The sequence below is a fragment of the Actinomycetospora lutea genome, from assembly GCF_028737205.1.
Lineage (GTDB): Bacteria > Actinomycetota > Actinomycetes > Mycobacteriales > Pseudonocardiaceae > Actinomycetospora > Actinomycetospora lutea.
Genome location: NZ_JAQZAL010000041.1, coordinates 1 through 43,788, shown reverse-complemented (window position 1 = coordinate 43,788; position 43,788 = coordinate 1). Strand labels below are relative to the sequence as shown.

36 protein-coding genes and 1 pseudogene are annotated in these 43,788 nt (G+C 75.2%); 22 read left to right on the top strand and 15 right to left on the bottom strand.

The annotated features are described in order from the left end of the window. Window positions 1-102 precede the first annotated feature (102 nt). From PHK61_RS29100 to PHK61_RS29065, 8 genes are all read left to right on the top strand, one after another. Entirely contained in the window at window positions 103-1,731 is a 1,629-nt protein-coding gene (locus tag PHK61_RS29100; protein WP_274284528.1) for an anthranilate synthase component I, read from the top strand. Continuing rightward, window positions 1,728-2,501 (top strand): Trp biosynthesis-associated membrane protein, encoded by a 774-nt coding sequence (locus PHK61_RS29095; protein WP_274284527.1) that lies wholly within the window; start codon window positions 1,728-1,730, stop codon window positions 2,499-2,501. The genes PHK61_RS29100 and PHK61_RS29095 overlap by 4 nt, the downstream gene beginning before the upstream one ends. 40 nt (window positions 2,502-2,541) lie before the next feature. Next, window positions 2,542-3,351 carry an indole-3-glycerol phosphate synthase TrpC gene (gene trpC / locus PHK61_RS29090; protein WP_274284526.1) on the top strand — a complete coding sequence of 270 codons (810 nt, stop codon included), beginning with the start codon at window positions 2,542-2,544 and terminating at the stop codon, window positions 3,349-3,351. 86 nt (window positions 3,352-3,437) lie between these two features. Next, on the top strand, window positions 3,438-4,727 hold the full coding sequence (gene trpB / locus PHK61_RS29085) for a tryptophan synthase subunit beta (RefSeq protein WP_274284525.1): 1,290 nt from the start codon (window positions 3,438-3,440) through the stop codon (window positions 4,725-4,727). After that, a complete protein-coding gene (gene trpA / locus PHK61_RS29080; RefSeq protein WP_274284524.1) occupies window positions 4,724-5,536 on the top strand; it encodes a tryptophan synthase subunit alpha in 813 nt (270 codons plus the stop codon). Before trpB ends, trpA begins: the two co-directional genes overlap by 4 nt. Window positions 5,537-5,560: 24 nt before the next feature. Further along, window positions 5,561-6,685: a prolipoprotein diacylglyceryl transferase gene (gene lgt / locus PHK61_RS29075; RefSeq protein WP_274284523.1), complete on the top strand. Its 1,125-nt coding sequence runs from the start codon at window positions 5,561-5,563 to the stop codon at window positions 6,683-6,685. Window positions 6,686-6,947: 262 nt separating this feature from the next. Further along, window positions 6,948-11,534, top strand: a complete 4,587-nt coding sequence (gene gltB, locus PHK61_RS29070) for a glutamate synthase large subunit (RefSeq protein ID WP_274284522.1) — start codon at window positions 6,948-6,950, stop codon at window positions 11,532-11,534. Next, on the top strand, window positions 11,527-13,038 hold the full coding sequence (locus tag PHK61_RS29065) for a glutamate synthase subunit beta (RefSeq protein WP_274284521.1): 1,512 nt from the start codon (window positions 11,527-11,529) through the stop codon (window positions 13,036-13,038). Before gltB ends, PHK61_RS29065 begins: the two co-directional genes overlap by 8 nt. Here PHK61_RS29065 and PHK61_RS29060 read toward each other — a convergent pair. The 3 genes from PHK61_RS29060 to PHK61_RS29050 form a co-directional block, all read right to left on the bottom strand. Further along, window positions 13,035-13,448, bottom strand: coding sequence for a nuclear transport factor 2 family protein (locus PHK61_RS29060; protein WP_274284520.1), 414 nt, complete (start codon window positions 13,446-13,448; stop codon window positions 13,035-13,037). The genes PHK61_RS29065 and PHK61_RS29060 overlap by 4 nt on opposite strands. A gap of 9 nt (window positions 13,449-13,457) precedes the next feature. Continuing rightward, window positions 13,458-14,294: an alpha/beta fold hydrolase gene (locus tag PHK61_RS29055; protein WP_274284519.1), complete on the bottom strand. Its 837-nt coding sequence runs from the start codon at window positions 14,292-14,294 to the stop codon at window positions 13,458-13,460. A gap of 85 nt (window positions 14,295-14,379) precedes the next feature. Continuing rightward, window positions 14,380-15,195 carry a peptidylprolyl isomerase gene (locus tag PHK61_RS29050; RefSeq protein WP_274284518.1) on the bottom strand — a complete coding sequence of 272 codons (816 nt, stop codon included), beginning with the start codon at window positions 15,193-15,195 and terminating at the stop codon, window positions 14,380-14,382. A gap of 91 nt (window positions 15,196-15,286) precedes the next feature. On the opposite strand from PHK61_RS29050, the gene PHK61_RS29045 reads away from it, so the two are divergent. Continuing rightward, complete coding sequence (locus PHK61_RS29045; RefSeq protein WP_274284517.1) at window positions 15,287-15,979, top strand: MBL fold metallo-hydrolase; 693 nt, start codon at window positions 15,287-15,289, stop codon at window positions 15,977-15,979. Continuing rightward, window positions 15,976-17,250 carry a histidine--tRNA ligase gene (hisS, locus tag PHK61_RS29040; RefSeq protein WP_274284516.1) on the top strand — a complete coding sequence of 425 codons (1,275 nt, stop codon included), beginning with the start codon at window positions 15,976-15,978 and terminating at the stop codon, window positions 17,248-17,250. The genes PHK61_RS29045 and hisS overlap by 4 nt, the downstream gene beginning before the upstream one ends. Here the strand turns inward: hisS and PHK61_RS29035 are convergent, their stop codons facing one another. The 6 genes from PHK61_RS29035 to PHK61_RS29010 form a co-directional block, all read right to left on the bottom strand. After that, on the bottom strand, window positions 17,251-17,658 hold the full coding sequence (locus tag PHK61_RS29035) for a DoxX family protein (protein WP_274284515.1): 408 nt from the start codon (window positions 17,656-17,658) through the stop codon (window positions 17,251-17,253). Between the two features lie 72 nt (window positions 17,659-17,730). Further along, on the bottom strand, window positions 17,731-18,459 hold the full coding sequence (locus PHK61_RS29030; RefSeq protein WP_274284514.1) for an oxygen-binding di-iron domain-containing protein: 729 nt from the start codon (window positions 18,457-18,459) through the stop codon (window positions 17,731-17,733). 61 nt (window positions 18,460-18,520) lie between these two features. Next, window positions 18,521-19,384: a 4-hydroxyphenyl-beta-ketoacyl-CoA hydrolase gene (gene couO / locus PHK61_RS29025; RefSeq protein WP_274284513.1), complete on the bottom strand. Its 864-nt coding sequence runs from the start codon at window positions 19,382-19,384 to the stop codon at window positions 18,521-18,523. Continuing rightward, complete coding sequence (locus PHK61_RS29020; RefSeq protein ID WP_274284512.1) at window positions 19,384-20,247, bottom strand: 3-hydroxyacyl-CoA dehydrogenase NAD-binding domain-containing protein; 864 nt, start codon at window positions 20,245-20,247, stop codon at window positions 19,384-19,386. The genes couO and PHK61_RS29020 overlap by 1 nt, the downstream gene beginning before the upstream one ends. Then, window positions 20,244-22,166, bottom strand: coding sequence for an acetoacetate--CoA ligase (locus tag PHK61_RS29015; RefSeq protein WP_274284511.1), 1,923 nt, complete (start codon window positions 22,164-22,166; stop codon window positions 20,244-20,246). Before PHK61_RS29015 ends, PHK61_RS29020 begins: the two co-directional genes overlap by 4 nt. Next, window positions 22,166-22,978 carry a crotonase/enoyl-CoA hydratase family protein gene (locus PHK61_RS29010; RefSeq protein ID WP_274284510.1) on the bottom strand — a complete coding sequence of 271 codons (813 nt, stop codon included), beginning with the start codon at window positions 22,976-22,978 and terminating at the stop codon, window positions 22,166-22,168. Before PHK61_RS29010 ends, PHK61_RS29015 begins: the two co-directional genes overlap by 1 nt. 190 nt (window positions 22,979-23,168) lie before the next feature. Here PHK61_RS29010 and PHK61_RS29005 point away from each other — a divergent pair, with 190 nt between their 5' ends. Next, complete coding sequence (locus tag PHK61_RS29005; RefSeq protein WP_274284509.1) at window positions 23,169-23,612, top strand: MarR family winged helix-turn-helix transcriptional regulator; 444 nt, start codon at window positions 23,169-23,171, stop codon at window positions 23,610-23,612. A gap of 41 nt (window positions 23,613-23,653) precedes the next feature. Here PHK61_RS29005 and PHK61_RS29000 read toward each other — a convergent pair whose 3' ends face one another. Next, window positions 23,654-24,505: a PaaX family transcriptional regulator gene (locus PHK61_RS29000; RefSeq protein WP_274284508.1), complete on the bottom strand. Its 852-nt coding sequence runs from the start codon at window positions 24,503-24,505 to the stop codon at window positions 23,654-23,656. A 120-nt stretch (window positions 24,506-24,625) separates the two neighbouring features. Here PHK61_RS29000 and PHK61_RS28995 point away from each other — a divergent pair, with 120 nt between their 5' ends. The 5 genes from PHK61_RS28995 (at window position 24,626) to PHK61_RS28975 (ending at window position 30,751) form a co-directional block, all read left to right on the top strand. Beyond that, window positions 24,626-25,942 carry an MFS transporter gene (locus tag PHK61_RS28995; RefSeq protein WP_274284507.1) on the top strand — a complete coding sequence of 439 codons (1,317 nt, stop codon included), beginning with the start codon at window positions 24,626-24,628 and terminating at the stop codon, window positions 25,940-25,942. A 92-nt stretch (window positions 25,943-26,034) separates the two neighbouring features. Further along, entirely contained in the window at window positions 26,035-27,465 is a 1,431-nt protein-coding gene (gene eat, locus PHK61_RS28990) for an ethanolamine permease (RefSeq protein WP_274284506.1), read from the top strand. After that, window positions 27,462-28,835 (top strand): ethanolamine ammonia-lyase subunit EutB, encoded by a 1,374-nt coding sequence (locus tag PHK61_RS28985; protein WP_274284505.1) that lies wholly within the window; start codon window positions 27,462-27,464, stop codon window positions 28,833-28,835. The genes eat and PHK61_RS28985 overlap by 4 nt, the downstream gene beginning before the upstream one ends. Beyond that, window positions 28,832-29,560, top strand: coding sequence for an ethanolamine ammonia-lyase subunit EutC (gene eutC, locus PHK61_RS28980; RefSeq protein WP_274284504.1), 729 nt, complete (start codon window positions 28,832-28,834; stop codon window positions 29,558-29,560). Before PHK61_RS28985 ends, eutC begins: the two co-directional genes overlap by 4 nt. Before the next feature lie 210 nt (window positions 29,561-29,770). Further along, window positions 29,771-30,751: a hypothetical protein gene (locus tag PHK61_RS28975; protein WP_274284503.1), complete on the top strand. Its 981-nt coding sequence runs from the start codon at window positions 29,771-29,773 to the stop codon at window positions 30,749-30,751. 272 nt (window positions 30,752-31,023) lie between these two features. On the opposite strand, the gene PHK61_RS28970 is transcribed toward PHK61_RS28975, so the two are convergent. Further along, window positions 31,024-32,535: a hypothetical protein gene (locus PHK61_RS28970; protein ID WP_274284502.1), complete on the bottom strand. Its 1,512-nt coding sequence runs from the start codon at window positions 32,533-32,535 to the stop codon at window positions 31,024-31,026. After that, a complete protein-coding gene (locus tag PHK61_RS28965) occupies window positions 32,532-33,866 on the bottom strand; it encodes a YibE/F family protein (protein ID WP_274284529.1) in 1,335 nt (444 codons plus the stop codon). Before PHK61_RS28965 ends, PHK61_RS28970 begins: the two co-directional genes overlap by 4 nt. A 243-nt stretch (window positions 33,867-34,109) precedes the next feature. Here PHK61_RS28965 and PHK61_RS28960 point away from each other — a divergent pair, with 243 nt between their 5' ends. Next, a complete protein-coding gene (locus PHK61_RS28960) occupies window positions 34,110-35,141 on the top strand; it encodes an alcohol dehydrogenase catalytic domain-containing protein (RefSeq protein ID WP_274284501.1) in 1,032 nt (343 codons plus the stop codon). A gap of 37 nt (window positions 35,142-35,178) precedes the next feature. Here the strand turns inward: PHK61_RS28960 and PHK61_RS28955 are convergent, their stop codons facing one another. The 3 genes and pseudogenes from PHK61_RS28955 to PHK61_RS28945 form a co-directional block, all read right to left on the bottom strand. After that, complete coding sequence (locus PHK61_RS28955; RefSeq protein ID WP_274284500.1) at window positions 35,179-35,991, bottom strand: acyl-CoA dehydrogenase family protein; 813 nt, start codon at window positions 35,989-35,991, stop codon at window positions 35,179-35,181. Window positions 35,992-36,083: 92 nt separating this feature from the next. After that, window positions 36,084-36,548: pseudogene (locus PHK61_RS28950) on the bottom strand (acyl-CoA dehydrogenase family protein); the annotation flags it as partial. Window positions 36,549-36,621: 73 nt separating this feature from the next. Then, complete coding sequence (locus PHK61_RS28945; protein WP_274284499.1) at window positions 36,622-37,470, bottom strand: SCO6745 family protein; 849 nt, start codon at window positions 37,468-37,470, stop codon at window positions 36,622-36,624. A gap of 61 nt (window positions 37,471-37,531) precedes the next feature. Here PHK61_RS28945 and PHK61_RS28940 point away from each other — a divergent pair, with 61 nt between their 5' ends. The 5 genes from PHK61_RS28940 (at window position 37,532) to PHK61_RS28920 (ending at window position 43,719) form a co-directional block, all read left to right on the top strand. After that, complete coding sequence (locus PHK61_RS28940; protein WP_274284498.1) at window positions 37,532-39,124, top strand: Rv2578c family radical SAM protein; 1,593 nt, start codon at window positions 37,532-37,534, stop codon at window positions 39,122-39,124. A gap of 37 nt (window positions 39,125-39,161) precedes the next feature. Next, window positions 39,162-39,572, top strand: coding sequence for a TIGR03618 family F420-dependent PPOX class oxidoreductase (locus PHK61_RS28935; RefSeq protein WP_274284497.1), 411 nt, complete (start codon window positions 39,162-39,164; stop codon window positions 39,570-39,572). 128 nt (window positions 39,573-39,700) lie between these two features. Then, on the top strand, window positions 39,701-41,512 hold the full coding sequence (gene aspS, locus PHK61_RS28930) for an aspartate--tRNA ligase (RefSeq protein ID WP_274284496.1): 1,812 nt from the start codon (window positions 39,701-39,703) through the stop codon (window positions 41,510-41,512). Window position 41,513: 1 nt separating this feature from the next. Next, complete coding sequence (locus PHK61_RS28925) at window positions 41,514-42,479, top strand: DUF389 domain-containing protein (protein WP_274284495.1); 966 nt, start codon at window positions 41,514-41,516, stop codon at window positions 42,477-42,479. 13 nt (window positions 42,480-42,492) lie between these two features. Then, window positions 42,493-43,719 carry a hypothetical protein gene (locus tag PHK61_RS28920; RefSeq protein WP_274284494.1) on the top strand — a complete coding sequence of 409 codons (1,227 nt, stop codon included), beginning with the start codon at window positions 42,493-42,495 and terminating at the stop codon, window positions 43,717-43,719. Window positions 43,720-43,788 lie beyond the last annotated feature (69 nt).

Here is a 43,788-nt window from a genome sequence, read left to right as displayed (position 1 = left end):
CGGCCCAGCCCCGCCCGGCCCGGCCCCGCCCGCCCCCTCCCGCCCCTCCGGGCCCCGACCCGGTTGCCCCACCCTGTCGGGGGAGGGGGCCACAATGAGCCCGTGCCCCCGTCCGACGCCTCCAGCGCCCCGCTCGGCGCGGTCGTGCCCGATCGCGCGGGCTTCCACGCCCTCGCCGCGCACCACCGCGTCATCCCGGTGACGCGGCGGCTGCTGGCCGACGGCGAGACACCGGTGGGGCTCTACCGCAAGCTCGCGGGGCAGCGCCCGGGCACGTTCCTGCTCGAGTCGGCGGCGCACGGCGAGTCGTGGTCGCGCTGGAGCTTCGTGGGGGCGCGCAGCGCCGCGACGCTCACCGAGGCCGACGGCCGCCCGGTGTGGACCGGCCAGGTGCCCGTGCACCTGCCCGGCGGCCCGGACGACGAGCAGACGTGGGACGACCCGCTGGCCGTGCTGCGCGAGACGCTGCAGCGCCTGCGCACCGACCCGCTGCCCGGCCTGCCCCCGCTCACCGGCGGGCTGGTCGGCTACGTCGGCTACGACGCGGTGCGCCGGCTCGAGCGGGTGGGCGAGCACGCGGTCGACGACCTGCAGATCCCCGAGATGGTCATGCTGCTCGCCACCGACGTGGCCGCGCTCGACCACCACGAGGGCACCGTCACGCTCATCGCCAACGCGGTGAACTGGGACGACAGCCCCGAGCGCGCCGACGCCGCCTACGACGACGCGCTCGCGCGGCTCGACCGCATGGCCGCCGAGCTCGCGGCGCCCGCCCCGAGCACGGTGGCGACGGCCGTGCGCCCCGCGGGGGCCGGCACGGTGCGGCGGCGGCGCTCGCCGGAGGAGCACCACGCGGCCATCGAGGTCGCCAAGGAGCGGATCCGCGCGGGCGACGCGTTCCAGGTGGTGGTCTCCCAGCGCTTCGAGGCCGACACGACGGCCGACGCGCTGGAGATCTACCGGGTGCTGCGGATGACCAACCCCAGCCCGTACATGTACCTGCTGCGGCTCGCCGACGCCGACGGGCGGCCCTTCGAGATCGTCGGCTCGAGCCCCGAGGCCCTGGTCACGGTGCGGGACGGGGTGGCCACGACCCACCCGATCGCCGGCACGCGCTGGCGCGGGGCCGACGCGGAGGAGGACACGCTCCTCGCCAAGGACCTGCTCGCCGACGAGAAGGAGCGCGCCGAGCACCTCATGCTCGTCGACCTCGGGCGCAACGACCTCGGGCGCGTCTGCGTGCCGGGCACGGTCACCGTGCGCCGGTTCTTCGAGATCGAGCGCTACAGCCACGTGATGCACCTGGTCAGCACGGTCAGCGGCCGCCTGGCGCCCGAGCGGACGGCGTTCGACGCGGTGGCCGCGTGCTTCCCGGCCGGCACGCTCTCGGGCGCCCCCAAGCCGATGGCGCTGCGGATCATCGAGGAGCTCGAGCCCACCCGGCGCGGGCTCTACGGCGGCATCGTGGGCTACCTCGACTTCGCCGGCGACGCCGACACCGCCATCGCGATCCGCACCGGGCTGCTGCGCGACGGCGTCGCCTACGTGCAGTCCGGCGGCGGCATCGTCGCCGACTCCGATCCCGAGGCCGAGGACACCGAGTGCGTCAACAAGGCGCGCGCCGTGCTCGCGGCCGTCGCCGCCGCCGACACGCTCGCCGCGCCGGCCACCGTGTCCGGCGCCCGCGCCGGCGACAACGGGTCCGCCGCGCCCGTCCCGGTCGTGTCGTGACCCCCGTCCCGCGTCGTCCCTCCGCACCGCCCGGGCGCCTGCTCGGGATCGTCGCCGTGCTGCTCGCGCTGGCGGCGGTGGTGCTGTGGGGGGCGTCGCGGCTCACCTGGGTCAGCCAGGTGGTCGAGGGCATTCCGGGGCCGCGCACCAGCACGGCCGACGGCGCCACCGCCGAGCCCATCCTCGTGCCGTGGGCGCTGCTGTGCCTCGCCGCGATCGGTGGCCTGGTCGCCACGGCCGGCTGGGGGCGCCGGGTGGTCGGCACGCTCGTGGCCGTCGCCGGGCTCTGGGCGCTGCTGCGGGCGGCCAGCGGGCTGCTCGCGCCGGCGTCGGAGGCACTGCCGATCGGCGTGCGCCCCGGCGACCGCCCGCTGCCGGCCGAGGCCGTGGTCGGCGGCCCGCTGCTGGGGCTGGTCGGCGCGCTGGTGATGGTCGGCGCGGGGCTGCTGACGGTCCGGTGGGCGGCGGTGCTGCCGCGGATGGGGGCGCAGTACGACGCGCCCGTCGCCCGGGGTGCCACGGCCACGGCCACGGCCCGCCCGCGGCCGGCCGACCCGGACACGGCGTTGTGGGAGGCCCTCGACGAGGGGCGCGACCCCACGGGAGAACCTGCCGGAGATCCGCCCGGAGGTCCCGCACGGGATCTCCCGGGGGAGCGGGCGGCGGACGTCATCGGCGGTCCCACCCGGGAGCCGGAGGCGGATCCTCCCGACGGACCGCGCACCGGACCCTCCGACGGGGTGGGTAGGACCGGAGGAGGGGCGGGTTAACATGGAGCGAACTCGGACGGGGGAAAGGGGCAGACCCGGCGTGAGCGTCCTGGAGGAGATCCTCGAAGGGGTCCGGGCCGACCTCGCCGCCCGGGAAGCCGCCGTCCCCTTCGACGTCATCAAGGACAAGGCGGCCTCGGCGCCGCCGGCGCGGGACGCGCTCGCGGCTCTCCAGGGCCCCGGCATCGGGGTCATCGCGGAGGTCAAGCGGGCGAGCCCGTCGAAGGGCCACATGGTCGACATCCCGGACCCGGCGTGGCTCGCCGGCCGCTACGTCGACGGCGGGGCGCGCGTCATCAGCGTGCTCACCGAGCAGCGCTTCTTCGGCGGCTCGCTCGACGACCTGGACGCCGTGCGTGCGGCGGTCGAGATCCCGGTGCTGCGCAAGGACTTCGTGGTCGGCACCTACCAGGTGCACGAGGCGCGGGCCCACGGCGCCGACCTGGTGCTGCTCATGTGCTCGGTGCTCGAGCAGAACGCCCTCGACGCGCTGGTCGACCGGGTCGGGTCCCTCGGGATGACCGCCCTGGTCGAGGTGCACAACGAGGAGGAGGCCGACATGGCGCTGCGGGCCGGCGCCAAGCTCGTCGGCATCAACGCGCGCGACCTCCACACCCTCGAGGTCGACCGCTCGGTGTTCAGCCGGATCGCCCCGGGCCTGCCCGGCGAGGTGCTGCGCGTGGCCGAGTCGGGTGTGCGCGGCCCCGGCGACCTCATGACCTACGCGGGACACGGCGCCGACGCCGTGCTCGTCGGCGAGTCGATGGCCACGGCCGAGGACCCGCGGGCCGCGGTGCGCCAGCTCGTCACCGCCGGGTCGCACCCGGCGTGCCCGAAGCCGTCTCGCTGAGGACAGCGCTGACCCGGACGACCCTCGCCCGGCCTCGTACGATCGCCGACGACCGGATCCACTCCGCGCAGGAAGAAGTACGTGAGATGACGTCGGCCAGCCAGGGTCTCGCCGGGACCGCCCACGAACCCGACGACCGGGGCCACTTCGGGCCCTACGGCGGGCGCTTCATGCCCGAGGCGCTCATCGCCGCGGTCGACGAGGTCGCCGCCGAGTACGAGAAGGCCCGCCACGACCCGGAGTTCCTCGCCGAGCTCGACCGCCTGCAGCGCGACTACGCCGGCCGGCCCTCCCCGGTCACCGACGCGCGGCGGCTGGCGGAGCACGCGGGCGGCGCGCGCATCCTGCTCAAGCGCGAGGATCTCAACCACACCGGTTCACACAAGATCAACAATGTGCTGGGCCAGGCGCTGCTGACCAAGCGGATGGGCAAGCGGCGGGTCATCGCCGAGACGGGCGCCGGGCAGCACGGCGTGGCCACCGCGACGGCGGCGGCGCTCATGGGCCTCGAGTGCCAGGTCTACATGGGCGAGGTCGACACCGAGCGCCAGGCGCTCAACGTCGCCCGCATGCGCCTGCTGGGCGCCGAGGTCGTGCCGGTCACCACCGGGTCGCGCACCCTCAAGGACGCCCTCAACGAGGCCTACCGCGACTGGGTGTCCAGCGTCGGCCACACCCACTACATCCTCGGCACCGCCGCCGGCCCCCACCCGTTCCCGCGCATGGTGCGCGACTTCCACCGGGTGATCGGCCTCGAGGCCCGCGAGCAGGTCCTCGCCGCGTACGACCGGCTGCCCGACGCCGTCGTGGCCTGCGTGGGCGGCGGGTCGAACGCCATCGGGATCTTCCACCCGTTCCTCGACGACGCCGGGGTCCGGCTCGTCGGCTACGAGGCGGCGGGCGACGGCGTCGAGACCGGGCGGCACGCCGCGTCGATCACCGGCGGCTCGCCCGGCGCGCTGCACGGCGCGATGTCCTACCTGCTGCAGGACGCCGACGGGCAGACCCTCGAGACGCACTCGATCTCGGCGGGCCTCGACTACCCCGGCGTCGGCCCCGAGCACGCCTTCCTCGCCGACGCGGGCCGGGCGACCTACGAGCCGGTCACCGACGCGGAGGCGATGGACGCGTTCCGCCTGCTCTGCCGCACCGAGGGGATCATCCCGGCCATCGAGTCGGCCCACGCGATCGCGGGCGCGCTGCGGCTGGGGCGCGAGCTCGGGCCGGACGCGACGATCCTGGTGAACCTCTCGGGCCGCGGCGACAAGGACGTCGACACCGCCGCCCGGTGGTTCGGGGTGGTCGACCCGGAGTCGCTGCCGACGGAGGAGCCGCCGCCCGGGACCGACGCGCAGACGGGGGAGCGGGAGCTGTGACCAGATCCGTCACGGGCGTCGACCGCCTCGGCGAGGTCTTCACCACCGCGAAGGCCGAGGACCGCGCCGCGCTCATCGCCTACCTGCCCGCGGGCTACCCGACGGTGAAGGGCTCGCTGGGCCTGCTGACCCAGGCGCTCGAGGCGGGCGCGGACCTCGTCGAGGTCGGCCTGCCCTACTCCGACCCGGTGCTCGACGGCCCGGTCATCCAGCACGCCGTCGACGCGGCGCTCAAGGCCGGCGTCCGCGTGCGCGACACCCTCGAGGTCGTCGAGCAGCTCGCCGCCCGCGGCGGGCGCGCGGTCGTCATGACCTACTGGAACCCGGTGCTGCGCTACGGCGTCGACGCCTTCGCCCGCGACCTCGCGTCGGCCGGCGGGCTCGGCGTGATCACCCCGGACCTGGTGCCGGACGAGGGCGCGGGGTGGCTCGACGCCGCGGGGCGCGAGGGCCTCGCGCCGATCTTCCTGGTCGCGCCGTCGTCGACCGACGAGCGGATCGCGGCCACCACGGCGGCCACCCGCGGCTTCCTCTACGCGGCCTCCACCATGGGCGTCACGGGCGCCCGCGACGCGGTCTCGGACACCGCCACCACGCTGGTCGAGCGCGCGCGGACCCACACCGACCTGCCGATCGGCGTCGGCCTCGGGGTCCGCAACGGCGCCCAGGCGGGCGAGGTCGCGCGCTTCGCCGACGGCGTGATCGTCGGCTCGGCGCTGGTGAGCGCCGCGGAGCACGGCCGGGCCGCCGTCGCGCGGCTCACCACCGAGCTCGCCGCCGGAGTGCGGGGCCAGCACACGGGGCGCTGACCGGCGGCAGATAGCGTGGCGGCCGTGCTCGCCGCGGTGTCCGCCCTCCCGACCTACCTCCCCAGCCCGCCCCGGGGCGTCTGGGAGCTCGGGCCGGTCCCGCTGCGGGCGTACGCGCTGTGCATCATCGCCGGGATCGTCGTCGCGATCCTCTGGACCGAGCGGCGCTTCGTCGCCCGCGGTGGCGAGCCCGGCACCGTCACCGACATCGCCGTGTTCGCGGTGCCGTTCGGGCTGATCGGCGGGCGGCTCTACCACGTGGCCACCGACTGGCCGACCTACTTCGGCCCGGGCGGGAACCCCGTCGCCGCGCTCTACATCTGGCAGGGCGGGCTCGGCATCTGGGGCGCGATCGCGCTCGGCGGGGTCGGCGCCTGGATCGGCTGCCGGCGCCGCGGCATTCCGCTGACGGCGTTCGCCGACGCGGCCGCGCCCGGCATCGTCACCGCACAGGCGATCGGTCGGCTCGGCAACTGGTTCAACCAGGAGCTCTACGGCGGCCCCACCACGCTGCCGTGGGGCCTGGAGATCTACCGCCGGGTGGACCCGTCGACCGGTGTGCCCGACAACCTCACCGGCGTGGTCGTCGACCCCACGCCGGTCGCGATCGTCCACCCCACCTTCCTCTACGAGCTGCTCTGGAACCTCGCGGTGGCCGCGCTCGTGGTGTGGGCCGACCGGCGCTTCCGGCTCTCGCACGGGCGGGCGTTCGCGCTCTACGTCGCGGGCTACACCGCGGGGCGCTTCGCCATCGAGCTCATGCGCACCGACCCCGCCACCCGGGTGTTCGGCGACGTGCGCATCAACGTGGTCGTGTCGGCCGTGGTGTTCCTCGGGGCCGTGGTCTACATGATCGTCTTCCGCGGCCGTCCGCGTGAGGTGTTCGGTCGCGCCGCCGAGGCGGGTTCGGGCGACGAGGCCCCGGGTACGCCCGGCTCCGTGGCCGAGGAGAGCACCGGGGAGAGCAACGAGGACCAGCGGGCCCACAACGAGGTCGAGGCGCGCAAGGACGAGAAGTCGCCGGCGGCCGAGGCCGGCGGCGGCGGGGGAGCGGCGAGCCCGAGCAGCGTCGACGCGGCGCCCGCCGACCCCGCGCAGGAGCGCGAGGAGGACGCGCCGGCGGAGCCCCCGTCGGCCGCGAAGAGCTGACCGCCCGGGAGCCGGCGGCTCCGTGCGTCACGGGCCTGCCGACGGCCGCGTGACCGACTAGCATCGCGGGGGCAGCGCGCTGGACGTCGGGGTCCCGCGCGGCCGCTTCCGGGGTGCACCCCCTTCCTTCCTGCGGGTCCGACCCACGCCCGCCGCGCACCGACGCGCGGCCGCGGGGTCGCCCGTCGCACCCCACCAGGGCCACCGTCGTCCCCGGGTCCTCACACCACACCGCCCGCGCGACGACGAGGAGGCGCCGGACATGTCCGCTGCTGCGCCGGGGCCCCAGGGGCTCTACGACCCCGCCCACGAGCACGACGCCTGTGGCGTCGGCGCGGTCGCCCACGCCCGCGGCGAGGCGAGCCACGGCATCGTGCGCGACGCCCTCACCGTGCTCCACCGGCTCGACCACCGCGGCGCCGCCGGCAGCGAGCCCACCAGCGGTGACGGCGCCGGGATCCTCGTCCAGGTCCCGGACGCGCTGCTGCGCGCGAGCGTCGACTTCGCGCTCCCCGGGCCCCAGCCCTCGCCCGACGGCGGCGCGCCGGTGCTCGCCTACGCCACCGGGCTGGCCTTCCTGCCCGCCGACCCCGGCCTGCGGGCGGCCGCGACCTCGCTGCTCGAGCGCCTCGCCGCCGAGGAGGGGCTCGACGTCCTCGGGTGGCGCGAGGTCCCCGTCGACCCCGACGGCGCCGAGGTCGGCTCGGTGGCCCGGGGGGCGATGCCGCACTTCGCGCAGCTGGTCGTGGCGACCCCCGACCGCGCGGTGGCCGGCATCGCGCTGGACCGTCTCGCGTGGGTCCTGCGCAAGCGGGTGGAGCGGGCGTCGCGGGACGAGGGCTGCGGGGTCTACCTCGCCTCGCTCTCGAGCCGGACGATGACCTACAAGGGCATGCTGACCCCCGACCAGCTGCCCGTGTTCTTCCCCGACCTGCGCGACGACCGGCTGGTCAGCGCCGTCGCGATCGTGCACAGCCGGTTCTCCACCAACACCTTCCCGAGCTGGCCGCTGGCCCACCCGTACCGGTGCATGGCGCACAACGGCGAGATCAACACGATCCGCGGCAACCGCAACCGGATGCGCGCCCGCGAGGCCCTGCTCGGCACCGACCTGTTCCCCGGCGACCTGCAGCGCGCGATGCCGGTGTGCCCCGAGGGCGTGTCCGACTCGGCCAGCTTCGACGAGGTGCTCGAGCTGCTCGAGCTCGGCGGTCGCCCGCTGCCGCACGCGGTCATGATGATGATGCCGGAGGCGTGGGAGAACCACGCCGAGATGCCGGCCGACCAGCGCGACTTCTACCGCTTCCACGCCACCCTGATGGAGCCGTGGGACGGCCCGGCCGCCGTGGTGTTCACCGACGGCACCCTGCTCGGCGCCACCCTCGACCGCAACGGCCTGCGCCCGGCCCGCTGGTGGCAGCTCGCCGACGACCGGGTGGTGCTGGCCAGCGAGTCGGGCGTCCTCGACATCCCGCCCGACCAGGTGCTGGCCAAGGGCCGGCTGCGCCCGGGGCGCATGTTCCTGGTGGACACGCGCGCCGGAGAGGTCGTCGACGACGACGCCTACAAGAGCGAGCTCGCCGCCGCCGAGCCCTACGGCGAGTGGCTGCACGCCGGGCTGATCCGCCTCGACGAGCTGCCCGCGCGCGAGCACGTCGTGCACACCCACGAGTCGGTGATGCGCCGCCAGCAGACCTTCGGCTACACCGAGGAGGAGCAGCGCGTCCTGCTCGCGCCGATGGCGACCACGGGCGCCGAGCCGCTGGGCTCGATGGGGACCGACACCCCCACCGCGGCGCTCTCACGGCGCGCCCGCCTGCTCTACGACTACTTCGTCCAGCTGTTCGCCCAGGTCACCAACCCGCCGCTGGACGCCATCCGCGAGGAGCTCGTCACCTCGATGGCCCGCGCGATCGGGCCCGAGCAGAACCTGTTCCACCCCGGGCCCGCCTCGTGCCGCCAGGTCGTCCTGCCCGACCCGGTGATCGACAACGTCGAGCTCGCGAAGCTCATCCACATCAACGACGACGGCGACATGCCCGGCTTCGCCGCGACGGTGATCTCCGGGCTGTACGAGGTCGACGGCGGCGAGGCGGCCCTGCGCGAGGCCCTCGACCGGGTCCGCCGCGAGGCGTCGGCGGCGATCGCCGGGGGCAAGCGGATCCTCGTGCTCTCCGACCGCGACTCCGACGAGACGCGGGCGCCGATCCCCGCGCTGCTGCTGGTCTCGGCGGTGCACCACCACCTCGTCGCGACCCGGGAGCGCACGCAGGTCGCGCTGGTCGCCGAGACCGGCGACGCGCGCGAGGTCCACCACGTCGCGCTGCTGCTGGGCTACGGCGCCGCCGCGGTCAACCCGTACCTGGCCTTCGAGTCGATCGAGGACATGATCGACAACGGCTGGCTGCAGGGTGTCGAGTGCCCCGACGCGATCCGGCGCTACGTCGGCGCCCTGGTCAAGGGCGTCCGCAAGGTCATGTCGAAGATGGGCATCTCGACGGTCTCCGGCTACACCGCGGCGCAGGCCTTCGAGGCGCTCGGGCTCTCGCAGGAGTTCGTCGACGAGTTCTTCACCGGCACGTCGTCGAAGCTCGGCGGCGGCGGGCTCGACCTGGTCGCCCGCGAGACCGCCGAGCGGCACCGCCGCGCGTACCCGGACAACCCGGGGGAGCGCAAGCACCGCAAGCTCGAGGTCGGCGGCGAGTACGCCTACCGGCGCGAGGGCGAGCTGCACCTGTTCAGCCCGGAGACCGTGTTCCTGCTGCAGCACTCGACGCGCACCAAGCAGTGGGACGTGTTCAAGCAGTACACCGCGGAGGCCGACCGGCTCATCGCGTCGGGCGGCGCGCTGCGCGGCATGTTCCGGCTGCGCACCGATGACCGCACGCCCGTACCGCTCGAGGAGGTCGAGCCGGCGACCGAGATCGTCAAGCGCTTCGCCACCGGCGCGATGTCCTACGGCTCGATCTCGGCCGAGGCCCACACCGACCTCGCGATCGCGATGAACAACATCGGCGGGAAGTCGAACACCGGCGAGGGCGGCGAGGACCCGGTCCGCCTGTACGACCCGACGAAGCGCTCGTCGATCAAGCAGGTCGCGTCCGGGCGCTTCGGCGTGACCAGCGAGTACCTCGTGAACGCCACCGACATCCAGATCAAGATGGCCCAGGGCGCCAAGCCCGGCGAGGGCGGCCAGCTGGCGGGCCAGAAGGTCTACCCGTGGATCGCCGAGGTCCGGCACTCGACCCCGGGCGTCGGGCTGATCTCACCGCCGCCGCACCACGACATCTACTCCATCGAGGACCTCAAACAGCTCATCCACGACCTCAAGAACGCCAACGAGCACGCGCGCATCCACGTCAAGCTCGTGTCGTCGGTGGGTGTGGGCACCGTGGCCGCCGGGGTCGCCAAGGCGCACAGCGACGTCGTGCTCATCTCGGGCTACGAGGGCGGCACCGGGGCGGCGCCGCTGACCTCGCTGAAGCACGCCGGCAGCCCGTGGGAGATCGGGCTGGCCGACACCCAGCAGACGCTCATGCTCAACGGCCTGCGCGACCGCATCACCGTGCAGGTCGATGGCCAGATGAAGACGGGCCGCGACGTCATCGTCGGCGCCCTGCTCGGCGCGGAGGAGTACGGGTTCTCCACGGCGCCGCTGGTGGTCAACGGCTGCATCATGATGCGGGTCTGCCACCTCGACACCTGTCCGGTCGGCGTGGCCACCCAGAACCCGGAGCTGCGCAGGCGCTACACGGGGCGGCCGGAGTTCGTCGAGAACTTCTTCTGGTTCGTCGCCGAGGAGGTCCGCGAGCACCTCGCCGAGCTGGGGTTCCGCTCGCTCGACGAGGCGATCGGGCACGCCGAGCTGATCGACGGCCGCGAGGCGGTGGAGAACTGGAAGGCCCGCGGCATCGACCTGACGCCGCTGTTCGCTGTGCCCGACGTCCCGGAGGGCGCGCCGACGGCCCTTATCCGCACCCGCCCCCAGGACCACGGGCTCGACAAGGCCCTCGACCGCACGCTGCTCCAGCTCGCCGAGGGCGCGGTCGCGGGCGGCGACCCGGTGCGCCTCGAGATGCCGGTGCGCAACGTCAACCGCACGGTCGGCACGCTCACCGGCGCCGAGATCACCCGCCGGCACGGCGCCGCCGGGCTGCCCGACGACTCCCTGCACGTGGAGCTCCACGGGTCGGCGGGCCAGTCGTTCGGCGCCTTCCTGCCCCCGGGCATGACGCTGGACCTGGTCGGCGACGCCAACGACTACCTGGCCAAGGGTCTCTCGGGCGGGCGGGTGATCGCCCGCCCGGACCCCGCCGCGCCGTTCGCCGGTGGCCCCGACGAGCAGCACGTCATCGCCGGCAACGTCATCGCCTACGGCGCCACCGGCGGCGAGGTGTTCCTGCGGGGCCAGGCCGGCGAGCGCTTCTGCGTGCGCAACTCCGGAGCGCTGGCCGTCGTCGAGGGCACCGGCGACCACGCTTGCGAGTACATGACCGGCGGGCGGGTCGTCGTGCTCGGCGCCACCGGGCGCAACCTGGGCGCCGGGATGTCCGGGGGCATCGCGTTCGTGCTCGACCTGCCCGAGATCCGGGTGAACCCGGAGATGGTGTCGCTGCGCGGGGTCGGCCCGGAGGACGCCGACTGGCTGCACGGCGTCGTCGAGCGCCACCGCGAGCTGACCGGCTCGCCGCGGGCGGCCGCGCTGCTCGCCGACTGGGACAGCGCCGTCGCGCGGTTCACCACGGTCGTGCCCGACGACTACCAGCGCGTGCTCGACGCGACCCAGCGCGCCCAGGCCGAGGGGCGCGACCCCAACGAGGTGATCATGGAGGTGGCGGCCGGTGGCTGACCCGCGCGGGTTCCTGAAGTACGAGCGGCAGGACAACCCCAAGCGGCCGGTCGAGGAGCGCCGCACCGACTGGCACGAGCTCTACGCCCCGCCGACCGACCCCGCGGTGCGCGAGGGCACCCGGATCCAGGCCGCCCGGTGCATGGACTGCGGCATCCCGTTCTGCCACTCCGGCGGGGCGGGCTGCCCGCTGGGCAACCTCATCCCGGAGTGGAACGACCACGTCCGGCGCGGCGAGTGGGCCCGGGCCACCGAGCGGCTGCACGCCACCAACAACTTCCCGGAATTCACCGGCGCGCTGTGCCCGGCGCCGTGCGAGGCGGCGTGCGTCCTGTCGATCACCAGCCAACCGGGGGCCGTCGCGATCAAGCGGGTCGAGTGGTCGATCGCCGAGAACGGGTGGGCCGACGGGCTGGTCGAGCCCCAGCCGCCGTCGAACCGCACCGGGCGCCGCGTCGCGGTCGTCGGCTCCGGGCCGGCCGGGCTCGCGGCGGCCCAGCAGCTCACGCGCGCCGGGCACGACGTCACCGTCTTCGAGCGCGACGACCGGCTCGGTGGGCTGATGCGCTACGGCATCCCCGAGTTCAAGTTCGAGAAGTGGGAGGTCGACCGGCGCCTGGAGCAGATGCGCGCCGAGGGCACCCGGTTCGTCGTGGACTGCGAGGTCGGGGGACCGGCGATGCCCGTCGAGCGGCTGCGCGCCGACCACGACGCCGTGGTGCTCGCCGTCGGCGCGCTCGCCGGGCGGGACGACCGCACCATCCCCGGGCGGGACCTCGACGGCGTGCACCTCGCGATGGACTACCTGGTGCCGGCCAACCGCGAGTGCGAGGGCGACGGGCCGTCGCCGATCAACGCCCGCGGCAGGAGTGTCGTGGTGATCGGCGGCGGGGACACCGGCGCGGACTGCTACGGCACGGCGACGCGCCAGGGCGCGATCGGCGTGCACCAGCTCGACCAGTATCCGCCGCCGCCGCGCACCCGGCAGGAGTCGACCTCGCCCTGGCCGACCTGGCCCTACGTCTTCCGCACCCCGCCCGCGCTCGAGGAGGGCGGCGAGCGCCTGTTCGCCACCGCGGTGCGCCGCTTCGTCGGCGACGACCGGGGCCATGTGCGGTCGGTCGAGCTCTCGTCGGTCGAGGTCCGCCGCGACGCCGACGGGCGCCGCGAGGTCGTGCCGACCAGCGAGGAGGTCCACGAGATGCCCGCCGACCTCGTGCTGTTCTCGATCGGCTTCACCGGCCCCGACGACATGGCGCTGCTGCCCGCGCTGGGGCTCGAGCGCACCCCGTCGGGCTCGATCGGCTGCGGCTCGGACTGGCAGACCGACGCGCCGGGCGTGTTCGTGTGCGGCGACGCCCACCGCGGCGCGTCGCTCATCGTCTGGGCGATCGCCGAGGGCCGCTCGGCCGCCGCCGCGGTCGACCGCTACCTCGACCCCGACGGCGCCACCGACCTCCCCGCGCCCCTGCACCCCGGCGCGCTGCCCCTGAGCACGGCCTAGTCCCCCTGGTCCACCTGGTCCACCTGGTCGCCCACCGGCGTGATGTGGGTCAGCGTGCAGCGCCAGCGCCCGTCGACGGGCGAGCGGACGAAGATGTCGGTGGTCCACTCGTCGGCGGGGATGTCGGCGCCGCCGTACTGCGCGGTGCTCAGGACCCGCACGCTGAGGTAGGCGACGTCGCCGTGCACCCGCACCCGGCGCTCGCCGACCGCCTCCATCCGCGTGTGCCCGAGCGCGCCGGAGCGGACGACGGCGAGGAAGTCGTCCCGGGACGTGATCCCCGTCCACGAGACGATGGCCCAGTCGTCGTCCATGAACGCGGCCATGCGGTCGGCGTCGTCGGAGACGATGGCCGCGCCCCAGTCGTCCAGCAGGGCGACGAGCTCCCGTTCGATGGTGTCGGTCGTCATGGCCCGACGCTAGGCGACGGGCGTGCCCGGTGACTTGGACGAATCGGAAGCCGGCCGCACCGCCCCGACGAACGCGGCGACGACCTCGTGCACGGCCTCGCGGTCGTGTTCGTTGAGGACGTCGTGCAGGTCGCCGGGGAACACCACGACCCGGGCGTCGGCGAGCTCGCCCGCGGTCAGGTGGGCGTGCTCGACCGGCACGAGCGGGTCCGCCTCGCCGTGCACCAGCAGGACCGGGACGGTGAGGCGCCCGTCGGCGAGGCCGGCGGCGACCTCGGGCCACGTGTCCGCGACCGCCTGCAGCGTCTCGCTCCGGAAGCCGCCGTGGTGGGTCAGCGGGTCGTGGAGCAGGGCGTCGACGTACTCCGGGTGCGTGCTCAGCAGCTCGCGGGGGTCCTCGACCGGGAGCTCCGGCTCGCCCAGCGCGAGCCACTCGTGGATCCAGTCCTGCGACCGCAGCGGCCCCCCGGAGAGCACCAGGGCGTCGGCGAGCCCGGGCGAGCGCAGCGCGAGCAGGGTGGCTGCGAGCGCCCCTCCCGAGTGCCCGACCAGGGTCAGCGGCACCTGCGGGTGGGCGTCGCGGGCGATCCCCGCGAGCGTCCGGGCGTCGTCGACGAGCAGGTCCCACGACGCGATGAGCGCCCGCTCGCCGGCGCTGCGCCCGTGGCCGACGGCGTCGAGGGCGTACACGGCCTGCCCCTGCGCCGCGAGCCGCCGTGCGAGGGCGTCGTAGAGACCGAGGTGCTCGCCGTGGCCGTGCAGGAGGACGACGACGCCGCGGACCGGGGTCTGCGGCAGCCAGCGGTCGTGGAAGACGGTGCCGGCGGTACCGGGGAAGGTGGGCATGGGGGCTCCTCTCGTCGGGTGCCTCCCGACGATGGCGCCGCCCGCTGTCAGGGCGCTGCCGCTGCGCTGCCGACCGCGGTGTCGGTCAGGGAGCGGGCGGCGCGGCGACGACCGCGCGCTGGATCTGCACCGGGGTCCGCGGGGCCCCGCCGCCGGCCTGGTTCGAGCCGTCGTCCCCGGCCGCCGCGATCCGGTCGAGCACCCCGAGCCCGCCGCCGCCGATCCGGCCGATCACCGAGTACTCGGGCGGGAGCCCCGAGTCGCCGTAGACCAGGAAGAACTGGCTGCCGGTGGAGCCGGGCTGGGAGCTCTTGGCCATCGCGATCAGGCCGCGCGCGTAGGTCGACGCCTGGCCCTCGGCGCCGGGGAAGGGCGGCAGGCCCTGCGGCGGCTCCTCGGCGTACTGGTAGCCCGGGCCGCCGGAGCCGGAGCCGGTCGGGTCGCCGCACTGGAGCACCTGCAGGCTGCCGGCGCTGGTGACGAGGCGCGGGCACGGGGTGTCGTCGTAGAAGCCCTGCGACGCGAGGCTGACGACGGCGTTGACCGCGCAGGGGGCGGACGCGCGGTCGAGCGTCATCGGGATCGCGCCCTGGGTGGTCTCCAGGGTGACGTCGACGGTGCCCGTCGTCGGGGGGTTCCCGTCGGGCGGGGTGTTCGGCTTGGCGGCCGGCTCGGACGGGTTGTACGTGCACGTCGAGGGCGCCGCGGCCTGCGGGGCGGGCTCGTCGGACCCGGTCACGACGAAGTAGATCCCCGCGGCCACGGCGAGGACGGCGACGACCGCCACCACCGAGATCACGGCCAACCGCTGTCGCCGGCGCCGGGAGCGCTCGGCCCGCCGCTCGATCTGGCGTTCCAGCTTGCGCTTGGCGGCCTTCCGGCGCTGCTCGTTCGTCGGCACGGCGGACATCGTAGGAACCGCGCCGACCGGTCCTCGTGAGGGTCTCGACTAGGCTGGTCGGGTCGCCGATCCGCTCAGGGAGGACGAGGACGTGCTGGTCGAGGCCTTCGCGGCCGGGGTGTTCCAGACCAACTGCTACGTGGTCGCTCCGGGCCCCGGGGAGTCCGCCGTGGTGGTCGATCCCGGCCAGGACGCCGAGGAGGGGCTGCGCGAGGTCCTCGCGCGCCACCGGCTGACCCCGGTCGCGGTGCTGCTGACCCACGGGCACCTCGACCACATGTGGTCGGTGACGCCGGTGTGCGACGGCGACGACATCCCCGCCTGGATCCACCCCGAGGACCGGGGGATGCTCGCCGACCCGCTCGGCTCGGTCGGGCCGATGGGCCGGCAGATCGCCGCGATGTACCCGGGCCTGGAGTTCCGCGAGCCCCGCACGGTCGAGGTGCTCGCCGACGGCGCCGAGCTCGAGCTGGCCGGGCTGCGGCTCACCGTCGACCACACGCCGGGCCACACCCGCGGTTCGGTCGTGTTCCGCTCGGCGACGGAGGAGGGCCAGCCGTTCCTGCTGGCCGGCGACACGCTCTTCCAGGGCGGCATCGGGCGCACCGACCTGCCCGGCGGCTCCACCGAGGAGATGATGGCGTCGCTCCGCGACAAGATCCTGTCCCTGTCCGACGACACCGCCGTCCTGCCCGGCCACGGGCCGATGACGACCGTCGGCCAGGAGCGCGCGTCCAACCCGTTCGTGCAGGGTCTGACGAGCGCGCCCGGGCGTCACCTGTGAGCGCGTCGGTCCCGCCCGGCGGGTTCGCCGCGCCCAAGGGCATCCCCGAGTACGTCGGGCCGGAGTTCACGACGGTCCGCGACACCCTGATCCGTGAGGCCGACCGCGCCGGCTACGCGCACATCGAGCTGCCGGTCTTCGAGGACACCGCGCTCTACGCCCGCGGCGTGGGCGAGTCGACCGACGTCGTCTCCAAGGAGATGTACTCGTTCGACGACCGCGGCGGCCGCTCGGTGACCCTGCGCCCCGAGGGCACCGCCGGCGTCGTCCGCTCGGTCATCGAGCACGGCCTGGACAAGGGCGGGCTGCCGGTCAAGCTGCGCTACGACGGGCCGTTCTTCCGCTACGAGCGCCCCCAGGCCGGCCGCTTCCGGCAGCTGCAGCAGGTCGGGGTCGAGGCCATCGGCGTCGACGACCCGGCCCTCGACGCCGAGGTCCTCGCCGTCGCCGATGCGGGCTTCCGCGCGCTCGGCCTGCGCGGCTACCGCCTGGAGATCACCAGCCTGGGCGACGCGACGACCCGCCCGCAGTACCGCACCGAGCTGACCCGCTTCCTCGAGAAGCTCGACCTCGACGAGGCCACCCGCGAACGCGCCCGCATCAACCCGCTGCGCGTGCTCGACGACAAGCGCCCCGAGGTCCGCGCCCAGCTCGACGGCGCGCCGCTCATGGTCGACCACCTCTCCGACGAGGCGGCCGCGCACCACGCCGCGGTGAAGCGCCACCTCGACGACCTCGGCGTCGCCTACGTCGAGAACCCGTGGATGGTGCGCGGGCTCGACTACTACACGAAGACGACCTTCGAGTTCGTGCACGACGGGCTGGGCTCGCAGTCGGGCATCGGCGGCGGCGGGCGCTACGACGGGCTGATGGCCGAGCTCGGCGGGCAGGCGCTGTCCGGGGTCGGCTTCGGCCTGGGCGTCGACCGCACCCTGCTCGCGTGCCGCGTCGAGGAGGCCGGGCACGACGCCGCCGGCCGGGTCGAGGTCTTCGGCGTGCCCCTGGGCGACGCCGCCAAGGACCGGCTGGTCGGGATCGTCGGGGCCCTGCGCCGGGCGGGGATCCGCGCGGACCTGGCCTACGGCAACCGCGGGCTCAAGGGCGCCATGAAGGCCGCCGACCGTTCGGGGGCGCGCTTCGCGCTCGTGCTCGGCGACCGCGACCTCGAGGCCGGGGAGATCCAGCTCAAGGATCTCGCCGACGGCAGCCAGGCCGCGATCGCCCTGGACGGCGCGGCCGCCGCCGTCGACCGGGCGCTCCAGGACGGCTGATCAGGACGCCGGCACGGCGACGCGCTCCTCGGTGGGCAGGTCGGCGAGTCGCCGCGAGACCGGCCGGGTGGCCCAGGAGACGCCGGCGATCACGAGCAGCGTCGTCGTGACGATCGGGTGGAACAGCGGGCTCCCGGACGCCAGGTGGGAGACCGCGGCGCCGCTGAGGTCGAACACGATCCCGGCGTAGGCCCACTCCTTGAGCCGCGGGAACCGGGGGACCGTGATCGCCACGGTGCCGAGGAGCTTCCACACCCCGAGGATCGTGGCCAGGTAGGCGGGATAGCCGAGGGCCGTGATCCCGGCGACGGCCCACTCGGCGCCGAGCAGGTCGGCGAGCCCGCCGGAGAGCAGGACGACCGCGGTGACGGCGGTGGAGGTGCGGTAGGTCAGGGTCCGTGCGTCCATCGTCGGCTCCTTCGTCGCGTGGGGACGTCGACGTGGAGACCCGCGGGAGCCCGGGGTTGTGACGAGCCGGTCTCAGGCCAGGGCCCGGTCGAGACGCGCGGCGTACGCGTCGGCGAGGGCGTCCAGGGCCGCGCCGCCGTCGCCGGCGCGGGCGGGTCCGTGCATGAGGGCGAGGGTGCGCGGCGTGAGGGCGGCCAGACCGCGGATCGCCGGAGCGGTGCCGACGGTGAGCGCGGTGGCCCCGAACAGGTCGTCGGCCGCGAGCGCGGGCCCGACGAGGTCGGTGTCGTGCACGAGCGCCGGCCCGTCGCCGAGCTGGGCGAACAGGTCCCCGCAGAGCAGCGTGCCGGTGGTCTCGTCGTGCAGGACCTGCGCCTCCCAGCCGTGCGGCACGTGGGGCGTGGTGATCGTGCGGACGACGTGCCCGCCGAGGTCGCGGCGGTCGCCGTCGTCGACGGGCACGGGCGGCCGGTCGGCGAGGTCGTCGACCGAGACCATGCAGCCGAGCCGGTTGAACGTCACCCGGGCGTCGGGGGCCGCGGTCAGCCACTCGTTCATCGCGCCGCACTCGTCGGCCTCGACGTGGCCGAAGCTGATCCAGCGCAGCCGGGCCACGTCGAGGACCCGGCCGACGGCGTCGGCGACGAGCGGGAACATCCGGCGCGGACCGGTGTGGAAGAGCAGCGGCTCGTCGGCGTCGATCAGGTACTGGTTGAAGGTGAAGCCGCCGGGGCCGATGTCGGGCACGCAGGTCGAGAGGCGGTAGATGCCGTCGGCGATCTCGTGCACGGAGGTTTCCATCCCCGCAGCGTGCGGCCGGTCGCGGCACGCGACATCGGGGTGGCACCCCGGCGATTGGCGCTCAGACCAGGCCGAGCACCTGCGCCGCGTTTCCCTTGAGGATCCCCGGCCGCACGTCGTCGGGGATGTCCAGGTCGGCGAAGTCGCGCAGCCAGCGGTCCGGCGTGATCACCGGGAAGTCCGAGCCGAACAGGACCTTGTCGCGCAGCTGGCGCGCCGCGGCCCGGACCAGCTGGGGCGGGAAGTACTTCGGCGCCCAGCCCGAGAGGTCGATGAACACGTTGGCCTTGTGGCCGGCGATCGAGATGGCCGCGTCCTGCCACGGCACCGAGGGGTGCGCGAAGATCATCGTGAGCTCGGGGAAGTCGGCGGCGACGTCGTCGAGCAGCATCGGGTCGGAGTAGCGCAGCTTCAGGCCCGCGCCGCCGGGCAGCCCCGCGCCGATGCCGGTCTGGCCGGTGTGGAACAGGGCGGGGACGCCGGCCTCGGCGATCGCCTCGTACAACGGGTACCAGGTCCGGTCGTTCGGCTCGAAGCCCTGCAGCGTGGGGTGGAACTTGAAGCCCCGGGCCCCGCGCTCGACGAGCCGGCGGGCGCGCTGCACCGACGCCCGGCCGCCGTGCGGATCGACCGAGCCGAACGGGATGAGCACGTCGGGGAACGCCGCGGCCCGCTCGACGATCTCCTCGCTGGACAGCGGCGGGTGCCCGGTCGCGGCCGGGGCGTCGACGGTGAACACCACCGCCGCCATGGCGCGCTCGCGGTAGTGCGCGGCGATCGCCTCGACGGTGGGCGTGCGGTCCTGGTCGCTGCGGAAGTACTGCGCCGACGCGTCGAGCAGCTCGCCGGTCAGCGCGAAGCACCCGTGGGCGTCCTGCTCGACGTGGGTGTGGACGTCGATGGCGGTGAGGGTGTCGAGGTCCATCAGCGGTCCTCCGTCGATCGGGCGGTCAGTGCGGCGCGGATCACCGCGTCGCGGCGGGCGAGCAGGGCGTCCGGGCCGGCGTCGCCCACGGCCTCGGTGACCTGGGTGACAAGACGCTGCGCGAGCTCGGGGGTCATCGTCGGCGCTCCGAGGTCGGCCCACAGCGCCTCGGTGCCGGGGTGCAGGTGCTCGAGGACGTGGGCGAGCCCGCCGGCGCCGCCGGAGAGGTGCTGGCCGGTGATCGGCCCGACGCCTGCCCAGCGCAGGCCGGGGCCGTCGGTGATCGCCGTGTCGATGTCGGCGACGGTGGCGACCCCGCGCTCGACCAGCGAGTACGCCTCGCGCCACAGGGCGGCCTGCAGGCGGTTGGCGAGGTGGCCGGGGAGCTCGGCGCGCAGCCGCAGGGGCGTGCGGCCGACCCCGGCGTAGAAGGCCATCGCCGCCCCGACCGCGGCCTCCGAGGTCGCCTCGCCGGGCACGACCTCGACGAGCGGGACCAGGTGCGGCGGGTTGAACGGGTGCCCGACGAGCACGCGCTCGGGGTGCTCGGGGGCGCCGCGGGCGAGGTCGGTGGGGCGCAGCGCCGACGAGCTGCTGGCGATGACGACGTCGGGGCGGGCGGCGGCGTCGAGCACGGCGAGCAGCGCGTGCTTGACCTCGAGGCGCTCGGGGCCGTTCTCCTGCACGAAGTCGGCGTCGGCCGCGGCCTGCGCCGGATCCTCGACGAAGGTGACCGCGTCCGGGAGCCGCTCCGCCGCGCCCGGCGCCGGGTCGGTGGCGACGACGTCGTGCCCGTGCGCGAGGAACAGCCGGGCCCAGCTCTCGCCGATCACCCCGGTGCCGACCACGGCGACCCGCGTCACCGCGCGACGTCCGCGATCGCGTCGAGGGCGCTCGGGTCGACCAGCGAGTCGCGCGAGGCGACCGCGTCCGGGTCGGCGCCGAGCAGGATCCGCTTGGCCGGGACCTCGAGCTTCTTGCCGGTGCGGGTGCGCGGCACGGCCGGCAGCGCGTGGATGCGGTCGGGGAGGTGGCGGGGCGAGAGCGCGGAGCGCAGCTCGGCGCGGATGCGCCCGACGAGCGCCTCGTCGACCTCCTGGCCCGCCGCGGGGACCACGAACAGCAGCAGCTCGCCCGGTCCGCCGGCGGCGTCCTCGAGGTGCACGACGAGGCTGTCGACGATCTCGGGCATCTCCTCGACCACGGAGTAGAACTCGGCGGTCCCGAGCCGGACGCCGCCCCGGTTGAGGGTGGCGTCCGAGCGCCCGGTGACGACGACCGAGCCCGACGGGGAGAACCGGACCCAGTCGCCGTGGCGCCAGACGCCGGGATAGTGGTCGAAGTAGGCGGCGCGCAGCCGCGAGCCGTCCTCGTCGCCCCAGAAGAACAGGGGCATCGAGGGCATCGGCGCGCGGATGACCAGCTCGCCGAGCTCGCCGACGACCTCGTTGCCGGCCTCGTCGAACGCGGCGGTGTCCACCCCGAGCTCGCGACCGGAGATCTCGCCCTCGACGACCTCCTGCCACGGCCCGCCCTGCACGATGCCCGTGCACACGTCGGTGCCGCCGCTGCCGACGAGCAGCAGGACCTCGGGGCCGAACTCCGCGGCCACCCAGCGGTACCCCTCGGGGGGCAGCGGGCTGCCGGCCACGCAGATCTGGCGCAGGGCCGTGAGGTCCTGCTCCGCCGCCGGGTGCAGGCCCTCGGCCCGGCAGGCCATGAGGAAGCCGGGCGAGGAGCCGAAGTGGGTGGCGCGGGCCCCCGCCGCGAGCCGCCACTGCCAGCCGAGGTCGGGGTGCAGCGGGTTGCCGTCGACGAGGATCAGCGCCGCGCCGTGCAGCAGCCCGGAGACCAGCGCGTTCCACATCATCCAGGCGGTCGTCGAGAACCAGAGCATCCGGTCGCCGGGGCGGACGTCCCAGGCCAGGCCGTGGTTCTTGAGGTGCTCGACGGTCAGCCCGCCGTGGCCGTGCACGATCGCCTTCGGCCTGCCGGTGGTGCCCGAGGAGAACAGGACCACGAGCGGGTGGTCGAAGGGCACCGGGTCGTAGGCGGGCGCGGCGGGCGTGCCGACCAGCTCGGACCAGGGCAGCGCGTCGGGCACCTCGCCCGGGCCGTACGGGATCCCGACGACGTGGCGCAGCGACGGGAGCGCGGCGCGCAGCGCGGCCACCTCGGCGGTGCGGTCGATGGGCTTGTCGCCGTAGACGTAGCCGCCGACCGCGAGCAGCACCGTCGGCTCGATCTGGGCGAAGCGGTCGATGACGCTGCGCGCGCCGAACTCCGGCGCGCACGAGGCCCAGACCGCGCCGAGGCTCGCGACGGCGAGGTGCGCGATCACGGTCTCGGGGATGTTCGGCGCGTAGGCCACGACCCGGTCGCCGCGCCCCACGCCGAGCCGCTGCAGGCCCGCCCGGGCGCGGGCCACGGCGTCGCGGAGCTCGCCGCGGCTCCAGTGCTGCTCGTCGCGGGTCTGCGAGTAGGCCAGCAGCGCCGGCGCGTCGTCGCTCGTCCCCGGCGGTCCCTCGACCGCCCGCTCCGCGTAGTTCAGCGTCGCGCCCGGGAACCAGACGGTCCCGGGCATCCCGCGGGCCTCCAGCACCGCGCGGGGCGCGTCGTGGAACGGCACGGCGAAGAACGCGGCGATCGCCGACCAGAAGCCGTCGAGGTCGGTGACCGACCAGCGCTGCAGGGCGTCGTAGTCGTCGAACCGCAGGCCGCGCTCGGCGGCGAGCCAGTCGACGAAGGCGGCCGTGACGGTGCCGGCGGGGGGCGCGCCCATCAGCGGACCTTGCCCGCGCGGCCGGCGAGGAACGCGGACATGCGCTCCTGGGCCTCGGCGCTGCTGGAGGAGATCGCGGCCATGAGGGCCTCCATGAAGAACCCGTCCTCGTCCCGCGCGGCGGCGATGCGCGGCAGCGCCTGGAGGACGGCGTACGTGCTGACCGGTGGGTTGTCGGCCATGCGGTGGGCGAGCTCGAGGGCCTGGGCGAAGCCGCCGCCGGGCTCGGTGAGGTAGGTCGTGATGCCCAGCTGCTGGCCCTCCTGCGCGTCGAGGACCCGGCCGGTGAGCATCATGTCGGTCATCCGGGGCACGCCGATCAGCCGCGGGATCCGGACCGAGCCGCCGCCGCCGACGAACAGCCCGCGGGAGGGCTCGGGCAGGGCGTAGAAGGCGCTGGGCTCGGCGACGCGGACGTGCGTGGCGGCGGCCAGCTCCAGGCCGCCGCCGACCACCGCGCCCTTGAGCACGCTGACGACGGGCAGCCGGCCCTGCTCCATGCGGGCGAAGACCCGGTGCCAGAACCGGGAGTGCTCGACGCCGGCGACGGCGTCGGTCGCGCCCAGCTCGGAGAGGTCGAGGCCGGCGCTGAAGTGGTCGCCCTCGGCGTCGAGGACGACGGCGCGCACGTCGGGCGGCGGTGCGGAGAAGAAGGCCTCGAGGCCGAGCACCGTGGCGTCGTCGAGGGCGTTGCGCTTGGCCGGGCGCGCGAGCCGCAGCACCGCGACCGGACCGTCGCGGTGGAGGGTCAGTGACGGGGGCAGCAGGGGGGACACGGTGTCCTCGGCGCTGCGCGCGGCCTGGTCGCTCAACGGACTCCCTCCATGGCGGGAACTGCGTACCCCCGGTGGGCGGCGACCCGCGGACGCCGTTCCGGGCGGGTCGCCCGACCCGGGACGATGACGGCACGGCGTGACGTCGCGCTCAGGGGTCTCCTTCATTGTCAGGAACCTTGATACTAGGGGCAGGTCCGCGGCGGCGGAAGTGGACGAGGGGGCGACGGTGGTGGCACAGGGGCCGGAGCGGGCCGGCGAGGGTCCGTCGCTGCTCTACGCGGTCAAGCAGGTCGAGTTGGCGGTCCGCGCCCGCCTCGACGACCTCCTGCGCAGCACCGGCATCACGGTGCCGCAGTGGACCGCGTTGACCGTCCTCGCGCGCCGCGAGGGGCAGACGGGCGCGGACCTGGCGCGCAACGCGTTCGTCAGCCCGCAGGCGATGGGCGACCTGCTCGCGGCGCTCGAGCGCGGCCACTGGATCACGCGCACCCCGGACCCGGCCCACGGGCGCCGTGTCCTCATCGGGCTCTCCGACCGGGGGCGCGCGCTGCTGGCCGAGGTGGCCCCCGGCGCGGCGGAGGTCGAGGAGCGCATGGTCACCGGTCTCGACCCCGACGAGCGCGCCGCCCTGCGTGCCCTGCTCAACCACTGCCGGACGAACCTGGTCTGACCGATGTGGGCGGACTCCGGGCCGATGGCCCCGAAGTCCGCTCACGGACGCCGGTCGGCCGCGTCCTCGTCGGGGATGACGTCGAGGGCCGCGGCGCCGGCGCGGGCACCGCGCTCGTAGGTCGTGTAGAGCTCGCGGAACAGGGCGTGGGCGGGCTCGGCCGGCCAGTCCGGGGGCAGGTGGCGCCGCGGCAGGCGCGGGTCGCGACGGATCGCCTGGAGCCAGTCGGTCTGGAGCACGAGCTGCGCCGCGAGCGGGTCGGGCAGCGGGGGCCGCGTCGCGGGCTCGCTCCAGCGCGCCCGGAACGCCGTGTACCGGGCGGCGACGGCCGGGAGGTCCCAGGCGTCGCGGACGAGGGCGTCGACGTCGGTCGGGGCCAGCGCGCGGGCGCTGAACGCGCGCAGGCGCCCGTCGAGACCCAGGCCCTCGGCGAGCGCGGCCACGTCGACGTCGCCCGGCGCGATCCACAGCCCGCCCTGCAGCGGCGCGAACCCCGCCCACGACAGGCGCGCCCGCAGCAGGTGCCGCTCGCGGGCCCACGCGTCGGGCAGCGAGAACGACAGCAGCGTCCACGAGCCGTCCCACCGGGTGTTGACGACGTCGGTGCGCCAGATCCGCGCCTCGCCGTCGCGCAGGACCTCGCGCGTCGCCGGCGTCGGCCCCACGTAGACCTGGCGGCCCCGCCGCACGCGGTGCAGCTGCTCGCGGCGGGCCATCCGGCTGACCGTCGAGCGGGTCGCGTGCTCGGACACCCCGGCGCGACCGAGCACGTCGACGAGGCTGCTCGTCGCGACGTGCACCCCGCGCCCGAGCAGGTAGCCGCCGAGGAAGGTCAGCAGGATCGCCTGGGGCCGGGGTGCGTCGACCTCGGCGTCGGTGTCGGCCTCGGACACGGCGGGAGCCTAGCGTCGTGACGATGTTGGGCACATCGTTGACGCCCGTCGCGTGCCTGCCTACATTGGCTCGGACATCCGTGACCGCGACCACACACGAGACCGAGCGGGAGGTGCGGCGTGGCCGAGGCCGACGCGCGCTCGCGGACCCAGCTCCGCCGGGCGGTGCTGTCCAGCTACCTGGGCAGCGTCATCGAGTACTACGACTTCCTGCTCTACGCGACGGCCTCGGCCGTCGTGTTCGCCAAGGTCTTCTTCTCCACGCTCGACCCGCTGGTGGGCACGGTCGCGAGCTTCGGGACGCTCGCCACCGGCTACCTCGCGCGTCCCCTGGGCGGCGTGCTGTTCGGGCACTTCGGCGACCGCGTCGGGCGCAAGAAGATGCTCGTCGTGACGATGACCCTGATGGGCGTGGTCAGTGTGCTCATCGGCGTGCTGCCGACCTACGCGCAGATCGGCGTGTGGGCGCCGGTGCTGCTGATCCTGCTGCGGGTGCTCCAGGGCGTCGCGGTCGGCGGCGAGTGGGGCGGCGCGGTGCTGATGTCCGCCGAGCACGCGACCTCGCGCCGCGGCCTCTGGGCGAGCTTCACCAACGCCGGCGCCCCGAGCGGCATGGTGCTCTCCACCGCGGCGCTGGCCGGGGCCGCCGCGATCGCGGGCGAGGACGGCTTCCTCACCTGGGGCTGGCGCATCCCGTTCCTGCTCAGCGCCGTGCTCCTCGCGGTCGGCCTGTTCGTCCGCGCACGGGTCGAGGAGACGCCGGTCTTCGCCCGGTCCCAGGGCCCCTCCACGCCGCCCCTGCTCGAGGTGCTGCGCCGCCACCCGCGCAACCTCGTGCTCTCGATCGGCATCGGCTTCGGTGCCTTCGTGGCCCAGGGCGTGCTGACGACGTTCGTCATCGCCTACGCCGTGCAGGCCGGCTTCGCCCGCCAGACCGTGCTCAACGCGCTGACCGTCTCCTCGGTGGCCGCCATCGTCGGCATCATCGGGTTCGCCGCGCTCTCCGACCGCGTCGGCCGGCGTCCCGTGGTGCTCGTCGGCGCGCTGGCCATGACCGTCTGGGCGTTCCTGCTCTTCCCGCTGGTCGACTCCGGGTCCACGGCGCTGCTCGTCCTCGCGGTGGTCGTCGGCCAGGGCATCGTCCACGCCGCGATGTATGGGCCGCTCGCCGCGCTCTACACCGAGCTGTTCTCCACCCGCGCCCGCTACACCGGCGCCTCGCTCGGCTACCAGATCGCCGGCATCGGGGCGGGCCTCGGCCCGGTGGTGTTCGCGAGCGTGCTGCAGGGCACGGGCAGCCCGCTGCTGGTGTCGGTCGTGATCGCCGCCTGCTGCCTGCTGACCGTGGGCTGCATCCTGGCGACCGGCGAGACCAGCCGCCGCGGCCTCGACGACGACGCCCACGTCACGGAGACGGGCCGCACGCGCGTCGCCTGAGGCGCAGGTGGGCGATCGCAACCCATCCGTCACCCACGGACTTCACACCTGCTTCACGCTGTGCGTCCGGGCACGAGCGGAAGGGGACGCGGATGGCGGAGCAGGTTGATTCCACGCGCAGTGCCGGGCACGACTACCTGGCGGCGCGGCAGCTCAAGGCCGGCTCGGCGAGCTGGGTGCTCCTGGCCGGGCTGGGCGTCGCGTACGTGATCTCCGGCGACTACGCCGGCTGGCACTTCGGGCTCGCGCAGGGTGGGTGGGGCGGCCTCGCCGTGGCCGCCGTGCTCATGGCCGTCATGTACACGTGCATGGTGCTGGGTCTCGCCGAGATGTCCTCGGCGCTGCCGGCCGCGGGCGGCGGGTACACGTTCGCGCGCGTGGCCATGGGTCCCTGGGGCGGCTTCGCGACGGGCGCGGCGATCCTCCTCGAGTACGCCGTCGCCCCGGCGGCGATCGCCACGTTCATCGGCGGCTACGTGGAGTCGCTGGGCCTGTTCGGGATCACCGACGGGTGGTGGGTGTACCTCGCCTGCTACGTGATCTTCGTCGGCATCCACCTGCTCGGGGTCGGCGAGGCGCTCAAGGCCTGCTTCGTCATCGCCGCGATCGCCGTGGTCGGCCTCGTGCTCTTCGCGGTCGGCGGCATCATGTCGTTCGACGCCGCGAACCTCTTCGACATCGTGCCCACCGACGCGGCCGGTTCGTCCCCGTTCCTGCCGTTCGGGCTGGTCGGGGTGTGGGCGAGCTTCCCGTTCGCGATCTGGTTCTTCCTCGCCGTCGAGGGGGTCCCGCTGGCCGCCGAGGAGGCCCGCGACCCGGTGCGCGCCGTGCCGCGCGGCATCATCGTCGCGATGGCGGTGCTCGTCGTCTCCGCGACGGCCGTCCTGCTGCTCGCCCCCGGCGCCCAGGGCTCGCAGGGGCTCTCCGAGAGCGAGAACCCGCTGGTCAGCGCCCTCGAGGTCGGGCTCGGCGGGCCGTCGTGGCTCTCGACGACCGTCAACTACATCGGCCTGCTCGGGCTCATCGCGAGCTTCTTCTCGATCATCTACGCCTACTCCCGGCAGACGTTCGCGCTCTCCCGCGCGGGCTACCTGCCCCGCGTGCTGTCGAGGACCAACAGCCGCAAGGCCCCGACCCTCGCGCTGATCGTGCCCGCGGTGATCGGCTTCGTGCTCGCGGCGACCGGCAACGGCGACATCCTGATCAACCTCGCCGTCTTCGGCGCGACCCTGTCCTACGTCCTCATGATGGTCGCCCACCAGGTGCTGCGGGCCCGCCACCCCGACCTGCCGCGGCCGTACCGCACGCCCGGCGGGCGGGTCACCACCGGCGTCGCGCTCGTGCTGGCCCTCGCCGCGGTGGTGGCGACGTTCCTCGTCGACGTCGTCGCGGCCCTGTGCGCGCTCGGGGCGTTCGCGGTACTCATGGCGTGGTTCGGGTTCTACTCGCGGCACCACCTGGTCGCGGCGGCGCCCGACGAGGAGTTCGCCGCGCTCGCGCAGGCCGAGGAGGAGCTCGAATGAGCTGGACGACGACGCTGGGCGGGCACTCGTACACCTTCGGCGACCTGCGCGAACTGCTCGCCAGGGCCACGCCGCTGCGTTCCGGCGACGTGCTCGCCGGCGTCGCGGCGGCGTCGGCGGCCGAGCGGGTGGCCGCCCAGACGGTGCTCGCCGACCTCCCGCTCGCGCACTTCCTCGACGAGGCCGTCGTGCCCTACGAGGACGACGACGTCACCCGGCTGATCATGGATTCGCACGACGCCGACGCGTTCGCCCCGGTGCGCTCGCTGACCGTCGGCGGCTTCCGCGACTGGTTGCTCTCGTGGGAGGCGGACACCGCCACGCTGTCCGCGCTCGCCCCGGGCCTGACGCCGGAGATGGTCGCGGCGGCCAGCAAGCTCATGCGCGTCGGCGACCTCGTCGCGGTCGCGCGCAAGACCCGCGTCGTGACGGGTCTGCGCACGACGATCGGGCTCGAGGGTCGGCTCGCGACCCGCCTGCAGCCCAACCACCCGACCGACGACGCCGTCGGCATCACCGCCTCGCTCGTCGACGGGCTGCTGCACGGCGCGGGCGACGCGGTGGTCGGCATCAACCCGGCCACCGACCGGCCCTCGACGGTGCTCGCGCTGCTCGAGCTCGTCGACGACGCGCGCCGGCGCCTCGACGCCCCGATCCAGTCGTGCGTGCTCACCCACGTGACGACGACGCTCGAGCTGCTCGAGCAGGGGGCGCCGGTGGATCTCGTGTTCCAGTCGGTGGCCGGCACGCAGGCCGCCAACCGGGGCTTCGGGGTGACGCTCGACCAGCTGCGCGAGGCGCACTCCGCCGCGTCCGAGCTGCGGCGGGGGACGGTGGGCTCGAACGTCACCTACTTCGAGACCGGCCAGGGCTCGGCGCTGTCGGCGGACGCCCACCACGGCGTCGACGAGCAGACCCTGGAAGCCCGGGCCTACGCGGTGTCCCGGGCGTTCGACCCGCTGCTGGTCAACACGGTCGTCGGCTTCATCGGGCCCGAGTACCTCTACGACGGCAAGCAGATCCTGCGCGCGGGGCTCGAGGACCACCTGTGCGGCAAGCTGCTCGGCGTGCCGATGGGCGTCGACGTCTGCTACACGAACCACGCCGAGGCCGACGCCGACGACACCGACACCCTGCTTCTCACCCTCGGCGCGGCGGGGTGCGCGTTCGTGATCACCGTGCCGGGCGGCGACGACATCATGCTCAACTACCAGTCGCTGTCGTTCCAGGACGTGCTGCAGGTCCGGCAGACGCTGGGCCTGCGCCCCGCGCCCGAGTTCGAGGCGTGGCTGGGCTCGGTCGGGCTGCTCGACGACGCCGGGCGGGTCCCGCAGCTCGTGCCGGAGCCGATCCGGGCGCTGATGGCATGACCACGACCGACCCCTGGGAGACCCTGCGCGCCGCCACCCGCGCGCGGGTGGGTCTGGGTCGGGCGGGTGACGGCCTGTCGACCGCCGAGAACCTCCGCCTGGCCGCGGCCCACGCGCAGGCCCGCGACGCCGTCCACACACCGCTCGACGCCGACGCGGTGCTCGCCGCGTTGGGCGAGCGGGCCGGGCCGGTGGTGCGCTCGCAGGTCGCCGACCGCACCGAGTACCTGCAGCGCCCCGACCTCGGTCGGCGCCTCGCCGACGACCACGGCCTGGAGCCCGGTTCGTACGACCTGGCCGTGGTGGTGGCCGACGGCCTGTCGGCGACCGCGGTGCACGAGCACGCCGCGGGCGTCGTCGAGGCGCTCCTGCCGCGGCTGGACGGATGGTCGGTGGCGCCGGTCGTGGTCGCCGAACAGGCCCGCGTGGCGCTGGGCGACGAGATCGCCGCGGCGCTCGGGGCGTCGATGGTGCTCGTGCTCATCGGCGAGCGGCCCGGGATGTCGGCGCCCGACTCGCTGGGCGCCTACCTGACCTTCGGGCCTCGGCCGGGACGTGTCGACTCCGAGCGCAACTGCGTGTCGAACATCCGCCCGCCCGACGGGCTGACCTACGAGGCCGCGGCCGAGGTGCTCGCGGCCCTGCTGACGGAGTCCTTCCGCCGGCAGCTCTCGGGCGTCGAGCTCAAGGACACCGGCGCGGCCCTGCCGCCCGCCGCCGGCTGAATCCCTGCCTCCTGCTCGGGTACGCCCTCCGGGCGTTCGTCGGCCTGCTATCAGCTGATCTTGAGCAACCATTCGGACGAATGATTTCGTCACTCTTCCGTGTCCGCTTCGTTACCGGTGCGTGGTGGCCGATGGCGACCACGTCACACCAGGGGCGGAAGGGACACCACACGCATGGGTCAGCACAGGACGAAGCTCGGACGGCGGGGGATGGCGGCACTGGCCGCTGCGGGAGCGCTGATCGTGGGCGGCGGCGCCGCCGCCGCGGTCGGGTCGGGCAATGCGGACCCGCTACTGCCGGTGCCCGCCCCCGTCGTCGGGACGACCTACGTCCTGCCGGACCTGGCGCCGTTCGCGCGGACTGCCGAGAGCGGCACGTCCGAGGTGTCGGACGCGTTCGAGCCGCCCGCACCCGTGGGTGGTGGTGAGGCGGCACTACGTCTGCAGACGCCGGGCGAGACGGACAAGGCAGCGATCCGCACGACCGAGGACGCGGGGACGTCGCTCGCCGAATGGACGTCCTCGGCGTACTGGGCCTACCAGGGGGCTGCCGGCAACCCGATCCAATTCCCAAGCATGCAGCTCGAGATCGATTTCGATCCTGCCGATCCCGCTGTCGGCTTCTCGACGCTGACCTATGAGCCGGTCTACAACCCGACCGCATCCTCGGCGCCGGACCAGTGGAACCGCTACCAGGCCGGCGCGGGCAATTGGTGCTCCACGCGCGCGATCCCAGGTGTGATCGAGGAGAGCGAGCGGCGGTGCAACGCGACGAAGCCGCTCGCGGCTTTCGTCACCGCCCAGCCCGACATCGAAGTCACCGCCCTGATCATCAACCAGGGCACCAGCAACCCCGGCCTCGACGCGGGCGTCGACCTCGTCAGCACGCCGAGCACGACCTACGACTTCGAGCTCGTGGAGCCCGAGATCCCGGGCACCGACCCGTGCGAGGAGCCGACGGTGCCGACGGTGCCGACGGTGCCGACGGTGCCGACGGTGCCGAGCGGCGGTCACGAGAACGAGGGCGACGAGCAGGGCGGCCACGAGCAGGGCGGCCACGAGCAGGGCGGCCACGAGCAGAACGGCAACGAGGGCCACGAGCAGCCCGACAACGGTGGTCACGAGCAGCCCGACAACGGTGGCGAGCAGCAGCCCGACAACGGGGGCCACGAGCCGCCGCAGTGCTCGTAGACGCTGAACGGTCGTCGCGGCCGCACCCGTGACGAGCGGACGACGCCCTCGCTGCTCCCCGGGCAGCGAGGGCGTCGTTCGTTGCACGGGCCGGCGGGCACCCGGCGCGCGAGGCGACGGGCGAACGTCACCCTCGCTGCGTCGGGAGCAGCGAGGGTGACGTTCGCTGCACAGCACCCGGCGACCGCGCGGAGATCAGGAGGCGGAAAGACACCTTCGAGGTGCCCCGCGAGGTGCCTTTCGGCCTGCTGATCTTCGTCAGGGTGCCGGTGTTACTCGCCCTTCTTCCGCCCGGGCAGGCGGTCGACGACGCGGCCCAGGCGTTCGGTGGTGCCCTGCAGCGGGGCGAGCGCGTCGGCGAGGACCTTGATCTGCTCGTCGAGGTTGTCGATCCGCCCGGCGAGGGTGCGCAGGTCCGGGCTGACCTTCTGCAGCTCGCCGGCGGCGGTCGTCAGCGAGGTGTCGAGCGTGCTGAGGCGCGCGGGCACCTCGGGGAAGGTCGAGTCCGCGTGACGGGCGAGGGTCTCGACGTGCTCGACCGCGCCGCTGAGCGTGCGCACCTCGTCCACGGCGCCCGCGATCTGCTGCAGCGACGGGGCGGCGCCGGCGAGGGCGTGCAGGTCGCCGGTGGCCTCGGCCAGCGCGGCGATCGTCGGCACCGCCTCGGCCAGCCGGGCGATCGTCGGCACGGCGTCGGCGAGGGCGGCGACGGTGGGCACGGCGTCGGCGAGGCGACCCACCGTGGGCACGCCGTGCGCGATCCGGGCGACGGAGCCGGTCGCGCCGGCGAGGGTGCGCAGGTCGCCGGTCGCGCCGGCGAGCGTGCCCAGGTCGTCGACGGCGCTCGCGATCCGCTGCAGGGTCGGTACGGCGCCCGCGAGCTCCTCGAGGTGCGGGACGGCCGCGCCGAGCTGCTGGAGCGCCGGTGCCGCGTCCGCGAGCTGCTCCAGCACCGGCGCCGCCGCCCCGAGTTGGCGGAGCGCGGGGACGGCGGAGGCGAGGGCGGCGATGTCCTCGCGGGCCTCGCCGATGCGCTGCAGGGCCGGCACGGCCTCGCTGAGCGCGTGGATGTCGGGGGCGGCCCCCGCGATCGCGTGCAGCGCGGGCACGGCGCCGGCCAGGGCGGCGATGTCGCCGCGGGCCTCGCCGATCTGCTGCAGGGCGGGCACGGCCTCGGCCAGGGCGGCGATGTCGCCGCGGGCCTCGCCGATCTGCTGCAGCGCGGGCACCGCCTCGGTGAGCGCGTGGATGTCGGGCGCGGCACCGGCGATGGCCTCGAGGGCTGGCACGGCGCCGGCCAGGGCGTGCAGGTCGTCGACCGCGTCGCCGAGGCGGGCCAGCGAGGGCGCGGCCTCGGCGAGCCGGTCCAGCGCGGGCGCGGCGCCGGCGATCCGCTCGAGGGTGGGCACCGCGCGGGCCAGGGCGTGCAGGTCGTCGACGGCGCCGGCGAGGCGGTCGAGGGCGTCGGTGGCGTAGGACAGCCGCGTGAGGTCGGGCGCCAGCTCGTCGAGGGTGTGCTGCAGGCCGGACGCGACGGGGAGCAGCTGCTCGAGCATCGAGACCAGGCGCGGCACCGCGCGCAGGGCGTCGGCGACGAGCGGGCTGAGGTCGGCGGTGCTGCGGGCGCCCTGCGTGGCGATGTCGGCGATGCCGCGCACGATCGCCGGGCCGTGCAGCGTCAGCTCGACCGCTGTGCGGGTCGAGGCGACGACCAGCGCGCGGGCGGTGTCGAGGACACCGCTCGGCGGGCTCTCGACGGCGCGCGGGAGGGCGGGTCGGCTCATGCGTGCTCACCCCGGGACTCGGTGCTCACGGTGCTGCTGCGGACGGCGCGGACGACGACGGCGGCGAGGAACGTGGTCAGCGGGACCGAGGCGACCAGTCCGATGCTGCCGACCAGGGTCCGCACGACCTCCTGCGCCACGTCCTCGGCCGTCAGCAGGTCGCCGAGACCCCGCCCCGCCAGCGCGAACAGCAGCAGCAGGGGCAGTGCCGCCCCGGCGTAGGCGAGCACGAGGGTGTTCACCGCCGAGGCGACGTGATCACGACCGACGCGCATGGCGGCACCATAGAGGTCGACGAGCCGCGTGGCCGGGTCAGCGCGGTGCAGCTCCCAGACGGCGCTGGTCTGGGTGACGGTGACGTCGTCGAGCACGCCGAGCGCGCCGATGATGACGCCCGCGAGCAGCAGTCCGCGCAGGTCCAGCCCGGGCCCGAGCACCCCGGCGAGCTCGGAGGCCTCCTCGCCCAGCCCGGTCAGCCGCGAGGTGGCCGCGAAGAGCACCGCGAGCACCCCGATCAGCCCGAGGCTCGCCAACGTCCCCAGCGCCGCGGTCGCCGTGCGCGCCGAGACCCCGTGGGTCAGCGGGAGGACGACGCCGACGATGAGCCCGGCCGCGGTCAGCGCGACGGGGACCGGCGGCGACCCCGTGGCCAGCGCGGGCAGGACGAACAGGGCGAGCACGCCGAGCGTCACGCCGAGGGCGACCAGGGCGGCGAGGCCCTGCCAGCGGCCCAGCAGCAGGACCGCCAGCGCGAACGCGGCGCCGAGCACCAGCAGCGGCGACCCGCGCTGGAAGTCGACGATCGTGTAGGTCAGGGGGTCGGCGGGGTCGCCGCCCGCCCAGCCCAGCACCACCGGGTCGCCGACGGCGAAGCGCGGCGAGCCCGGGGTGGTCGGCGCGAGGCTGAGGATCGTGCTGCCGGCGGCCGGGCCCTCGCCGAGCCGCAGCGTCACGGCGACGCAGCCTTCGCCGGGCCCGGGGGAGGGCAGGTTCGGGTCGGTGCAGTCGGACTCGGCGGCGGCGCGGATCACCTCGGCGTCGACGGGGGTCTGCGACCCCAGCCCCGGCGCGCCCTGGCCCGTCGCGGCCCGCGCGCCGACCTGCGCGTACTCGCCCGGCGACGGCGCGAGCACCACGAGCCCGACGAGCACCGCCAGCGCGCACGGCACGAGCAGGGCCGCGAGCAGCATCCGGACCCGCCGCCCCGAGGGGCCGTCGAGATCCCCGCCGCCGTGCCCGTGTCCGTGGCCGTGCCCGTGGCCGCTCGCGGCGGGCGTGGCCGCGCGCCGTCGGCGGGCGCCGGACGAGGCACGGGATGTGTCCGCATCCATCTCAGCGCGCCGATGGGGGCCACGCTGACGTCGGACGTCGGGACGTCCGCCGGCCGGCCGGCCGCGGGGTCGATCGCGGGCTTCCGCCGTCGGCGACGGCGCGCCGATCGGCCCGGTGGGGGCGTCGTCGGTCACGTCCGCGGTCGTCCCGGCGCGCGGGCGGCGCGACGGCGGCCGGGAGGACGTCACCGGGCCATCATCGCCGGGACCCGTCCGCACCGGACGCCGGGGGAGACTCGTCGCGTGCGCGCGGTGCTGATCGAGGAGTTCGGGGTCGAGCCGACCGTGGTGGAGCGCCCCGACCCGGTGCCCGCCCCGGACGGCGTCGTCGTGGCCGTCGAGGCGACCGGGCTCTGCGCGAGCGACCGCTTCGCCTGGCGGGGTCACGATGCCGGGGTCGTGGCGCCCGTCGTACCCGGTCACGAGCTCGTCGGACGCGTCGTGGCGGTCGGCGACGAGGTGCGGCGGGCCCGGGTCGGCGACCGCGTCCTCACCCCGTTCGTCCAGGGCTGCGGGCGCTGCGCGGCCTGCGCCGCCGGGCAGGCGCAGGTCTGCCCCGACCAGGAGCAGCCCGGGTTCACCCACGACGGGTCGTTCGCCGAGCTCGTGGCGCTGCGCCACGCCGACACCAACCTCGTCGCGGTGCCCGACGCCCTCGACGCCGGGGCCGCGGCCCTGCTCGGGTGCCGGGTGGCGACCGCGTACCGCGCCGTCGTCGACCGTGGCGGCGTGCGGTCCGGCGACCGCCTCCTGGTCCTGGGGGCGGGCGGGGTGGGCCTCGCCGCGGTGCTCGTCGCGCGGGCGCTGGGGGCCGAGGCCGTCGTGGTGGACCCGGCGCCGGCGGCGCGGCGGCGGGCCCTCGAGCTGGGCGCCGTGGCGGCGCTCGACCCGGCGCTCGGGCCCGAGGGCGTGCGCGAGGCCGTCGGGGACGGCGGCCCGCGGGTCGCGGTCGAGGCGGCGGGCCGGGCCGACTCGCTGGCGCTCGGGATCCGCGCGCTGCGCACGCAGGGGACGCTGGTGCAGGTCGGGCTGCTGGCGACCGAGCCGGCGGTCCCGGTGCCCGACGTCATCGCCCGCGAGCTCGCGCTGCTCGGCAGCCACGGCATGGCCGCGGCCGACTACCCGCGTCTCACCGCCCTCGTCGCCGACGGGCGGCTGGACGTGGCCCGCCTGGTGACCCGCCGCATCGCGCTCGACGAGGCCCCGGCGGCACTGGCCGCGCCACCGGTGCCCGGCGAGATCGTGGTGATCGAGCCGAGCAGGCGGACCTCCTGACGTCGGACGCGGGGGTGGCCTCCGGGCCGGCACCCCGTCAGGCGCCCGGGGCCGCGAGGCGACCGCCGAGGCGCAGGACGGAGTCGGGCGCCTTCTTCGCCAGGCGCAGGAACGTCTCGCCGGCGCGGGCGCGGGCCAGCGAGCCGTGCCCGAACTTCCGGCGGAGGCCCCCGTGGTCGCCGGGCAGGTGGTGGTGCAGCGGGGTCGCGGTGGCCTCGGGGTCGCCGAGCGTGCGGCCGATGACCAGGCGCTGGATCTCGCTGGTGCCCTCGAAGATCGTGTAGAGCTTGGCGTCGCGGTACCACTTCTCGACCGGGAGGTCGTCGACGTAGCCCCAGCCCCCGCAGGTCTGGACGGCCTGCTCGGCGGCGCGCACGGCGACCTCGGACGCCTTGAGCTTGGACATCGAGCCCTCGCCCATCCGGAACGGCACGCCGTTGGCCGCCATCCACGACGCGCGCCAGCACAGGAGCCGGGCGGCGTCGATGTCGGCGGCGAGGTCCGCCAGCGGGAACGACACCCCCTGGTTGTCGATGATCGGCCCGCCGAACGCCTCGCGGCGCCGCGCGTGGTCGCACGCGTACTCGAAGCTCGCCCGCGCGACGCCGAGCGCCATCGCCGCGACCATCGGCCGGGTCTGCTCGAAGGTGCCCAGCGCCGCGGGCTTCCCCTCGCCGCGCCGGGCCTTCTCCAGCTTGTGCTCGAGCTTGTCCTCGTCGCCGAGGAGGTTCTCGGCGGGGATGCGGCAGCCCCGGAACGACAGCTCCGCGGTGTGCGACGCCCGGTGGCCGTGCTTGCGCAGACGACGGACCTGCTCCATGCCCGGGGTGTCCTTGCCGACGACGAACATCGCCTGGCCCTTCGTCCCCAGCGACGGTCGACGACGGCGTTCACGATCGTCACGTCGGCGATGCCGCCGTTGCCGATCCAGATCTTGTCGCCGTCGAGCACCCACTCGTCGCCGTCCTTGCGGGCGCGGGTCTGCAGGTTGGCGACGTCGCTGCCGCCCTGCGGCTCGGACACCGCGAGCGCCGCGAGCTTGATGTCGCCGGGCTCGCCGAACATCTCGGGCGCCCAGCGCGCGACCTGCTCCGGCGTGCCGGCCTGGTTGAGCGCCGAGAGGGCCAGCGCGGGCAGGACGACGGTCAGCCCGATCCCGGCGCAGCCCCAGAACATCTCCTCGAGGAAGAGCGGGAGCGAGAGCCCGGTCGGGTCGGCGATCAGATCGGCGTAGAAGAGCGCGTTGTAGAAGCCCTCCTGCGCGGCCCGGTCGACGATCTCCCAGGGGCACTCCTCGACCGCGTCGTGGTGCGCGGCGGCCGGCCGGACCACGTCCTGCGCGAACGCGTGCGTGCGCCGCACCAGCTCGTGGTGGGCCGGCGTCAGCTCGAGGGTGAAGGCGCTCATCGATACTCCGTTCTGGTGTGCATGCCTGGTACCGCGTACCGGCGGTACCGAAACCAGTCGGAGTCCTCGGTCCTCAGGGCCGCGGCAGGCCGATCGGGTTCGGGAACGGGATGGCGCCGGCCACGGCGTCCACCAGCGGCGCGAGGAGCTCGGCGAGCCGGTCGGTGCCGGTGCCCCCGAGCGCGCGCCAGGGCCCGGCGGCGGCGCGGTCGGTGTCGCGCTCGACGGCCTCGCGGGCGTCGCGGCCGGCGTCGGTGAGGCCGCCGTGGGTGTCGAGCCAGCCGCGGGCGAGCAGGCCCTCGCCGGCCGACGCCCACACCTCGTCGCCGAGCCGGCGGGACGTCTGCAGCCCGTCGGACTCGCCCGCGGCGGTCTTGAGCCGGTGGGCGGACACCGGGCCGATCCCGTGGGCGACGAGCACCGCGGCGTGGCCGTCGCCCCGGTGCTCGCGCAGGGTCGTCGTGGCCTGCCAGAGCGCCAGGTGGGCCTCCGCGGGCCGCGGGAGCGCCTGGTTGGCGGCCGCGAGGACGCGCCCGGCCGTGTCGGCGGCGTCCGCGGCGGCGCCGGCGAGGGTCGCGGCCTCGGCGACGTGCGGCCCCTCGGGGCCACCGGGGACGTCGGCGAGCAGGCGGCGCAGTGCCCGGTCGACGCCGTCGAGGCGGGCCGCGAGACAGGCCGCGGGATCGGCGAACCCCCAGGCGTCGGGCAGGGCGCGCGTGATCCGGTCGCGGTGGAAGCCGTGGAAGCACGCCCAGACGGCGTCCGGGCCCACCGCGCCGAGCGGGGCGGCGCGCTGGGCCACGTAGCCCATCCAGAAGCCCCGCAGACCCGCGGCGTCGGCGGCGTCGCGGGCCTCGGGCGCGAAGTACGTGACGGCGTGCAGGGGCTCGAACAGGGTCCACAGGCGGCGGGCGTCGTCCACGGCGAGGATGGTGGACCGGGCAGCGGTTGCCCCGACATCGAACACGTGTTCGAATGGACGGGTGCGGTGGGAAGCGCAGAAGGTCGCCGGGGGACCCGAGGAGCTGCCGGGCATGCCCGCGCTCAAGGGGCTGGTCCGCAGCGTCCGCACGCCGGAGTTCGCCGGCATCACGTTCCACGAGGTCCGTGCGCGCTCGGTGCTCAACCGGGTGCCGGGGGCGTCGCCGATGCCGTTCTCCTGGACGGTCAACCCCTACCGGGGGTGCAGCCACGCCTGCACCTACTGCCTGGCGCCGGACACGCCGGTGCTCATGGTCGACGGCACGAGCGTGCGGCTCGCCGACGTGCGGGTGGGCGACCTGGTGGTCGGTACGGCGATGCGCGGCGGCGTCCGCAGCCTCGTCCCGACGCCCGTGCACAACGCCTGGACCACGACGAAGCCGGCCTGGCGGGTGCGCCTGCTGGACGGCACCACGCTGGTGGCGAGCGCCGACCACCGGTTCCTCACCCCGCGGGGCTGGGTGCACGTGCGGCCCGAGGGCTGCGAGGGTGCCGAGCGGCCGCACCTGCGGGTGGGCGACGCGCTGGTCGGTGCCGAGGCGCTGGCCGACGAGGCGTTCCGGCGCCCGGGCGCGCCGCCGGTGGCGCCCGGCCCGCCCGGCGACGTCCCGGGCGGGCGGGCCGTCACGGCGGTCGAGGAGCTCCCGGGCGAGCACCTGCTCGCCGACCTGACGACGGGCACCGGCGACTTCGTGGCCGACGGCGTCATCAGCCACAACTGCTTCGCCCGCAACACCCACACCTACCTCGACCTGGACGCGGGCGACGACTTCGACCGCCAGGTGGTCGTGAAGCTCAACGCGCCCGAGGTGCTCGCCCGCGAGCTCCGCGCGCCGCGCTGGACCCGCGAGCACGTCGCGATGGGCACCAACACCGACCCCTACCAGCGCGCCGAGGGCCGCTACGCGCTCATGCCCGGCATCATCCGCGCGCTGGGCGGGTCGGGGACGCCGTTCTCGATCCTCACCAAGGGCACGCTGCTCGCCCGCGACCTCCCCGAGCTGACGGCCGCCGCGCGCGACGTCCCGGTCGGCGTCGGGGTCTCGCTGGCGCTGCTCGACCCCGCGCTGCACCGCCGCGTCGAGCCCGGCACGCCCACGCCCCGCGCCCGACTCGACCTCGTGCGCCGCATCCGCGACGCCGGGCTGCCGTGCGGGGTGTTCGTGGCCCCGGTGCTGCCCGGGCTCACCGACACCGACGAGGCCCTCGACGCCCTGCTCGGCGAGATCGCCGACGCCGGCGCGAACGGGGCGAGCGTGCTCGCGCTGCACCTGCGGCCCGGCACGCGGGAGTGGTTCCACGCCTGGCTCGCGCGCGAGCACCCCGGGCTGATCGAGCGCTACGCCGCGCTCTACCGCCGCGGCGCCTACGTCGACGCCGCCTACCGGCGCGACCTGGCCGCCCGCGTGGGGCCGATGCTCGAGCGCCACGGGCTCACCGGCGGCGGGCACGCGATGGGCGGCCGGCAGGGGTACGGCGAGCGCCGGGACGGCCTCGAGGGCAAGGGCGGCTGGCCCGACGGGGCGGTCCCGCCGCCCCCCGAGGTCCCCGAGGCCGTGGTCACCGCCCCGCCCGAACAGCTTTCCCTGTTGTGAGGTGGGCGTGGTGAGGCCGGGCCCCTAGCCTGCGCCCATGGACCTGGACGACGCGCGGCAGGTGCTGCGCGAACAGCACCGCGCCGTGCTGGCCACCCGGCGCAGCGACGGCGACCCGCAGCTCTCCCCGGTGGTGGTGGGCATCGACGGCGACGGCGCGGCCGTCGTCAGCACCCGCGAGACCGCGCTCAAGACGAGGAACCTGCGCCGCGAGGCCCGGGCGTGGCTCTGTGTCCTGCCCGACGGTTTCTTCGGGCGCTGGGTGCAGGTGGAGGGTGCTGTGGAGATCGTCGACCTCCCGGAGGCCCTGGCCGGGCTCCGCGACCTGTACCGGCAGGTCTCCGGCGAGCATCCCGACTGGGACGACTTCGACGAGGCCATGCGCCGCGAGCGCCGCGTCCTGCTGCGCGTGCACCTCGACCGGGCGGGCCCGGACCGCAGCGGCTGACGCACCGGGGGAGCGGGGCCGGGGGAGCAGCGCCGGGGGAGTCGCGACGGGTGCGCGGGCATCGGGGATGCGGGCGTCGATAACCTCGTGACGACCTCCGTCGACCTGATCCAGGAGCACCACCCCAGATGATGCGCACGCACTCCGCCGGCACGCTGCGCGCCGAGCACGTCGGCGCCACCGTCACCCTCGCCGGATGGGTGGCCCGCCGGCGCGATCACGGCGGCGTGGTGTTCATCGACCTGCGCGACGCGTCCGGGGTCGTGCAGGTGGTGTTCCGCCTCGGCGACGTGGCCGCGGAGTCGCACCGGCTGCGGTCGGAGTTCTGCGTGCAGATCACCGGCTTTGTCGAGCAGCGTCCCGCGGGCAGCGAGAACGCCGATCTCGCCACCGGTGCGGTGGAGGTCAGCGCCACGGCGCTCACGGTGCTCGCCGAGTCGGCGCCGCTGCCCTTCCAGCTCGACGAGCACGGCTCCGAGTCAGGGGGTGTCGGCGAGGACGCCCGCTTCCGCTACCGGTACCTCGACCTGCGCCGCGAGGGCCCGGCCTCGGCGATCCGGCTGCGCAGCCGGGCCAACAAGATCGCCCGCGACGTGCTGACCGACCGCGACTTCCTCGAGATCGAGACGCCGACCCTGACCCGGTCGACGCCCGAGGGTGCGCGGGACTTCCTCGTGCCGGCCCGGCTCAGGCCCGGCAGCTGGTACGCGCTGCCGCAGTCGCCGCAGCTGTTCAAGCAGCTGCTCATGGTGTCCGGGCTCGAGCGCTACTTCCAGATCGCGCGCTGCTACCGCGACGAGGACTTCCGCGCCGACCGCCAGCCCGAGTTCACCCAGCTCGACATCGAGGCCAGCTTCGTCGACCAGGACGACGTCATCGCGCTCGGCGAGGCGGTCGTCGCCGCGCTGTGGTCCGAGCTCGGCGACTACGAGATCCCCACCCCGATCCCGCGCATCCCCTACCTCGAGGCGATGGCCCGCTACGGCTCGGACAAGCCCGACCTGCGCTTCGACATCGAGCTTACCGAGCTCACCGAGTACTTCGCCGACACGCCCTTCCGCGTGTTCCAGGCGCCCTACGTCGGCGCGGTCGTCATGCCGGGCGGGGCCTCCCAGCCGCGCCGCACCCTCGACGGCTGGCAGGACTGGGCCAAGCAGCGTGGCGCGAAGGGTCTCGCCTACGTCCTCGTCGGCGAGGACGGCACGCTGAGCGGCCCGGTCGCCAAGAACATCAGCGAGGCCGAGCGCGAGGGCCTCGCCAAGGCGGCCGGCGCCTCCCCGGGCGACTGCATCTTCTTCGGCGCGGGGACGCCCGCGGAGGGCCGTGCCCTGCTCGGCGCGACCCGCGGGGAGATCGCCCGGCGCCTCGACCTCATCCCGGAGGGCTCCTGGTCGTTCGTGTGGGTCGTGGACGCGCCGCTGTTCGAGGCGGCCGGCAGCACCGACGACGTGGCCGTGGGCTCGGGCCAGTGGACCGCGGTGCACCACGCCTTCACCTCGCCCAACCCGGACTGGATCGACTCCTTCGAGCAGGACCCCGAGCACGCGCTGGCGCACGCCTACGACCTCGTCTGCAACGGCAACGAGATCGGCGGGGGGTCCATCCGTATCCACCGCAAGGACGTCCAGCAGCGGGTGTTCGCGCTCATGGGTCTGAGCCCGGAGCAGCAGGAGGAGAAGTTCGGCTTCCTGCTCGACGCCTTCGCCTACGGGCCCCCGCCGCACGGCGGCATCGCGTTCGGCTGGGACCGCATCTGCGCCCTGCTGGCCGGTGTCGACTCGATCCGCGAGGTCATCGCCTTCCCGAAGACCGGCGCCGGCTACGACCCGCTGACGGCCGCGCCGGCGCCCATCACGGCGCTCCAGCGCAAGGAGGCGGGGGTCGATGCGCCGGCGAAGCCCGCTGCACCGGTCAAGCCGCCGGAGCGACCGGTGCAGTGAGGTGAACCGCCTGCGGGTGCTCTGCCCGGACGCCGCGCACGGCCTGGTCGACCGTGTCCTCGCGGTCCTGCACGACGAGTCGGGGGCGGTGCACGTCGTGCGGCTGCGCGGCGCGGCGGTGGACCCGCCGGGCGACGTGGTGGAGGCCGACATCGCCCGCGAGGCCGTCGACGAGGTGCTCGACGCCCTCCGCGATCTCGGCTGCGCGGACCGCGGCGGCATGGTGCTCGAGACGCTCGACACCGTCGTCTCGGCGGCCGCGGACCGGGCCGAGGAGGCCACGCCCGGCGAGGGCGTCGACGCCGTGGTGTGGGACGAGCTGCTCGCCCGGACCGGCCAGCAGGCGCGGCTGTCGGTGACGTTCGTCGTCATGCTGACCATCGCGTGCCTGCTGGGCGCGATCGGCGTCGTCACCAACTCGCCGGTCACGGTCGTCGGCGCCATGGTCCTCGGACCGGAGTTCGGTCCGCTGGCCGCGCTCGCGGTCGCGGTGGTGCGCCGGGACGGGCTGCTGGCCCGCACGGCGGGGCTCGCGCTCGCCGCGGGGTTCGCCATCGCGCTCGTCGTCACCGCACTCGCCGCGGCCGTCGCCGACGGGGTCGAGCTCATCCCCGACGACACCCTGATCAACCTCTCCGGGGTGGAGTTCGTCTACCAGGTCGGCGCGTTCTCGCTGGTCATCGCCCTGCTGGCCGGCATCGCCGGCATGGTCGCGCTCATCGCGGGCGAGGGATCAGGGGTGCTGGTCGGCGTGTTCATCTCGGTCACCACCGTGCCCGCGGCCGGCTTCGCCGCGGTCGCCGCCGTCCTCGCCGACTGGCCGCGGGCCGCGAGCTCGCTGCTGCAGCTGGTCGTCAACGTGGTCGGCATCGTGCTCGCCGGAGTGATCGTCCTGCTGCTCGTCCGGACGTCCCGGCGACGGCGCGGGGTGCCCGAATCCCTCCCGGCGCGGAGTGCGGGCGGGTAGAGTTCACCGGCTGATGGCTTCCCTCACGACGGACGACGCGGACACCACGGACGGTCGGGCGGGTGGCGCTGGCGGCTCCGCCGACCGCACGGCGAAGCTGGTCGCGCTGGCAGGGGACCTGCTCACCCGGCGCCACGGCGCCACGGTGCGGCTCGCCGACGCGGTCGATCTCGGCGGCAGCGAGCGCTCGCTCGTGGTGCGGGTGCGGGTCGCCGAGAACCCCTTCTCGCTGCCCCGCACGCTCGTCGTCAAGCACTACCTCGACGAGCCCGGCAGCGCCGTGCGGTTCAGCTACGAGGCGGCGTCGTGCCAGCTGCTGACGGCGATGCCCTCCGAGGAGCGTGCGAGCCCGATGCTCGTGGCGCAGGACCCGACGCAGCGCCTGCTCGTGCTCGAGGACCTCGGGCGCTGCGCGACGCTGGCCGACCGTCTCGAGGAGAGCGACGCGAAGGCCGCGGAGCGCGCGCTGCTCGGCTGGGCCCGCGCGCTCGGGCGGATGCAGGCGTCCACGGCGGGCCGCGAGGACGACTTCGGGGCCCTGCTGCGGCGCTTCGGCGAGCGCACCTGGCGCGACCCGCTGGCCGACGACGCCCGTGCCGCGCTGGCCGAGGTGCCCGACCAGCTGGCCGAGCTCCTGCGCGTCGAGGCCGCGCCCGCGGCGGTCGACGAGGCGCGCGGGGCCGCCCGCCTGCTCGGGGGCTCGGGGCACCGGGCGTTCAGCCCCGCCGAGATCCGGCCGGACAACTGCCTCGTCACCGGCAGCGGCTCGCGGTTCCTCGACTTCGAGTGGGCGTGCTTCCGCGACGTCGCCCTCACCGGGGCGTCGCTGCGCCTGCCGCTGCCCAGCGGGGGGCCCGCGCACGCCCAGCCGTCCGGGATGGCCGAGGCGATGGTGGCCGCGTGGCAGGCCGAGCTGACGCCCGTGTGGGCCGACCTGGCCGACCCCGAGGTCCTGCGCGACCGCCTGCTGCAGGCCGAGGTGCTGTGGGTGTGGCTCGCGACGCGGGCGCTGCTGCCCGGCGTCGTGGGTGCGGAGGAGTCCGAGCGCCGCCCGCACGTCGTGGTCGCCGACCCGGGCCACGACGCCCCGGCGGTGCTCACGGCCCTGTGGCGGCGCCTGGGCGTCGACGCCGAGCGTGCGGGGCGGGTCGCGACCGCGGAGCTCGCGGCGTCGACGGTCGGCGCGCTGGGGCGCCACGGGGGCGACGTCGCGCTCCCGCCGTACCCCGCCTTCGTCTGACGGTCTGCGTCCGTCGGTCGGCGTCTGGCGGTCGGCGTCTGGCGGTCGGCGTCTGGCGGTCGGCGTCTG

What these genes read in the sequence shown, in the direction of transcription:
- trpB (WP_274284525.1), top strand. Translation starts at nt 3,438, where the DNA reads ATGACGTCGGCCAGCCAGGGTCTCGCCGGGACCGCCCACGAACCCGAC.
- gltB (WP_274284522.1), top strand. Translation starts at nt 6,948, where the DNA reads ATGTCCGCTGCTGCGCCGGGGCCCCAGGGGCTCTACGACCCCGCCCAC.
- PHK61_RS29060 (WP_274284520.1), bottom strand. Translation starts at nt 13,448, where the DNA reads ATGACGACCGACACCATCGAACGGGAGCTCGTCGCCCTGCTGGACGAC.
- PHK61_RS29055 (WP_274284519.1), bottom strand. Translation starts at nt 14,294, where the DNA reads ATGCCCACCTTCCCCGGTACCGCCGGCACCGTCTTCCACGACCGCTGG.
- PHK61_RS29035 (WP_274284515.1), bottom strand. Translation starts at nt 17,658, where the DNA reads ATGGACGCACGGACCCTGACCTACCGCACCTCCACCGCCGTCACCGCG.
- PHK61_RS29030 (WP_274284514.1), bottom strand. Translation starts at nt 18,459, where the DNA reads ATGGAAACCTCCGTGCACGAGATCGCCGACGGCATCTACCGCCTCTCG.
- couO (WP_274284513.1), bottom strand. Translation starts at nt 19,384, where the DNA reads ATGGACCTCGACACCCTCACCGCCATCGACGTCCACACCCACGTCGAG.
- PHK61_RS29015 (WP_274284511.1), bottom strand. Translation starts at nt 22,166, where the DNA reads ATGGGCGCGCCCCCCGCCGGCACCGTCACGGCCGCCTTCGTCGACTGG.
- eat (WP_274284506.1), top strand. Translation starts at nt 26,035, where the DNA reads ATGGCGGAGCAGGTTGATTCCACGCGCAGTGCCGGGCACGACTACCTG.
- PHK61_RS28985 (WP_274284505.1), top strand. Translation starts at nt 27,462, where the DNA reads ATGAGCTGGACGACGACGCTGGGCGGGCACTCGTACACCTTCGGCGAC.
- eutC (WP_274284504.1), top strand. Translation starts at nt 28,832, where the DNA reads ATGACCACGACCGACCCCTGGGAGACCCTGCGCGCCGCCACCCGCGCG.
- PHK61_RS28975 (WP_274284503.1), top strand. Translation starts at nt 29,771, where the DNA reads ATGGCGGCACTGGCCGCTGCGGGAGCGCTGATCGTGGGCGGCGGCGCC.
- PHK61_RS28970 (WP_274284502.1), bottom strand. Translation starts at nt 32,535, where the DNA reads ATGAGCCGACCCGCCCTCCCGCGCGCCGTCGAGAGCCCGCCGAGCGGT.
- PHK61_RS28965 (WP_274284529.1), bottom strand. Translation starts at nt 33,866, where the DNA reads ATGGATGCGGACACATCCCGTGCCTCGTCCGGCGCCCGCCGACGGCGC.
- PHK61_RS28955 (WP_274284500.1), bottom strand. Translation starts at nt 35,991, where the DNA reads ATGTTCGTCGTCGGCAAGGACACCCCGGGCATGGAGCAGGTCCGTCGT.
- PHK61_RS28935 (WP_274284497.1), top strand. Translation starts at nt 39,162, where the DNA reads ATGGACCTGGACGACGCGCGGCAGGTGCTGCGCGAACAGCACCGCGCC.
- aspS (WP_274284496.1), top strand. Translation starts at nt 39,701, where the DNA reads ATGATGCGCACGCACTCCGCCGGCACGCTGCGCGCCGAGCACGTCGGC.
- PHK61_RS28920 (WP_274284494.1), top strand. Translation starts at nt 42,493, where the DNA reads ATGGCTTCCCTCACGACGGACGACGCGGACACCACGGACGGTCGGGCG.